The following is a 52,088-nucleotide window of genomic DNA, read 5'->3' on the forward strand; positions in this document are numbered from 1 at the left end:
GAGGCGGACGTGGCGCTGGAGGTGGGGCGGCGGCTGTCGGCGGCGGTGGAGCCCTCGGACGCGGCGGCGTACCTGGAGGGCTTCCTCCAGGTGAACGCGCTGGTGCTGGTGAAGAGCCGCGACGTGGTGAAGGCGCTGGATGACTTCCTCACCAGCGTGGAGCCGGAGCGCTTCCGGCAGACGCTGCCGGTGCTGCGCCGGGCGCTGGGCGCGCTGGGGGCCACCGAGCGCCGCTACCTGATGGAGAACGTGATGGGCGTGCGCCAGCTGAAGGACAAGGGCCGCGCGGTGAAGGCGGTGCTGGAGGAGAAGGACAAGGCGACGCTGAAGGACCTGAGCGCGGACCTGGGCAAGGCCCTGGACGACCTGGACGACCTGCTATGAGCGTGGACCCCAAGGACCTGGAACCGAAGGACCGCGACGCGCTGTTGCGCTGGCGGCTGGCGCTGGGCCCGGAGGCGGAGAAGACGGGCTCGTGCCCCTCCTTGAGCGCGCTGGGCGCCAGCGCGGGCACGGTGGACCTGGAGGGCGACGACCTGGAGGGACTGGATGACGCGCTGTCGTTCGTCTACGGCGAGCGCTCGGCCGGCAGGGGCGGCTCGAAGCCGTACCTGCCCAAGTGGCTGGGCGCGCTGCGCGACTTCTTCCAGGACGACGTCATCGCGCTGGTGCAGAAGGACGCCATCGAGAAGAAGGGCCTCACCCAGCTGCTCTTCGAGCCGGAGACGCTGCCCTTCCTGGACAAGAACCTGGAGCTGGTGACGACGCTGGTGAGCGCCCGGGGGCTCATCCCGGAGCAGGCCAAGGACACCGCGCGCGCCATCATCCGGGAAGTGGTGGAGGACCTGCGCAAGAAGCTGGAGTCCCCGCTGCGCACGGCGGTGCTGGGGGCGCTGCGCCGGGACAGGACGAGCCCCATCCCCATCGCGCGCAACATCGACTGGCGCCGCACCATCCGCTCCAACCTGAAGGGCTGGGACGCGGAGCGGAAGCGCCTCATCCCGGAGCGCTTCTACTTCTGGCCCAACCAGCGCCGTCACCATGAGTGGGACGTGACGCTGGTGGTGGACCAGTCCGGCTCCATGGCGGAGAGCGTGGTGTACAGCTCCGTGATGGCGGCCATCTTCGCGTCGCTGGACGTGCTGCGCACGAGCCTGGTGCTGTTCGACACGGAGATCGTCGACATGACGCCCGTGCTGGCGGACCCGGTGGAGGTGCTCTTCTCCGCGCAGCTGGGCGGCGGCACGGACATCAACCGGGCGGTGGCGTACGCGCAGGAGCACTACGTGCGCCGGCCGGAGAAGACGCTCTTCATCCTCATCACCGACCTGTACGAGGGCGGCAACGCCGAGGAGCTGGTGGCCCGCTTGAGGCAGCTGGTGGACTCGCGCTCCAAGGTGCTGTGCCTGCTGGCGCTGTCGGACAGCGGGCGGCCTTCGTATGACCACGCGATGGCGGAGCAGCTCACCGCGCTGGGGATTCCGTGCTTCGGGTGCACGCCGCGCAAGCTGGTGGACGTGGTGGAGCGGGTGATGCGCAACCAGGACCTGGCGCCGCTGCTCGCGTCCGCCGACAAGAAGGGGGAGCGTCATGGCTGAGGTACGGCCCGTCATCGGGTTGGGCGGGATGACGGAGATCATCAGCGACAAGGCGGAGCTGCAGAAGGGCGCGGAGCTGTTCGACGGCAAGCAGCTGTCCAACCTGTCGCGCTACGAGAACCGGCTCTTCGCGGACGCGGCGGGCTCCGGGGCCACGCCTTACAAAGTCTCGCTGGTGTTCGGCGAGGCGCGCTCGGACGTGAAGGGGCGGTGCTCGTGCATGGCGGCACGCTCGCGTCCGTTCTGCAAGCACGCGGCGGCGCTGCTGGTGGCGTGGGCCCGGGCCCCGCAGGCCTTCGTGACGGCGGAGTCGGCTCCGGCGGCGCCCGCGGGCTCCGGTGGCGCGAAGAAGAGCGTGAAGAAGGGCAAGGCTGAAACGGGCGACCTGATGAAGGCGGGCGTGGCGCAGGTGTCCACGCTGGTGCGCGAGCTGGGCCTGTCCGGCGTGGCGTCGCTGGGCGCGGAGCGGCCGGAGCAGGTGCGCGCGCTGGGCGAGGCGCTCAGGGCCAATGGGCTGAGGCGGCTGGCCGCCCGGGCGGTGGAGTTGGCGGGCCTCCTGGACGCGGCCGCGTCGCGCACGGGCACCTTCGAGGCGCCGGTGTACACGGACCTGGTGGCGGACATGCTGCTCACCGCGCGCAAGGTGGAGAAGCACCTGGGCGGCGAGGCGCTGGAGCCACGCCACGTGGAAGAGCTGATTGGCAGGACGTGGACGAAGAAGGACCGCGCGCCCGTCGCGGGGCTCAAGCTGGTGGAGTACGCGTTCTCCGCCAGGGTGACGCCGGACAGGTTCATGGTGCGCGAGAGCCGCTTCGTGGACCTGGCGTCGGGCTCGCACTACAGCGAGAAGCAGATCCTCCCCGCGAACCTCAAGACGGTGGCGCCCAAGACGAGTCACGCGGGCGCGGTGCTCGACGGCGCGCACGGCGGGCAGTATCCGGGCTTCGCGCCGCACCGGTTGGACTTGGAGTCGTGGAAGGACGGCGCGCCGGTGGACCGGGCGGCGCTGGAGCGGCTGGTGGAGGTGGCGCTGCCGGACGTGGGCGCGGTGATGGCGGCCTTCCAGGAGCACCGCAAGGACGTGTTCGCGCCGGACCTGCTGCCGGTGTCGGTGCGGGTGGAGACGCTGCTCGCCAGCGGGGCCCGCTCGCAGTTCGTGGACGGCTCGGGGCGGGGACTCTTCCTGCCCGTGGACCCGTCGCTGGAGGAGCCGCTGTCCACGGCGCTGGAGGACGCGAAGCTCGTGGCGGTGCTGGGCGACGTGGGCCTGGAGGCGGCGCTCCCCACGCTGTTCCCCTCGGCCGTGGTGGTGCGGACGCCGGAGGGGTTGGACCTGCGCACGCTGGGACGCGCGGAGGATGCGCCCGCGTCGCCGCGCCGTCGCGGACGCGTGCGGGCCCCGGCGGCTCCCAACGCGCTGCCCCGCAGCGGGTGGGCGGACGCGGCCCGGGCGGCCGGTGCGTCGCGGGCGGCCATCGCGCTGGCGGAGGTGCGCGACGAGCTGGCGGACGCGTTCGCCAGCGGCCTGTCGGCGGTGTCGGCGCGGACGGTGGAGCCGCTGGTGTCGCGGCTGAAGGAGCTGGGGCTGGAGAAGCCGGGCGCGCTGCTGGAGGCGCTGGCGCAGCGCCCGGATCCGGCGGAGCGGCTGGATGACTTCATCAAGGTGTACCAGGTGCTGGGCATCGCGCTGGTGCGGTTGTCGGGCGCGGTGCAGGTGGACCTGTCCCAGCTGGAGGCCGTGCCCACGCACCCGAGCATCCGCGTGCAGCGGCCGGAGGAGGTGCTGACGCCGGGCGAGGCCATGGTGCGCCGGGCGCGCGGGGAGCTGACGCGCTACGAGGCGGCGGCGCACGCGGCGCGCTACTACGCGAGCCTGGGCGCGGACGTGCTGGCGCGGGAGTTCTATCCGACGTGGAGCGACGGCGCGGCCAGCGCCTTCGTGGCGCGGACGGTGGCGGCGCTGGGCGAGGGCGCGCTGGGCGCCGCGAAGAGCGCGCTGGGCGAGCACCACAGCCGCATGGTGCGCCGCACCGCCATCCGCGTGCTGGGCGTGCTGGGCGGCGTACAGGCCCGGCGCGAGCTGGACGCGGTGACGCGCAGGGGCCACGACATGGGCCTGCGCCTGTTCGCGAAGGAGACGCTGGAGGACGTGCAGGCCCGGGAGACGGGCGAGGCGGCGGTGCTGGAACTCGCGCGGCGCCGCAAGGAGAAGGCGGTGCCGCTGATGCAGGCGGCGCTGTCGGAGACGACGAAGGACTCGCGCGGGGCGGCCGTGGCCATGCTGGCGGACCTGGGCACGGTGGCCATGCCCGTGCTGCGCCAGGTGCTGCACGGGGACCCGGCGCGCGAGGTGCGGCGCGAGGCCGCGGAGGCGCTGGCGCGGGTGGGGGACGCAGAGGTGCTCGACCGCTTCATCGTCATGGTGCAGGGCCGCGGCCACGACGACGTGGAGGCGAAGCACGCCGTGTACGCGCTGGGCATGCTGGGTGACGTGCGCGGCGCGGAGGCCCTGCTGCTGGCGTTCGTGGACGGATGGAAGCCCGGCGTCGTCGCGGAGGCCATGCGCTCGCTGGGGCTGGCCCTCTTGCAGCCCGCGCTGGACCTGGCCGAGAAGCGCCCGGAGGAGCTGGAGCGCAAGGCGTTCCGGGGCGTCTTCGAGAACTTCCAGCCCACCGACCTGGCCCGGGCGCTGGAGGCCCGGCTGAAGGCGTCCCTTGGACAGCCGGACCTGCTGGCCCGCGCGGCGGTCTACCTGAAGGTGGCGGCGTCCAGCGCGGTGGTGGGCAAGCACATCGCCCAGCGCCTCATGGAGGTCCCCGCCCTGGCCGAGGACAAGGCCCTGGCCAAGGCGGCGAAGAAGCTGTTGTGACGCTTCAGCTGGACAGCTTCGAGGTGAGGTCGATGCGGGTGGGCGCGGCCTCACGCATCGGGTCCTCTCGCGCGTCCGCACGGGAGGCAGGCGCGTTCCGGTCCGACGCGGAGCCGTTGCGTGGCGTCCGGAATCCGGACAGCCTCCGCGCCGCATGACGGACCCCGCGCCGCCTCCCAAGCCCCCATCGCGCAGCGACGACGTGCTGGACGCGTACGAGCTGCCATTCTGGGAGCGGCTGCTGCTGCAACTGCTGGGCATCGTCATCGCGGTCGTGCTGCGCGTGACGGACCTGCTGCTGCTGCTGCCGCGTCCCCGGCTCGTGAAGCCATACATGGGGCTGTGGTGGCAGCGCGTCCTGCGCACGCCCTACAGCGCGCGGCGCACCTTCGAGATGGCGCGCGTGCTCCAGTCCACGGGCCAGTCCTTCCGGGAGCTGATGTACGGCGAGACGCCGCTGGTGACGGCGCTGTGGTTCTTGAGGAAGGCGGGCGTGCGGCGCGGCAGCCGGGTGGTGGACCTGGGCGCGGGCCGAGGACGCGTGCTGCTCGCCGCGCGGTGGTGGGGCGCGGAGGCGCATGGCGTGGAGCTCATCGCGGACCACGTGGCGCGCGTGGCGCCGTGGCTTCAGCCCGCGGGCATCACGCTCACCGTGGGGGACATGACCCGCGAGCCGCTGGGGGACGCGACCCACATCTTCTGCAACTGGGTGGCGTTCAGCCCGGAGACGAAGGCGCGGCTCGTCGCGCACCTGCGCACCTGCGCGCCGGGCACGCGCATCATCACCGTCACCCGGCCCATCCAGGCGGAGGGCTTCACGGGTCATGCCTGCCATTGGATGCTCTTCACATGGGGCTTCGAGAAAGTCTGGCTTCAGGAGTACCGTCCCGGCCCAAATGACAGAGCAGAGCAAGGGTCCGCCTGAAGTGACGCGCGCGCAGCTCCTGCGGGCCGCCGCTGGGCTCATCCTGAAGCAGGGCATCCACGCCGTCACGCTCGACGCCATCGCCGGGCGGGCGGGCGTCTCGAAGGCGGAGCTCCTGGAGCATTTCCAGACCAAGCCCATCCTGATGGATGCGCTGTTCGAGGACGCCACCGAGCGGTTCGCCGGGGCCGTCGCCGCCGAGATGGCGAAGGACCCGGACCCGAGGGGTAGGGGAACCCGCGCCTACCTCCGGGTGACGGTCTCCGCTCCCGCGGACGACGACGAGGCCCACGTCATGCGCTCGCTCATCGGCCTCATGCTCTTCGACCCGGAGGTCCGGGAGCTCTGGGCCTCCATCTGGGACGACTCACGAGAGGAGCAGCTCAGCGTCGAGGAGCGCGAGTCGACAGAGCTCACGCTCTGCCGTCTGGCCATCGACGGACTGTGGATGTCGGACATGCTCGAGCACCGCGCGGTCTCCAACCCGATGCGCGAGGCGGTCATCCGTCGAATCGAAGCGCTCACGCGCCAGTAGCCCAGCCCGGTGCCTCAGCGCGTCAGGTGCTTCAACGTGAGGTAGACGAACTCCGCGCCGGGCTGGAGTGACGCCACCGGGACGCGCTCGTTGGGCGCGTGCGCGGTGCGCGCGTCCTCCGGTGTCAGCGCGAAGAGGTCGATGCCGTAGGCGTGGATGCCCGCGCGGCGCAGCGTGGCGGACTCGGTGGTGCCGGTGGACATGCGGGGAATCACCGGCGCCTTCGGCCACACCTTCGCGGCGGCGGCCTTCACTGCCCGGAACATGGCGTTGTCCCCCACGGGCGACATGGGCGAGTCCGGCGGCGACACGTCCATCTCCACCTGGAGGTCCTTGTCATTCACGGCCACGACGATGCGCTCGCGCACGGCCTTCGCGTCCGCGTCCGGCAGCAGGCGGCAGTTCACGGTGGCCTCGGCCGTGGCGGGAATCACGTTGGACTTCGTGCCCGCCTTGAACACCGTGGGCACGCAGGTGGTGCGCAGCACGGCGCCCAGCGCGGGCTCCAGCCGGGCCACGGTGGCCACGGCGTCCTCGGGCGGCGCGTCCGGTGACGCGGCGATGCGGCGCAGCGCTTCTCCCAGCTCCCCGGGCGTCGCCTGGGCGCGGCCCTGCACGTGGAGCCGGGCGGCGGGCGTCAGGTGCGCGGGGAAGGTGAGGGCGCCCACGCGGGCCACCGCCGCGGCCACGCGCACCAGCGGCCCTGAGTCCACGGGCGGCGCGGAGGAGTGGCCTCCAGGGCCCGAGGCCTTGAGCGTCACGTTGCGCGACACGCGCTCCGCGGCCTGGAGCGCCACGAAGCGCACCTCCTTGCGGTCCGGCGACAGCTCCGTGAGGCCGCCTTCGTTGAGCGCGAACTCCGCCTCCTTCAGCTCCGGGCGGTGCTCCATCATCCAGTCCAGCCCCTGCCCGGAGCCCACCTCCTCGTCCGCGCCCAGGTACAGCAGGATGTCGCGCGAGCGTGTCCCGCCCTCCTGCTTCAGTCGCCGCAGCGCGAGGATGCTCGCCGCCGCCATGCCCTTGTTGTCCTGGACGCCCCGGCCGTAGAGCAGGCCGTCCTTCTCCGTGAGCGTCCACGGGTCGGTGGCCCACTCGGCCTTCACGGCCGGCACCGTGTCCAGGTGCGCGAGCACGAGCACCGGCCGGCCCTTGCCGTTCCCCTTCAGCCGCACCAGCAGGTTGCCGCGCCCGGGCGAGGGCTCGATGAGCTCCGACTCGATGCCCGCCTCGCGCAGCCACTTCGCCGCCACCCGGGCCGCGGCTGTCTCATTGCCGGGTGGGTTGGACGTGTCCGCGGCGACGAGCTCCGCGAGCAGCGTCCGGAACTCATCCTTCGGAGCGGGACGGGATGACGCGGCGTGGCTTGGACCCAGCGCGAACAAGGCGATGACGAGGGGGAGGAGGCGCATGGCGCGCAGGGTCGCGCCTTCGGGCCCGGGAAGGCAACGGAAGCGGCGTTTCCACGGAGTGCCGTGTTAAGGGAAGGGCCCTGGAGGGAGTCCGCCCATGGCCTCGCCGTTGAGCTTTCGCACCGTGGAACTGCCGCTGCGTCACGCCTGGACCATTGCCCGGGGCACGAGCACGGTGAAGCGCAACGTGTTCGTGGAGGTGCGCTCGGAAGGGCACGTGGGGTACGGCGAGGCCGCGCCCAACGTGCGCTACGGCGAGTCCTGGGAGACGGTGGAGGCCGCGCTCCACAAGCTGGCCCCCGTGCTGGAGGGCCGGGACCTGCGCCACTTCCGCGACGTGTCCGAGGCCGTGGACGCGGCGCTGCCGGACAACCCCGCGGCGAAGGCGGCGGTGGACCTGGCGCTGCATGACTGGGCGGGCAAGGTGATGGGCGTGCCGCTGTACCGGATGCTGGGCGTGGACCCCGGGCGGCAGCCGGTGACGTCCATGTCCATTGGCATCGACGTACCGGAGACGCTGGCCGTGAAGGTGCGCGAGGCGGCGGACTTCCCGGTGCTGAAGGTGAAGCTGGGCGCGGACCGCGTGCAGGAGGTGTTCGGCACGGTGCGCGCGCTCACGGCGCAGACCATCCGCGTGGACGCGAACGAGGCGTGGAAGCCGGACGAGGCGCTGGCGCACATCCAGTGGCTGTCCACCCAGGGCGTGGAGCTGGTGGAGCAGCCGCTGCCCGCGGCGGACGTGGAGGGCGCGAAGTGGCTGCGCGCGCGCTCGCCGCTGCCGCTGGTGGCGGACGAGTCGCTGACGAAGGCGTCGGACGTGCCGAAGCTGGCGGAGGGCTTCCACGGCATCAACGTGAAGCTCCAGAAGAGCGGCGGCATCCGCGAGGCGCTGCGCATCATCGAGACCGCGCGCGCGTGTGGCCTGAAGGTGATGCTGGGCTGCATGGTGGAGACGGGCCTGGGCATCGCGGCGGGCGCGCACCTGGCGCCGCTGGTGGACTGGGTGGACCTGGATGGCAACCTGCTGCTCGCGGAAGATCCGTACCGCGCGCACCCGGTGGTGCAGGGCCGCATCCAGCTGGGGGCGGGCGCGGGCCTGGGCGTGGAGCCCCGGTGACGCCACCGCTCATCCAGGATCCGATGGCGGTGCTCGCCGTGCTGCTGGCGGTGCTGGCGGGGCTGTATGCGTTGCAGCGCTACCCGGCGGTGGAGCGGTTCTTCAACGTCGTGCCGCTGCTGGTGTTCGCGTACTTCGTGCCGACGCTGCTGTCGAACACGGGCGTCATCCCCACGCAGTCGGAGCTGTACCGCTTCACGCGCGTGTACCTGCTGCCCGCGAGCCTGGTGTTGCTGGTGCTGTCGGTGGACCTGCCCGGCATCGCGAGGCTGGGGCGCAGCGCGGTGGGCGTGTTCCTGGCGGGCACGCTGGGCATCATGGTGGGCGGGCCGCTCGCGTATCTGGCGTTGGGGTGGCTGGTGCCGGCGGAGCTGGGGGACCAGGCGTGGAAGGGATTGGCGGCGCTCAGCGGGTCGTGGATTGGCGGCAGCGCGAACTTCGTGGCGATTGGCCAGAGCGTGGGCGCGCTGGACAGCACGTTGAGCATGATGGTGGTGGTGGACGTGGGCGTGTCCAACGTGTGGACGGCGGTGCTGCTGTCCTTCGCCGGGCGGGAGAAGGCGATGGACGCGAGCATCGGCGCGGACCGGACGGCGCTGGACCACGTGCGTGAGGAGTCCGCGCGCATCCAGGCCGCGTCCGCGAGGCCCGCGAGCCTGTCCGACTTGCTGTCCATGCTGGCGGTGGCGTTCGGCGTGACGGTGGTGTGCACGGCGCTGGCGAAGCTGCTGCCGGACCTGGGCAACGTGGTGACGGGCTTCACGTGGGTGGTGCTGCTGGTGACGACGGTGGGCGTGGTGCTGTCGTTCACGCCGGTGCGCAGGCTGGAGGGCGCGGGGGCGAGCCGGATGGGCTCGCTGTTCCTGTACCTGCTGGTGGCGACGATTGGCGCGCAGGCGGAGTTCCGGCGGCTGTGGGACGCGCCCGCGCTGGTGGCGGTGGGGGCGCTGTGGATGTGCATCCACGCGGCGGTGACGATGGGTGCCCGGCGGTGGCTGAAGGCGCCGGTGTTCTTCGCGGCGGTGGGGTCGCAGGCGAACGTGGGCGGCACGGCCTCCGCGTCCGTGGTGGCGGCGGCCTTCCATCCCGCGCTCGCGCCGGTGGGCGTGCTGCTCGCGGTGCTGGGATATGTGCTGGGGACGTACTGCGGGCTGGTGACGGCGCTGATGCTGGAGCAGGTGCACCGGCTGATTCACTGAAAGGGAGTCGCGGATGCGGACGGCGCTGCTCTGGGCGGGGCTCATGGCGATGAGCGGTTGCGCGACGGCGCCGGAGCCGAGCGCGCCGCGTGAGTCCCTGAAGACGGTGGTGGAGTCACTGGCGAGCGAGGCCGCGCGCCTGTCGCCCGGGACGGACCTGTCGCTCGCGGTGGTGGACCTGCGCACGGGAGAGGCGGCGAGCGTCGCCGGCCTGGAGCCGCACATCTCCGCCAGCTCCGCGAAGGTGTTCTGGGTGGCGGCGGCGTTGGGGCAGCGGGACCTGGCGACGGTGGCGCCGCTCGCGGAGAAGGTGTTCCGCACGTCGGACAACGAGGCGTCCGGTGAGGTGATTGACCTGGTGGGAGGGCCGGATGCCATCAATGTCTATCTTCGCGGCCTGGGCCTGGAGCACACGGCGCTGACGAAGTGGAACTACGGCCGGGAGCGCTGGGCGACGAACTCGCCGCGCGTGATGGGCCGGGACAACTACTTCTGCGCGGACGACATGGTGTCGTTCCTGGCGCGGTTGGACCGGCGCGAGGTGTTGAAGCCGGAGCCCACGGCGAGGCTGCTGCAGTGGATGGAGCTGACGCCCCGGGAAGGCTGCGGCGGCTGGCTGGGAACGCGCCTGCCGGCGAGCGTCCGGGCCTCGCTCCAGCACAAGGGCGGATGGCTGCCGCCGGGCTGCTGTGGCGATGACGCGCGCTACAACGTGCTCAACGAAGTGGGGCTGGTGACGCTGCCGGACGGTGGCCGGTACGCGGTGGCCATCCTGGCTTCACGGGGACCGGACTGGCCGAAGCAGGCGTTCTTCGTGGAGCGGGCGTCGTGTGTCCTGTACCGGCACCTGGCGAAGGACGCGGCCCTGGACTGCGGTGACGCGCTGGCCCGGGCGGGCGGTCCGGCACCCGTGGTGTTGGCACCGGGGGCACCCGCGCCGAACTACGACTGCGAATGAGCTGCACCGGGGCGCCGCTCAACGCCATGGCGCGGAGGGCCAAGCCGTAGGGAACGAAGTCTGTCCACACGGATGAGAAGTTGAGAGCCCCGTAGAGCCGCCCCGCCGGAGGCGGACCGCGAAAACCTGTCCGACAGTCGGACAGGTCGACGCACCGGAAACCCGTCCAACAGTCGGACCGGCTGGGCCCATGGAAAACCTGTCCGACAGTCAGACCGGCTGGGCCCACGGAAACCTGTCCGACAGTAGGACCGATTGGGACTGACCGGTGGAAACCTGTCGGAGAGTCGGACCGGCTTGGCTCGCGGAAACCTGTCCGACAGTCGGACCGGAGGGCATAGCGGGAAACCTGTCGGACAGTCGGACAGGTTGGGACAGCCCGGCGGAGACCTGTCCGACAGTCGAACCAGTTGGGAATCCAAGGCGGGAGGTTGTCCGACCGCCGGACTGGCTTGGCCCGTGGAAACCTGTCCGACAATCGGACCGGCTTGGCTCGTGGAAACCTGTCCGACAGTCGGACAGGTTTTGGCCGGTCGGGGCCGGAGGGGGCGTCATGCGGAATGCCCGCCAGTACGCCGTGCCTTGTGCTTGGCATGGAGCGTGAAAGTAGGACTGATGCCTCTGGGGCTCTCGGGAGCCCGCTGTGAGACCGGGCCGTTAATGCTGTCCGACGTCAGTCACAGGAGGTGTGGCCATGATGGATCCGCAGGCGTGGCACAGGTTCGCTGAGCGGCTCGGGGTGGCGCATTCGATCATCCAGGCTCCGATGGCGGGCGGTTTGACTCCGCCGGAGTTGGTCGCGGCGGTATCGGAGGCAGGCGGGCTGGGCTCGCTGGGGGCCGCCTATGTGCAGCCGGAGGACATCGTCCAGCAGGCCCGTGCGGTGCGCTCGCTCACGTCGCGGCCCTATGCCATCAACCTCTTCGCTCCCCAGCCCATTGTTCCTCCCGCGGATCCGGGGGCCACGCTCGCCATCCTCGAGCGCTTCCACTCCGCGCTGGGGCTTCCTCCTCCCGTGATTCCTGCGGCCGCGATGCCGGACTTCGCGAAGCAGGTAGAGGCCGTGCTCGATGCGGCGCCCACGGTGTTCAGCTTCACCTTCGGCATTCCTCCCGCGCCGGTGCTGGAGGCGTTCCGGTCGCGCGGCATCCTCGTCGTGGGCACGGCGACGAACGTGCGCGAGGCCCAGGCGCTGGAGGCGGCGGGCGTGGATGCGATTGTCGCGCAGGGTTCGGAGGCGGGGGGCCACCGGGGCTCCTTCGGCGGCTCGTTCGACGCGGGCATGGTGGGCACGATGGCCCTGGTGCCGCAGATGGTGGACGCCGTGCGGGTGCCGGTCATCGCCAGCGGCGGCATCATGGATGGACGCGGCATCGCGGCGGCCCGGATGCTGGGCGCTTCGGCGGTGCAGCTGGGCACGGCCTTCCTGAGGTGCCAGGAGTCCAGCGCGGCGGCGGCCCACAAGGCGCTGCTGCGCGAGGCCCGGGATGAGTCGTCACGCATCACCCGCGCCTTCTCCGGCCGTCCTGCCCGCGCCATCCCCAACGCGCTGACGACCACGCTGGAGGAGGCCGGCGCCATCCTGCCGTTCCCGCAGCAGCACGGGGCCACGCGCACGCTGAGGGCCGCGGCGTCCAAGCAGAACGACACGCGCTTCATGGCCCTATGGGCAGGACAGGGCATTGGCCTATCCCGAGAGGGCCCGGCGGGAGACCTGGTGCGCGCCCTGGTGGCGGAGACCTCCGCCGCGCTGGCGGCCGTGCGCGGCTGAGTCAGGACGCCGAGGGCGGGCCCATGCTCCGGCCCGCGAGGCGCTGGCGCAGCGCCACGAAGTACATGCTGCAGAACGTGGCCACGAGGACCGCGGCTTCATCCCAGTAGTCCAGCGGCTCCTCGTTCTCATCCAGCAGCGACAGGCTGAGCAGGCACAGCACCACGTGCACGGCGAACACGGGCAGCGACGCCTGGCCCAGCGCCTCCAGTACGCGGGGGCGCAGCCATTGGAACAGCCGGGGCGCGAGCCAGCTCGCGAGCAGGGCCACGGCCAGGAAGTTCATGAGCCGCAGCGGCGCGAGCGACCACTTGTCGAACAGCACGGCGGCATCGCCCAGGTCCACGTCCAGGTGGCGCACGACGAAGAACCCCAGGCTGACGACGATGGCTCCCGTGAGGAGCCGGCGGGACACCGGCTCGCGCTGCTCCGGCGCGGTGGCGCGCGCCACGCCCATCCACACCCCGAGCACCCAGAGGAACTGCCACGCGAACAGGTCGAACGCGCCCGACAGGTCGATGCTCAACGGCGGCCACGGCAGCACCGGGATGGCGACGAGCAGGTCGTACAGGGCGCGCTTGAGGCCCACCTGTGCCCAGAGCCAGATGAGGGCGCTCAAGCCCAGCACCCGCGACCATCCCTCCTTGCGCGCACCCAGCAGCACGGCGGGCGTGAGCAGCAGCAGCACGACGTAGAGCGGAAGGATGTCGAGCAGCGGGGGACAGTAGAGGAGGAACAGGCTGCTCCACAGGGCGGTGAACGGGTCCTGGTGGAAGAAGCCCAGCAGGTTGTGGATGGCGGGCCTGCGCGCGGCGACGCCCAGCGCGGCGATGATGGTGAACGCGAAGCCGAGCAGGGCCACGTGGTAGCCGTACACCTTGAGGGCGCGGCTCCAGAGGCTCTTGAACATGGCGGCCGTGCCCGCCTTCTTCGCGTGCACCACGCCCACGAGGAACGCGGAGAGGAACACGAAGCCCTCGGCGGCGGACACGAAGCCGAACGGCTGATTGCCGATGACGCTCAGCCGGGTGGGCAGGTGCGTCAGCGTCATCAGGACGAGCAGCACTCCGCGCAGGCTGTCGAACTCGGGGCGGCGTTTCATGGCGGGTAGACTCCCTTCACCCATGCCACAGCCCCACGTCCCGGGTAAACCGCACCGGCCGCTCGGATCCAGTGTCACTGTCCGGATGATGCACGCGGCCGTCATCGCGTGGCTGTTGCTCGTTGGGACCGGCTGCGCGGCGTCCCGGAGCGTGCGGCTCGACACGGGCCGAGGCCCCACCCGGGTCCACACGCCACAGCGGGATGTCCGGCCCGTGGCGCTGGATGAAGAAGCCTTCGTGTCCGCGGTCGCGAAGCTCGCGCGCACCGCGTCTGGTTCCTCGCGCCCCTATGCCCACGTGCGCGGGCGCCTGGGGCTCGTCTCCGTGCAGGAGCCGGGGCGCGGACACCTCCGGCTCACCGATGCACCGGAGGCGGAGCTGGCGGCGGCCTATGGCCGGTGGTGCAAGCGAAAGGCGCTCACGGGAGATTGTCTCCACCTGCTGGAGCGCGGTCCCACGCTGGACGAGGACGGCAAGCGCACGCTGGCCTTCTCCATCGCGCTGGACTCGGTGTGGGACGAGACGGCGGACGCGCTGCGGGGCATGACGGATCGCGAGGCGGTGCTCTCGATGATCGTCACGACCAGCGCCCTGTATCTGGGCCTGTGGCTGTTGCCGGAGCCGGTGTCCAAGGGCGTCGCGGCGACGCTGACCGCGGCGCTCATCGCGTACCTGGGCGTGGACACGGTGTGGAGCCTCATCCAGGGATGGATGCGGCTCGCGGAAGCGGTGGAGGAGGCCACGACCTTCGACGAGGTCCGGGACGCAGGCGAGCAGTACGGCGAGGTGATGGGAGAGAACGCCGCGCGGGCCTTCGTCATGCTGGCCACTGCGGCGCTGGGCAGCACCGCGGAGACGCTTGCCGCGAAGGTGCCCACGCTGCCCGGCTCCGCGCAGGCGGCACTCGTGGGCGCGGCGGAGGGCGGCTTCCGGCTGGGCGCGGTGGCGCAGGTGGAGACTGTCGCTGTGTCCGCGACGGGCGACATCCTGCTCACCCTGGCGCCCGGAGCCGTGGCGGCCGGCGGGCCCGTGGAGGTGAAAGGGCCAAAGCATCACATCGCGTCCGACAAGTTCAGCACGTCCACCGCGAATGGTGGGCCTTGGACGCCGCGCTACCAGCGAATCTTCGACAAGGCCGGGATGTCCCTGAATGATCCCGAAAACCAGCTGGACGTTCCCGGCCATCGTGGCCCGCATCCCCGCGCGTATCATGAAAGAGTCTACCAACGGCTTGATCAGGTGACGGCGACCTGCAAAACCATCGAGCAATGCCGAGAGGCGTTGAGGGGCGCGCTACGTGTCCTGGCGAATGAGATCGCTCAGAAGGGCAGTCTCCTCAACAAGCTGGTGACCCGCACGGAGTGAGTTCAGGAGCGCGACCCATGTCCTTGCGATATTTCGAACTCGCTGATGACGTGTACATCGAGGGCCGCTGGGAGCTGGGGCATCCACAGGATGTTCAGGGGCGGGACCTTGAAGACTCCTGGCAGTTCCGGATGGGACAGCCGAGCTCGTGGAGAGGAGGCTTGCGCATCCCCGTGGAGATTCCGGGCAACCCTCTCGACTACTCCCACGCGGCTTTCGGCACGCCGGTGGTCACCTCGCGGGTGGCCGCCATCTTCGAGCGATTGGCTCCGAACGACATCCAGCTCTTCCCCGTGGACATCGAGGGACAGTCCGACGACTTCTTCATCCTGAACGCCATCCGCCGCGTGAACTGCATCGACGACGAGGCTTCGGAGGAGGCGCGGTACTGGACGCCCAGGGACGGGCTGACGGACAAGGTCGGAACCTATCTTTCCGTCTGGGGCATGCGCATTGACGCCAGGAGTCTCGGGAGCGCGCGGGTCTTCCGGCCGCTGCACTGGGAAGTGGCCCTCGTCATTCCCGAGGACATCAAGCTCGCTCTGGAATCAATTGGTGCCACGGGCGTTTGGTTCAAGGACGTGTCCCCGCTGCGCTGATTCCCCACCTCCGTGCGTCACGGCGGTTGTTCGCCAGGCCGCTTGTTTCCAGGGGGCCGGTTGCAATCAGGGGGGACCCGGCTACATTCAGCACTTCACCGCAGCCGCAATCCCCGGGTCCCTCGTCAGATGATGGTTTCGCTCACAGCCTGCCAGCAGCGTGCTCCGCGCCGGATCTCCGTGCGCCGGACGCTGCCCGCGCACGGCCGAGCCACCGCCTGGCTTGTCACCCACGCCGCCCGTCTCGCGTAGTTCACGACGGACGGCGTCCGCTCCACCCCCACTGAACCTTCGCGCCGCGCACCCCCATCTTTCCGGGAGTGCGTGCCGTCCCCACACCCTTCCCCCAGGAGGCAATCGCCATGACCCACGACCACCCCCTCATCGTCACCGACACCGACCTCCAGCGCCTGGAGCGCGTCGTTGAACAGTACGGCAATGCCCGCAACGCCGAGATCGTGGAGCAGCTGGAGTCCGAGCTCGCCCGCGCCACGGTCACGTCCTCCACCGCCATTCCCCGCGACGTCGTCACCATGAACAGCACCGTCGTCTATGAGGACGAAGAGGCCGGCGAGACGCGCGAGGTGACCCTCGTCTATCCCAAGGACGCCAACAGCGACGCGGGCCGCATCTCCATCCTCGCCCCCGTGGGCAGTGCCCTCATCGGCCTGTCCGTGGGCCAGACCGTGGAGTGGCCGCTCCCCCAGGGCCGCACCCGCCGCCTGCGCATCCTCGCCGTGCCCTACCAGCCGGAGGCCGCCGGGCACTTCCACCTGTAGGCCCGCGTCCTCCCTTGACGCGTCAGCGCCGTGTCCGCGTTCCCCGCTGACGCGTCATTCCCGGCCCGGGGAGCCGGGCCCCGCTCCATCCCCGCGCCATTGCTGGACGTTGTCTTCCCGACACCTCCTGGCCTCGCCTGTGCAACTGTCCGCGCACCCCGAGTGAAGGGGCCGCGGGCACCCTGACGCCCGCGAGTGCATGTGGAGGAACGCTTGTTCGCACGAAGGCATCACCTGGGGCTCGGAGGACTGGCAGTCCTCTGCGCCTTCAGCGCCCAGGCCCAGAGCACCATTCCGGGCATCGAACTGGAGCGCCTGCAGCTCAACCCCGGCATGCGTGACAGCCTCGTGCTGTCCACCGGCGACCTGCTTCCCGCGGGCCAGTTCCGCGTCGGGCTGACCGCGCATTACGAGAACCGGCCCCTCGTCCTCGTGGAGGACGATGAACGGCAGGCCGACATCATCTCCAACCGCGTGACGACGCACATCAGCGCCGCGTACTCCTTCACGAACTGGTTGGAGGTCGGCGCGCAGGTGCCCATCGTCGCCCAGTGGGGCCCGGAGACCGCCGGCGCCGGCGTGACCCGTCCCACCACCAGCGCGCTCGGCACCCCGTGGCTCCAGGCCCGCGTGGGCTTCCTGTCGGAGAACGGGGGCGGACCGCTGGATTTGGGCCTGCACCTGGGCGCGGCCCTGCCCCTGGGCAGCAAGGCCGCCCTCACCCGCGACGAGGGCTTCACCTTCTCCCCGCGCCTGGGCGCCGGCAAGCAGCTGGGCGGCACCTTCCGCGTGGGCGCGGACGTCGGCGCGCTCGTGCGCACGAAGACGTACGCGCTGACGCCGCAGACGCAGCCGTACCTGGATGAGATGGGCGTGGAGCTCAACGGCGGCGTCAACCTGTCCGCCGGACTCTGGGGCCTGCGCGAGGAAGTCATCGTGCGCGGCACCATCCCCACGCGGGACTCGCCCAGCTCGCTGGAGGCGCTGCTGGGTCTGCGCGTCCCCACCGCGGACGGCACCGAGGTGTACGTCCTGGGCGGCCCGGGCTTTGGCCAGACGCCGGGCACGCCGCGCTTCCGCATCCTCGCGGGTGTGTCCTTCGGCACGCCGCCCGCGCCCAAGGGCCCCGTCTGTATCGCGGGCCAGCCCCACGTGGCCGCCGAGTGTCCCGGCCTGGATGCCGACGGCGACGGCGTGAAGAACAGCGATGACGCGTGCCCCACCACGGCCGGCCTCGCGCAGCTGCAGGGCTGCCCGGACAAGGACGACGACCAGGACGGCATCCCCAACCTGGCGGACAAGTGCCCCGCGCAGGCGGAGAACAAGAACGGCTTCCAGGACGAGGACGGCTGCCCGGACGACCCCGACTCCGACGGGGACGGCATCGTGGACTCCAAGGACCAGTGCCCCAAGGAGCCGGAGACGTTCAACCGCTACAAGGACCAGGACGGCTGCCCGGACGTGGAGCCGGACCGCGACGGTGACGGCGTCGTGGACCGCCTGGACAACTGCCCGGACGAGCCCGGCACCGAGGCCAACGGCGGCTGCAAGGAGGCGCCCGTCGCGCGCATCGACACCGGCAGCAACAGCATCCGGATCATGGAGGCCGTGTTCTTCGAGAACAACAAGGCCGTCATCCAGAAGCGCAGCAACGCCGTGCTCGACAAGGTCGCGTCCATCCTCGTGTCCCACCCGGACATCGAGAAGGTCCGCGTGGAGGGCCACACCGACAACACCGGCAAGGCTTCGTACAACCTGGAGCTGTCCCAGAAGCGCGCCGAGGCGGTGGTGGAGTACCTGGTGGGCAAGGGCGTCCAGCGCGAGCGGTTGGTGGCGCAGGGCTTCGGGCCCACGCAGCCCATCGCGGACAACGCGAAGGCGGACGGCCGCGCGAAGAACCGCCGCGTCGAGTTCAAGATCGTCGGAGAGGCCGAGGGCGTGCAGACGGCGCCGGCCTCCTCCTCTTCCCCTGGCACTCCTTCGAAGTAAGGCAGACCGTTCATGTTCACGACCCTGATGACATCCCTCCGGGGGGACTCACCCCGGACGGCCCTGCGCGCGGGCTTCCACGCGCTGGCCCTGTGTTCGCTGTTCCTCCTCGCCGGCTGCGAGCCGGCGACCTCCACCCCCGCGGAAGCCGTCCTCACGAGCCAGTCTTCCGAGCTGGTGGGTGACGGCCGGCTCCAGCCCGGCGAGCAGTGCGACGACGGCAACACGGTGAGCGGGGACGGCTGTTCGTCCACCGGCACCGTGGAGGCGGGCTACCTGTGCAACGTGCCCGGCAACGCGTGCTCGCTGGCCACCCTGTGCGGCAACGGCACGGTGAACACCGGCGAGCTGTGCGACAACGGCGGCACGGCCGGCAATGGCTGTACGGCCACGTGTGATTTGTCGCTGTGTGGCAACGGCGTGTTCAACAACCAGGCGTACCCGTCCTACGCGCAGGAGGTCTGCGACGACGGCAACCGCTTCGAGGGCGACGGCTGCAGCCGCCAGTGCGAGGTGGAGCCCGGCTTCGCCTGCGCGGGCAGCCCCAGCCGCTGCGTGAGGGCGGGTGTGGCGGTGTTCAACACCGGCGTGGACGCGCAGAACCGCCGCCTGCCCACGGGCGCGGTGGATCCGCACTGGTTCTACGCCGGCACCACCACCGGCGCGGCCACCGGCGTGCGCGACGCGAGCGACTGGCCGCTGGAGATGCAGTCCGCGCGCTTCATGGCGGCCCAGGGCGTCCAGACGTGCGTGTACCAGGACTTCCTCATCCCCTCGACGACGAAGGTCGGCCAGTTCCGCCTGCGCCTGGCCACGTTCAACGACAACGAGTTCGACGGTGCGAGGGTGAACGGCGTGGCCATCATGCCCGTCACCGTGAGCGAGCCCGCCGGCCAGTCCTGGCAGAAGAACATCTTCCGCGAGTTCGGCACCAACGCGGCCTGGCGCCCGGGCCTCAACCGCATCGAGCTGTGCAACGAGAACGATGACAACCCGCCGAACGCCTTCCGCTACCTCTTCGTGGACGCCTACGACGACCGCTGCGGTGATGGCGCCATCTCCCCGCGCGAGGAGTGCGACGACGGCAACACCGCCAACAACGACGGTTGCAGCGCCACCTGCGGCATCGAGCCCGGCCATGGCTGCGCGGGCGCGCCCAGCACCTGCGCGAAGACGTGCGGCAACGGCAACCTGAACCCCGGCGAGCAGTGCGACGACGGCAACACCAACGCCAACGACGGCTGCAACGCCAGCTGCCGCGTGGAGGCCGGTTACTCCTGCCCCACGCCGGGCCAGGCCTGCGTGGCCTCCTGCGGCAACGGCGCCATCGACGCGGGTGAGCAGTGCGACGACAACAATGTGTTCGGCTCCGATGGCTGCTCCGCGTCGTGCCGCATCGAGACGGGCTACTCCTGCAGCGGCGCTCCGTCCGTGTGCGCTCCGCTGTGCGGCAACGGCGTGCTCAACCCCGGCGAGCTGTGCGACGACGGCAACACGAACCTGAACGACGGCTGCTCCAACGCCTGCACCCTGGAGCTGGGCTACGCGTGCGCCACGCCGGGCCAGCCCTGCGCGAAGACGTGCGGCAACGGCAACGTGGATCCGGGCGAGCTGTGCGACGACGGCAACCTGACCTCCGGTGACGGCTGCGCCACCGAGTGCCGCGTGGAGGATGGCTATGCCTGCTCCGCGCCGGCCTCGGGTCCGTCCGTGTGCGCCCAGACGTGCGGCAACGGCACCCTGGACGCGAACGAGACGTGCGACGACGGGGACGAGGTGTCCGGCGACGGCTGCTCCAACGGCTGCCGCGTGGAGACGGGCTACAGCTGCTCGGGTCAGCCCAGCACCTGCGTCACCATCTGCGGCGATGGCCTCCGCGCGGGCGCCGAGGCGTGCGACGACGGCAATACAGCGGCGGGCGACGGCTGCAACGCCACCTGCACGGTGGAGCCGGGCTACAGCTGCCCCCCTCCTGGCAACGTGTGCTTCAACACCTGCGGCAACGGCACCCTGGAGGCCGGTGAGCAGTGCGACGACGGCAATACCAAGCCTGGCGACGGCTGCGGCGCCACCTGCGCGCAGGAGCCGGGCTACAGCTGCAACGGCTCGCCCAGCAGCTGCGGCACCGTCTGCGGCGATGGCATCCGCGCGGGCGCCGAGGTGTGCGACGACGGCAACCTGGTGGGCGGCGACACCTGCTCGCCGCGCTGCCTGCTGGAGGTGGGCCAGGCGTGCAACGCGTCCAACGTCTGCGAGGCGTTCTGCGACCCGGTCTCCAAGCAGTGCGTGGCCCAGGAGCCGGACCCCGTGACGCCGACGCCGGTCATCACCGGCCCCGCGGCGAACGCCACGGTGACCACGGGCACTCCGCCCATCACCGGCACCGGCGAGCCCGGCGCGACGGTGACGGTGCGCGAGGGCACCACGGTCATCTGCACCGCCACCGTGGACGCGAGCGGCAACTGGATCTGCACCCCCGCGACGCCGCTGGTGGACGGGCCCCACTCCGTGACGGCCACCGCCCAGGCGCCTGGAGGCAACCCCAGCTTCCCGTCCACCGCCGTGCCCTTCGTCGTGGACACCGTGGTCCCGGACAACCAGGCCCCGGACACCTCCATCGTGAAGGGCCCTCCGGCCACCACCTCCAGCGGCACGGCGGACTTCGAGTACGCCTCCACGGAGGAGGGCGCCACGTTCGAGTGCAGCCTCGACGGCGGCCCCTGGCGCCCGTGCGAGGACCGCTACACCGTCGGCGGCGGGGACCACGTCCTTCGCGTCCGCGCGGTGGACGACAGCGGCAACGTGGATGAGACCCCGGCGGAGTACGCCTGGACGGTGCAGAGCACGCGCGCCTTCGCGGGCGGCGGGTGCAGCACCGCGCCGGACGCCTCCTGGCTGGCCCTGCTGGGCCTGATGGGAGTGCCGGGGCTGCGCCGCCGTCAGCGCCGCGACGCCGCGTAAAGCCTCGCGGAGCCCGCCGGAGGGGAGGGCCTCTTCCCCCTCTTCGGGAGCGCCCCCTCGCTCCCTCCCATGGCGCCCTTCCGGCGGCGCTCCCGCGTCTCACGGCCTTCCCCGTATGCTCCGTCCGTGCCCGGGGCAGGTCATCAAGAGGTGTACGAGGAGGAGGTTCTTCTCGCGCTGGACGAGGGGCTGCTGTCCTCCGACGAGGCGGCGGCCCTGCGCGAGGAGGCCCTCCGCCTGCATCGCGGGCCCCTGGAGCTCCTGAAGGAGCGGGGCCGCCTGTCGGAGCGCACCCTGGACCTTTTGCGGCAGGACCTGGTTCGAGGCCGCACGGACCGGGGTGAAGCCCCCATCCAGGAGGCCGCCACGCTGTCCTCGGCGGCGCCCGTCTCGCTGGCCACCGAAGGCGCCCCCGCGTTTCCGGTGCCCGGCTGGGACCGCTACGAGCCCGTGCGCTTCCTGGGCCAGGGCGGCATGGGGCAGGTGTTCCTGGCGTACGACCCGCTGCTGCGCCGCAATGTGGCCCTCAAGTTCGTGCGGGACGGGGACCCGGAGCTGGCCCGCCGCTTCCTGTCCGAGGCCCGCGCCCAGGCCCGCGTGCGCCACGAGCGCGTGTGCGAGGTCTACGAAGTGGGCGAGGTGCGCGGCCACGCGTACATCGCCATGCGCTACGTGGAGGGCCCGTCGCTGGGACAGCTCTCCCATTCGCTCACGCTGGAGCAGCGAGTCTGGGTGCTGTGCCAGGCCGCGGAGGGCGTGCACGCCGCGCACCGCGTGGGGCTGGTCCACCGCGACCTGAAGCCCGGCAACATCCTGGTGGAGCGCACGGAGGACGGAGGCTTCCTCCCGTTCGTGATGGACTTCGGCCTGGCGCGGGACTGGCGCGAGGACAGCACCACGCCCAACGCGGTGCTGGGCACGCCGCACTACATGCCGCCCGAGCAGGCCCGGGGTGAAGGCCACCGCCTGGACCGCCGCGCGGACGTCTACGCGCTGGGCGCGACGCTGTACGCGCTGCTCACCGGGCAGCCTCCCTTCACCGGCGGCACGGAGAAGGAGGTGCTCGCGAAGCTCCAGTCGGAAGCCCCGCCGCGCCCGCGCCTGCTGGAGCCGGACATCCCGGAGGACCTGGAGGCCGTGGTCCTCAAGTGCCTGGAGAAGGAGCGGCCGCTCCGCTACGACTCCGTGCGCGCCTTCACGGACGACCTGGAGCGCTTCCTGTCGGGGGAGCCGGTGCGGGCCCGCCATGGCGCGCGCTACTGGCTTTCCAAGAAGGTCCGCAAGCACCGCGCGGCGCTGGCGCTGGGCGGCACGGTGGTGGCGGTGGTGGCCGGCGCGCTCACCCAGGCGCAGCTCGCGCGCGGCGAGGTGGCGGAGCGCGAGCGGCTGGCCCGCGCCTTCACCGAGCGGGTGGAGCGCATCGAGTCCTCGGCGCGCTACTCCGCCCTGTCGCGCCTGCATGACACGCGCAAGGACCGCGAGGCGCTGCGCGCGGGCATGGCCGCGCTGGAGGCGGAGATTTCCGGCGCGGGCGAGCAGGCGGTGGGCCCCGGTGAGTACGCGCTGGGCCGCGCCCTCTTCGCGCTGGACGATTTGGACGGCGCGCGCGGGAGGCTGGAGGCCGCGTGGGCGCACGGCTACCGCGAGCCGCGCGTGGCCTGGGCGCTGGCGCAGGTGCTGGGCCACCTGTACCGAGAGCAGCTGCTGCTGGACGTGGAGCGCCGCGCCCCCGCGCAGCGCGAGGTCCGGCTCAAGGAGCTGAACGCGCGCTACCGCGATCCGGCGCTCGCGTACCTGCGCCAGGCGGAGGGGCCGGACGTGCCCGCGCCGCCGTCGTTCGTGAAGGCCCTGTTCGCCTTCTACGAGGACCGGCCGGAGGACGCGCTGGCGCTGCTGGACGAGCCGGGCACGCAGTCGCCGTGGTTCTACGAGGCGCCGCTGTTGCGCGGGGACATCCTGCTCGCGCGGGCCACGCGGCGCTGGAACGCCGGGGACCGGGCGGGTTCGCAGGCGGACCTGGCGCTGAGCCGCGAGGCGTACGCTGGCGCCGTCGCCACGGCGGAGAGCCAGCCGGTGGTGCACTCGGTGCTGGGGCGGCTGGAGCTGGCCGCGCTGGTGATGGAGCTGTACGGCGAGGGCAACATCCTGCCGCACTACGAGCGGGGCCTGGAGGCGCTGTCGCGCGCGCTCGCCGCCGCGCCGGACCACGCCCGCTCGCTGGTGCTGGTGTCGCGCTTCCACCGCCGGCTCGCGGAGCAGCGCACGAACCAGGGCGGGGAGGGCGTGGAGGCGCTGCTGGAGAAGTCCCTCGCCGCGCTGCGCACCGCGGAAGGAGTGGCCACGCCGAGCGAGCGCATCCCGCTGGAGCGGGCCATGACGCACCGCCAGTGGGCGCGCTACCAGCAGCTGCGCGGGGAAGACCCACGCGAGCAGCTGCGGCTCGCCATCGCCTCGTTCGAACAGCTGCGCCCCGAGGACCGCGACCACCCGTTCCACGCCAACCTGGGCCAGACGTGGCAGGGGCAGGCGGACGCGGAGGCCGCGCGCGGCGGAGACCCGGTGCCGCTCCTGGACAAGGCCATCGCCGAGTACCAGGTCGCGCTCCAGCTGAGCGAGCAGCAGCCGTTCTGGTGGATCAACCTGGGCATCGCGTACCGCAAGCGCGCGGACGTGCCGAACGCGCCGGATTCAGCAGGCGACCTGCGCCGGGCGAACAGCGCGCTGACGCGGGCCCTGTCCCTCAACCCGGACAACTTCATCGCGTGCTTCAACGGCGCGGAGGTCGCGGAGCAGCTGGCGCGCGCCCGCTACCTCAAGGGCGAGGACCTGAGCGTGGACCTGGAGCGCGCCCTGACGCTGTACCGGCAGGGGCTGGCGCTCAACGCGAAGCAGCCCGCGCTCCACAACGCGCTGGGCTCCGCGGTGTTCTGGCAGGCGGAGCTGCTCGCGGAGGAGGGCGGCGACACGAAGGCGCTGCTCGACGAGGCGAAGGCGTCCTTCGAGAAGGCCCGCGTCCTGGCGCCCACGCAGGGCTTCGCCTTCAACAACCTGGGCGAGTGGGAGGTCTTCCGCGCGGAGCTCCAGCTGGCGAAGGGAGAGGACCCCAGCGCCGCGCTGCGAACCGCGGTGGACGCCTACACGGAGGCGCTGAAGCGGCTGCCGGATGACGCGGACCTGCTGGCGAACCTGGGCAAGGCGTGGGTGCGCCGGGCCACGTGGACGCTGTCGCAGGCGCGAGACCCGGCGGCGGACCTGACGAAGGCGGAGGCGGCGCTGAGCCGGGCGCGGGAGGTCAACCCGCGTCTGGGCAATGCGTGGCGCTTCCTGGCGGAGGCGCAGGGCGTGCGTGCGCGCTGGATGGCTCGCGGGCACGGCGCGGCGGACGGGGAGTTCACGCGCGCGGCGCAGGCCTACGAGGAGGCGATGAAGCTCGACCCGAGGCTGGAGTACCGGCTCGCGGCGGCGGAGCTCCACGAGGCCTGGGCGCGGTGGCGCATCCGCGAAGGGCAGGACGCGGCCACCGGATTGAAGCGGGGACTGGAGCTGGCCGAGACCGTGGTGGCGGCCCGTCCCCGGTGGCGCCATGCGCGTCAGGTGAGGGACGGCCTGGCCGCGCTTCGTGCCCCGTCCACCGGGCGCAGGTCCGACGCTCCCGCGCCCTGAGGCGGGCTGTTACCAGGGACCCACGCGCGGACCGAGAACACCGCAGCCCCGGACGCGCCAATGGCACGTCACGGTCCGGGGCTGACACGTCCGCTGGTTAGACGGGATCCTCCGGCGGGTCGCCCGTCACGTCGATGCCGCCGTTCTTCCGGTCCCGCTCCGTCGGATGCAGGGGGGCGGTCCCCTCGGCGCGCGTCCCGTCGTGGATGGTGGCGTTGAAGCTGTAGAGCCCCTTGTGCGCCGTCATGGAGACGGTCTGCGAGGACGAGGTCGTCAGCGAGCTGCCCCCGAGCGAGTACGGGCCAGGCACGGTGAGGCAGGTGCCGTCCGGGAACACGACGTCGGCGGTGTACGCGGGAGGGTAGCTGCCCATCGAGAACACAACCGTGTCGCCGTGTTTCACTTCCGGGCCGGGGTGGTAGCTGATGGGATCCGTGGAGAGGTCGACTGTGATGGTGGCCATGGGTTCGAGCAGCATTGCAGTACCTGTACCAATCCGCATGTCTTGAATGCGTGAGGGGGATGTTTCACCGCCGCGCTCCCGGACGCGTCAATGGCACGTCACGGACCGGGAGCTGACGTGTCCGCGTGCTACCGGCGGGCCTCTTGCGGCGGGTCGCCGGTCACGTCGATGCCGCCGTTCTTCCGGTCCCACTCGTGCCCCCGGCGGGCCTGGGACTCCTGGCCGTTGTTGAAGTCCACGTCGAACGAGTAGACGCCGCGCGCCGCCGTCAGCGCGACGGTCAGGGGCGTGGTCGCCATCGTGGCGCCGCCCAGCGTGTACGGGCCGGACGTGGTGAGGCAGGTGCCGTGGGGGAACGACACGGTGGCGGTGGCGTTGAGCGCGTTGCCCAACGTGAAGACCACCGTGTCGCCGTGCTTCACATCGGGGCTGGGGCTGTAGCTGACGGGGGTCGTGGAGACGTCAATGGTGATGTTGGCCATGATGCCCACGGCCAATGCAGACGCTGTACCAGCTCAGCTCGCGTCCAATCCCAGCTCACGCACGCGGCGCTGGAGCGCGCGGCGGGAGACCTCCAGCTTCTGCACCATGCGGTCCAGGTCGCCCCCGCACTCGTGGTAGCAGCGGGTGATCTCCTCCGGGCTCAGGTCACGAGCGGTCCGCAGGAGCGAGCTCTTGTCGATGAGCACGTACACGGACGACCGCGGGATGCCCAGCCAGTCCGCCGTGGCCTTCAAGTCCCACGCGCACGCGCGCAGGGCCTCCAGCACCTCCTGCTCGCTCACCTCGGAAGGCTTGCGCCGCGTGGGCGCGCGGGCCTCCGACGGCGCGGGCGTGTCCTCCGAAAGAGGGGAGGGCGCCTGGGCGCTCAGCGGCTGTCCGGGGATGGGCAGCGCGTCCGCGTCCAGCGACTGCTCCAGCCGCGCATCCACGCGCAGCCCGGGCAGTCCCCGGCTGCCAATCACCAGCTGCCGGGCGACGTTGCGCAGCTGGCGCACGTTGCCGGGCCACGCGGAGCGCACCAGCCGCGCCGCGAGCGACGCGGGCACCCACGGCTCCGCGCGAGCATCCGAGGAGTTCAGCCGCCCCGCCTCGCCCGTGGACTCCAGCTCCTGCCGCGCGAAGTGGAGGAACAGCGGCGCGATGTCCTCACGGCGCTCGCGCAGCGGCGGCACGACGATTTCGAAGCCCGCCAGCCGGTGCAGCAGCGGGGCCTTGAAGTGGCCATCCCGGATGCGCGCCTCCAGGTCCGCGTCCGTGGCGGTGACGAGCCGCACGTCCACGCGAACAGGCGTCTGTCCGCCCACGGGGTAGACCTCGCCCGTCTCCAGCACGCGCAGGAGCGCCGCCTGGACCTCCGGGGGCGCCTCCGCCACCTCGTCCAGGAAGAGCGTGCCGCCGTGCGCGGCGCGGAAGAACCCGTCCCGGTCACGCGCGGCGCCGGTGAACGCGCCCCGCAGCGCGCCGAACAACTCGGAGGCGATGAGGTCCTTCGACAGCGCGCCCAGGTTGACGCTGACGAAGGGGCCGGCGCGGCGCGGGCTGCGCTCATGGAGCGCTCTGGCCACCAGCTCCTTGCCCGTGCCCGTCTCGCCCCGCACCAGCACGGGGACCTGGAGGTCGGCCACGCGCAGCACGTCCTCGCGCACGCGGGCAATGCCCTCGCTGTCGCCCACCATGCCCAGCGCCGCCAGCTCTGCTTGAGCGCTCGCGCCTCGCACGGTGGCCTGGTGCAGCAGCAGCGCCACGCGCCCGGCGAGCACCAGCGGCACACCCGCCCCCAGCGCCTGCGCGGGGAACTCGCGCCCGCCGCGCACCGGCTCGCTGCCCACCCACACCGGCGTCCCGCCCTCCGGCACCACGAGCCGCACGCTCCCGTTCGCCCCGGCCTCGAAGCGCACCGGCGTGCGGCTGAGGAACGGGTCCCCCAGGGGCAGCGCCAGCACCGCGCCCGGGCGGCTGAAGTCCGGCGCGTTGCGCGACAGCGCCACCGCGCGCTCCCCGGACAGGAGCCCATCCAGCAGCAGCCGCTCCCCGATGCGCTGGGGCTGCGCGTGGCCAATGAGCGTCAGCGCCGGCATCACCTGGGCGGCCTGTGACGGCGTGCCCTGGGTGCGGACGGCGGTCGTGGAGAAATCCGTGGGGTTCTTGGGCGGCATGGACGTCCGGGGAAGCCTACAACGGGCTGGCTGCCCCGGGGCCTTGCAGACGGCGCTCCCGGCCCACGGCTGCTCGCAAGGTGGGCATGAGCGGTAGGAGTGGAAGCCACGCCCGCGTCCCATCCGATGAATAGGTTTGTGACGCGCGACGTGTGGTTCTTCGAGAGGAGTGCCCGACCCTCATGTCTCCATCGAGCCCGAACATCCCTGCCTTCGATGCCGTCCTCTTCGACCTGGACGGCGTCGTCATCGACACGACCGAACTGCACTACCGCGTCTGGGAGGACTTCGCCCGTGAGCGGGGCTACGTGCCCACGCGGGAGCAGCTGCTGGCCACCAACGGCCGCAGGGCCGGAGAGACGCTGCGCGCGTGGTTCGGCGAGGAGCTGGACGATGAGCAGGTGGCCGCGCTCACGGACGACCGCGAGCGGGCGTTCCACCGGCTGCTTGACCACGAGCCCCTGTCCTCGGTCCCCGGCGTGGGGGCCTACCTCATCTCCCTGAAGCAGGCGGGCGTGCCCTGGGCCCTCGGCACGAGCGCCCTGGCCCAGAACGCGGAGCGGGCCCTGGAGCGCGTGGGGCTGGAGCGCCTGTTCCCCGTGCGGGTGACGTCCACGGACGTGACCCAGGGCAAGCCGGATCCGGAGGTGTACCTCAAGGCCGCCGCCGCGCTGGGCGTGTCGCCGCACGCGTGCGTGGTGTTCGAGGACGCGGTGGTGGGCCTCAGGGCCGCGCGGGCGGCGGGCGCGGCGTGTGTCGCCGTCGCCACGTCCTTCCCGCGCGAAATCCTGGCTCGCGAGCGGCCTGACTTCCTGGTGAGGGACTTCCGGGACCTGCCTCAGGCCCTGCGCCCCGGAAGCCACGGCTTCACGGGGCCGACGGCACCTCTCCCGTGAGCACGCAGATGAGCGCGTCCGGGTCGCACTTCACGGGGAACAGCGGGTTGATGCCGGAGCCGCGCAGCCGGCCCGCGTCGTAGTCCGCGTACGGGTCGCACAGCGCGTCGTCCGGCAGCTTCGTCTTGCTGTTCTGGCACTTCACCACCGGCCAGATGCCCTTCACGGTGTAGTCGGCGGTGCAGCCGTTCTCCGTGTAGACGAGGTCCGCGGTGAACTGCGTGCCCGGAATCTCCGGCGTGTTGTAGATGCGCAGGTTGCTCCACGCGTAGCCGTAGTCCTGCGCGGGCAGCACGCCGCCGTCGGGCGCCGTGGACGCGGGCACCGCCAGCCGCGTGGGCGTGAGCTCCGGCACCGAGCAGAAGTGGTCCGCCCCCGGCGTCGCGGACGCGAACGGGCCCACGGAGGTGGTGGACACCTGCGAGTCCCCCGACAGCCGGGACGCGAAGTCCTCCAGCAGCTTGCCCAGCCGCGCGCTGCGCACGCCCACGGTGTCGGGCCCGGCCGGGTCGGGGCTGAAGAACTTCTGCATCCCCAGCGGCTCCGGCTTGAGCCGCGCGCAGACCTGGTCCGGGTTCTGCCCGGGCTTGAGCTGGTACGTCGCGGCGAACGAGCCGGTGGAGCCGTCCGACACGGCGCGCGCCACCACGCACTCGGCCTCCGGCTCACTGCCGCACGCGCCCACGGCGACGGCCGCGGCCGCGACCCCTGCGCTCACTGCCATCCAACGAAGCTTCATCGCTTGGGTCCTCATGGATGTCAGGCCTCTAGAAGCTGAGCTTCGCGCCCAGGCGGATGGAGCGCGGGGCCTGGTAGGCGGTGGGCCGCTTGAAGTTGGGGTTGATGTCCGTCACGGCGATGGGCAGCCCCGTGGCGGTGGAGATGACCTTGCAGTCCGGGCTGTTCGCGGTGAGGCAGGCGGTGAGGTCCGCCGGCTTGCCGCCCTGCTCGATGGGGTACACGCGCGCGGTGCTGAAGGTCTGGTCCACGTCCGTGTACTGCTGGAAGTTGAAGAGGTTGAACACGTCCAGGGACACCGTGAGGACGTAGTCCTTCACCAGCCGCTGGTTGAGGCCCACGTGCCCGTCCACGCCGTGCACCCAGGGCAGCCGGCCCGCGCTGCCGCGCGGCAGGATGAACGTCTCCGAGCCGCTGCGGCGCGGGTGCAGGCCCAGGTAGTTGAGCGGCGCGCCGGAGCGCGCCCGGTAGTTGCCGCCCACGTTGATGCTGGTGCGAGGCCCCAGCACCAGCTCCTTCGCGGCGAACACCTTGAAGTTGTGCGTGCGGTCGCCGGGCAGCTGCCCCTCGCGGTTGACGGTGAGCGACACCAGGTCGAAGTCGCGCGTGAGGTTGGGGGACAGCTGGCCGGTGTCCGCGCGGAACAGGCCGGAGTAGTTCCCGCGCAGGGTGGACCAGGTGTAGCTGGCCTGGGCCAGCCACCCGTTGGTGAAGGCGCGCTGGAAGTAGAGGTTGACCGCGTCGTACTCGCGCTTCGCCAGCGGGAAGTCCGTGGAGTAGCCCTTGCCCGGGTTGCCCAGGAAGAAGGTGCTGCCGTCGTCGCGGCTCATGTCCTCGATGACGTCGTTGAGGTTGCGCCGGGTGTACGTGGCGCCCAGGCGGCTCGCGGTGAAGAGCTCATACTCACCGCCCACCACGAACTCGTCCGCGGACTGGGCGCGAATCTTGGGGTCCACCGGCACGCGGTCTCCGCCCTGCGCGTCCCACAGCTGGTTGGGGCTTTCCCGGCTGCCAATGGGCTGGCGGTTGGCGTTCTGGGTGCAGTCGCCCAGCAGCGAGTCCTCACGGGAGGGAACGCACGGGGGCGAGTCGTAGGTGGCGGAGAGCAGCTGCTGCTGGGGGAAGGACAGGTCCGCCATGTCCAGGGGGACGTTCTCGAAGAAGCGCGCGAAGTTGGCGAAGAGCTTGGCGCGGCCGCTCTGCGTCGGGTCGTAGATGACGCCCAGGCGCGGGGACCACTGGTTGGGCAGGTGCAGGCCCACCTCGCCGTCCAGGCCGTAGATGGTCTGCACGTCGTAGCGCAGGCCCACGTTGACGGTGACCTTGTCCAGGACGGACCAGCTGTCCTGGAGGAAGCCGCCCACGGTGGTGGACGTGGAGGTGCCCTCTTTATTGGGCAGGAACACCGGCAGGTCCGGCGCGGCCATGTAGCCGTACTGGTTGAGGGTGAAGAAGCAGTCGCCGCCGGTGCACTCCTGCCAGTGCGTGAAGCCGGTGCGCGCGCGGTTGTTGTAGAAGCTCATCCGCTCGATGTCCGCGCCGGCCTTGAGGATGTGGTGGCCCAGGGCCTCCAGCAGGTACGTGCCCATCACCTTGCCCTGCACGCGGTCCAGCCGCTGGACGCTGATGGTGCCGGGGCCACCGGTGGTGTAGCCCGTCACGGGGCAGCGCAGCCGCTGCTCCTCGGGCGTGGTGCCGCAGGCGTTGGGGGCCGGGAGCGACTCGAACTCGTTGATGGTGTGGTAGCCGGGGTTCCGGTTGCGGGTCCACGAGATGCGCGGCTTCGCGTCCAGGCCCACGCCGGAGCCCAGGTCCGAGCCGTCCGACGGGAGGATGGAGTCCGCCTGGTGGTGCCAGCCGAGCGTCGCGTCCACGAGCAGCTTCTTGTCGAAGAAGGACGAGGCCTGCTTCGCGACGATGTCCATGGCGCTGTTGCTGCGCCGGGTGGCGATGGATTCATACGCGCCCTGCACGAAGCTGGTGCACGACAGGCTGGTGCACACCTCCGGCTCGCCGTCGTCGCTGAAGGCGTACTTGCCGCTGCCGCCGGACGAGCGGGGCGTGCCGAACACGGACACGGACAGGCTGTGGTCCGGGTTGAAGTTGTAGGTGAGCTTGCCCAGGTACTGCACGCTGCGCTCGTCGGCGAAGCGGGTGGTGCGGCTGCCGTCGATGGGCGTCACCTGGGAGAAGCCGGTGGTCGGGTCCTTGCGGCGCGCGCCCACGGCGGAGCAGCCGTTGGCGGGGTCCACCTCCGAGCACAGCTCGTAGCTGCTGAGCTGGCGGTCCACCTGGATGCGATTGAAGGACGGCGCGACGCCCACGTAGAACCAGAGCTTGTCCTTGAGCAGGGGGCCGCCCAGGTCGAAGCCGAAGTCGCCCAGGTTGTGGGCGCTGCCCTGCGCGGAGATGACGCTGCCTTCGCGCAGGACATTCGTGCCGGAGCGCTGGAGCACGCCGGGCGCGTAGTTGGCGAACACGGAGCCGTGGAACTCATTGGAGCCGGACTTGGTGACGACGTTGAGCACGCCGCCGGTGGAGCGGCCGTACTCCGGCATGTAGCCGCCGGTGATGACGTTGACCTCTTTCACGAACTCCACGGACAGGGGCGTGCCCAGGGTGCCCACGCCGGGGTCGTTCACGGACAGGCCGTCCACGACGTACTGGCTCTCCGGCGACGAGCTGCCGCTGATGCTCACGCCGTAGCGGTCCTCGGTGGCGCCGGGGGCCAGTTCGGCCAGGCCTTCGAAGGAGCGGGACGCGGAGCCCTTGGTGCCGGGGCGGATGACCGCGATGTTGCGGATGAAGTCCTGGTCCACGGTGACGCCGGCGGCGCTGGAGCCCACGTCCACGCTGGGTGGCGAGCCGACGACCTCGATGTTCGAGCTCATGCTGTCCGGCGCCAGCTCCGCGTTGAAGCGGATGGTGCGGTCGATGCGCAGCAGGATGCCGTCGCGGACGTAGGGCTGGAAGCCCTGGGCTTCGAAGCGCAGCGTGTACATGCCCGGCGGAAGCTGCGGGATGCGGTACAGGCCGCTCTTGTCGGTGAGCACGGTGCGCTCGCCCTGCAGTTGGGGCGACGTGGCGGTGACGACCACGTTCTCCAGTTTCTGCTTGTCGAGTGCGTTCGCCAGGGTCCCGGTGATGACCGAGTTGCCCTGGGCCCACGCCCCGGCGCCCCACAACACGACCATGAGCCACAGCCCACGGATGAAACCGATTCGTCTGAGCACGTCCGCGCCCCTCCCGGCGAGGGGCGAACTTTGTCGCAAAACGTGAGAAATCCACCAGCCCAAATCAAAGAGACTTTGCTGTCAGAGCGGAAAACAGCTGGCCCACTGCGTCAGAGGATGTTCCAGGGGTCGGCGGTGAAGAGCGCGTGGAAGAGGGTGGTCTCCGGCGGCTTCATGAGGTTGACGTAGAGGGGGACGGGCGTCTGCGCGACTTCAAGGGGCAGTGCGGTCGCGCCGTAATGGGCTTCAATGCCACGCGCGACGATGTCCGCGATGCCACGCAGCTCCAGGGGAATGGGGCCCAGGAACGCCTTGGCGCTGCGAAGCTGATGGCCCAGGAACTCCCGGCGGACGCAATGCACCGTGTAGACCGGCGCGAGGATGCTGAGGTACCCGGCGACCGTCCAGGTGACCTGCGGCCGGTGCGTGACCTCCTCGGATGGAGGATAGACGAGCGCACCGAAGCTGGGGTTCGCCGTAGGCGGCGTGTAATCCCAGACCTTGCAATCCGGCAGTGCTCGCTGAAGTTCCTGGAGGAGCGCCTCCCAGCGGTTGAACTCCTTTCGCTTCTCGTCCCAGAGCCCTTCATACCGGACGTACTCCGGGCTGGGGTCGAGCCGGAAGTCATGGGTCTGATCCGCTCGCCAGTAGCGACGCGCGATCGCAAGCAACTCTTCAGCGGAAGGGCTCATGGTGTCTTGCCGCCGGGAGAGACGGGCGTCGTTTCCTTGCGGCAGTCCCTCGACACTTTCGAACCGCCGATGGCCCCATTGAGGGCAAGTGTGAAGGTGTTCCTGAAGTCCTCACAGGCAAGACCCAGTGCCGTGACGGGTGTCGCCGCGCTGAAGACGGTCTGGGCCGCCAGGTTCGCGCAGTCTGACGAGATGCGCTGGGCCAAAGCGATGGGGATGGGTCCCTCCTTCGCAGTCTGCATGGGAACTTCGACGCCCAGCTGACACATGAAGACCTCTCCCGAGTCGCGCCGGAGAGGCACCCGGACACAGGCGGCTCTCCATCCACCCGCTCCCGGACCTGTGTGCTCCACGATGGTGACGAACTTGAAGTGTCGAGGCTGGAGGCTTCCCTCCACCACGGTTCCGGTACTCGTCGCGCAGCCCGTGAGCAGTCCCAGGTATACCGCCCGCTTTATCGCGTCCATGGTCTTCCCCCCGGAAGACCACCGACGTCACTTCAAACTCCTTTCAACGCTCCATCGTCTCGAGGGATGGGCTGTCTCCGCTGAGACACGCGGGGCATCGTCACCGCGCTAGAAGCCCTTCAGCGCTCCACCATCGCAGGCGATGGACTGGCCGCTGATGTACGCGGCCGGCTCTGACGCCAGGAACGTCACCAGCGCCGCGAACTCCTCCGGCCTCCCCAGCCGCCTCGCCGGGATGTTCGGCGCGACCTTCTCATCCGACAGGCCCAGGTCCTTCATCCGGTCCGTCGCGTGGTAGCCCGGCAGCGCCGCGTTCACCGTGATTCCATACGGCGCCACTTCGTTGCTCAGGCTCTTCACCAGCCCCAGCAACCCCGCGCGCAGGCCGTTGGACACCGTGAGGTTGTTCATCGCCTCGCGCGCCGCCGTGGACGTCACCAGCACGATGCGGCCCCAGCCCTGCGCCTTCATGCCCGGCAGTGCTTCCTGAATCGCATCCACCGTGGCCAGCCACAGGCTCTGGAACCCTGCCTGCCATTGCTCCACCGTGATGGCCTCGAAGCCTCCGGACGGCGGGCCGCCCGCGTTCACCACCAGCACGTCCAGGCCGCCCAGCTTCTGCGTCACCTCGCGCACCAGCCCGCGCGCGGCTCCCGGCTGAGTCAAATCACACGGCACCGCCAGCGCCGCGCCCAGCTCCTTCGCCGCCTTCTGGAGCTTCTCCCCGCCTCGCGAGGACACCGCCACCGTCGCGCGCTCCTTCACCAGCGTGTCCGCGATGGCGCGCCCCAGCCCCGACGACGCGCCCGTCACCAGCGCGCGCCTACCCTTCAAGCCGAAATCCATCCGCGTGCTCCTCCATGAAAGGGGTCAGCCGGCCGCGAATCAGCTTCGCCGCCAGGTCCAGGTTCACGTCCTCCGGCCGCTTCAGGTCCTTCGCCAGCTCCGCCACGATGCCGCCCGCGATGCTGCCCACCCCGTACGCCAGCCGGTAGGGCACGCGGCTGAAGCTCACCAGCGTGTAGCGGCTGACGAACTCGCCCGGGAACGCGTTGAGCAGCACCTTCTCCACGCCCTTCTCCAGCAGGAAGCGCGGATCCGCCGTGCTGTCGCGCATCTCGATGAAGTTCTCCACCGCCATGTCCGCGATGGCGTCCGCGTTCGTCTTGCGCAGCCGCTCGAACTCGCTGAACGCCGCGGCCTGGTCCGGCTGCTTCGACAACAGCGCGTCCAGCACCACGCAGTCCTCGAAGCCGCAGTTCATCCCCTGCCCGTAGAACGGCACGATGGCGTGCGCCGCGTCGCCCAACAGCAGCGTGCGTCCGCCCGCCTGCCACGGCGCGCACTTCACCGTCACCATGTGCCCGGTGGGCCGGGAGAAGAACTCCTCCACCAGCCCCGGAATCAGCGCCTTCGCGTCCGGGAACTGCTCCTGGAAGAACGCCTCCAGCGCGGCGGGCGTCTGGAGCGACGCGAAGCTCACCGGCCCCTCCCACGGCAGGAACAGCGTGCAGGTGAAGCTGCCATCTTCATTCGGCAGCGCGATGAGCATGTACGTGCCGCGAGGCCAGATGTGCAGCGCGTGCTTCTCCATCTGGAAGCGTCCGCCCGCGCCCGCCGGAATCGTCAGCTCCTTGTAGCCGTGCCCCAGCGTCTCGGAATTCGCCTGGAAGCCCGGCTGGGACTGCATCGCCTGCCGCACCGCAGAACCCGAGCCGTCCGTGCCGAACACCACCGCGTCGCGCAGCTCGCGCGTCTCGCCCGTGGCCTCGTCCAGCACCGTGAGCCTCCCCGCCGCCGGATCCGCCTGCGTCACCCGCTGACGGAAGCGGATGGACACGCGGCCCGTCTTCTCCGCCTGCGTCATCAGGAACTGGTTCAGCCAGCCGCGCGAAATGGAATTGATGTGCTGTGAGTCGTCCTTCCCATACGGCTGGAAGGCCAGGTCTCCCTTCACCGGGTGGATGACCCGCCCGCGCATGGGGATGGCGTGCTTCAGCGCCTCCTCCTCCAGGCCCACCTGCCGCAGGGCGTGCAGGCCGCGCGTGGAGATGGCCAGGTTGATGGAGCGCCCCGCGTCCACCGTCTCGCGGCGCATGTCCGCCCGGCGCTCCAGCACCTCCACCGTGTGGCCCCGGCGGGCCAGGTACAGCGAGAGCAGCGAGCCCACCAGGCCCGCTCCCACCACCGTCAGCTTCGACTCATTCGAGGGCATGGGCCTCCAGCGCCTTCACGAAACGGAAGACGTCCAGGTACGTGTTGTAGAGGGGCGTGGGCGCGGCGCGGATGATGTCCGGCTCGCGGAAGTCGCAGATGATGCCGCCCGCGGCCAGCCGCTGGAGCAGCCGCTTCGGCTCGCCCTTGAAGCGCAGCGACAGCTGCGCCCCGCGCTGCTTCAAGTCGCGCGGCGTGGTGATGGTGACGTAGCCCGCGGGCAGCCGGTCCAGCAGGTACTCCATGTAGCCCGTCAGGTGGTCGCTCTTCGCGCGCAGGGCCGCCATGGTCGCCTTGTCGAACAGCTCCAAGGACGAGCGCAGCGCCGCCAGCTGGAAGATGGGCGGGTTGGACAGCTGCCACCCCTCCGCGCCCGGCAGCGGATCGAACGTGGGGCCCATCTCGAAGCGCGTGGCCTTGTTGTGCCCCCACCAGCCCTCGAAGCGCGGCAGCTGGGGAGAGTGCGCGTGGCGCTCGTGCACGAACACGCCGCCCAGGCTGCCCGGTCCGCCGTTGAGGTACTTGTACGAACACCACACCGCGAAGTCCGGCCCGTCGTCGTGCAGCGACAGCTTCAGGTTGCCCGCCGCGTGCGCCAGGTCGAAGCCCACCATGCAGCCCTGCGCGTGTCCCGCGCGCGTGATTTCGCGCAGGTCGAACGCCTGCCCGGTGAGGTAGTTCACGCTGCCCAGCATCACCAGCGCGAGCTCCTTCCCGTGCCGCTCGATGGCCTCCAGGATGTCCTCGGAGCGCAGCGTGTTCTCACCCTCGCGGGGCATCAGCCGGACGATGGCCTCCTTCGGGTCGTAGCCGTGGAAGCGCGCCTGCGACGCCACCGCGTACTGGTCCGACGGGAAGGCGCCGCCCTCAATCAGGATCTTGAAGCGCTCGCGCGTGGGCCGGTAGAACGACACCATCATCAGGTGCAGGTTCACCGACAGGGTGTTCATCACCACGACTTCCAGCGGCTGCGCGCCCACCACGCGCGCCACCATCTCCGTGAGCAACTCGTGGTAGGGCAGCCACGGGTGGCGGCCGTGCATGTGGCCCTCCACGCCCAGCCGCTCCCAGTCCTCCATCTCCATCTGCACGTACTTGCGCGCCTTGCGCGGCTGCAGCCCCAGCGAATTGCCCGCCAGGTAGATGGACGGCGCGCCGGAGGGGGCCGGAGGGAAGAGGAACTCGTCGCGCAGGGGCCTCAGCGGATCCGCCGCGTCCTGGCCGTAGGCGAACACATCGGAGTTCTCGTAGACAGGGGCCGTCATGGTGCGAAGTCCTCGTGCGAGCGCCCCAGCCACTCCAGGGCATTTCGGGACAGCAGCCGCTCGCGCACCGAAGGCGCCAGGTCCGTCAGCGACTCGATGAGCGTGCCGGGCCGCTCCTCGCCCAGCGGGAAGGGATAGTCACTGCCCAGCGCCACCTTGTCCGCGCCAAACAGCTTCACGATGGAGCGCAGCGTCTCCGCGTCGTGCACCAGCGAGTCCACCCAGAACCGCCCCAGGTAGTCGCGCGGCGCGACCTTGTTGTCCACCGCGACCAGGTCCGGGCGCACTTCAAAGCCGTGCTGGATGCGGCCCAGCGTGCCGGGGAACGCGCCGCCGCCGTGCGCGAACGCGAAGCGCAGCTTGGGCAGCCGCTCCATCACCCCGCCGAAGATGAGCGAGCAGATGGCCAGCGACACCTCCGCCGGCATCCCCACCAGCCACGGCAGCCAGTACTTCGTCATCTTCGCCTCACCCATCATGTCCCACGGGTGCACGAAGACGGCCGCGCCCAGGTCGCTCGCCGCCTGGAAGAAGGGGAAGAGGGCCGGGTCGGACAGGTTCAGGTCGTTGACGTGGCTGCCAATCTGCACGCCCGCGAACCCCAGCTCCCGCACGCAGCGCTCCAATTCCTTGACCGCCAGGCCGGTGGATTGGAGCGGCACCGTGCCCAGGCCCACGAAGCGTTTGGGCGCCGTCGCCACCGCGCCGGCCAGGTGGTCGTTGAGGAAGCGCGCCACCTCCAGGCCGTCCTGAGGCTTCGCCCAATAGCTGAACAGCACCGGGACGGTGGACAGCACCTGCACCTGGACGCCGTGCGCGTCGCACTCGGTGACACGCTGCTTCGGGTCCCAGCAGTTGCTTTCAATCTCGCGGAAGAACTTCCCGTCGTCCCGCATCATCCGCGCGCGGCAGGGCGCGTGGTGGTCCAGCGTGATGAAGCCGCCGTAGCCGAAGCGCTCGGCGAAGCGGGGGAACTCCGGGGGGAGCAGGTGCGTGTGGATGTCGACCTTCACTTGGGCGCACCACCCCGCGTCACCTTCGTGCCGCACTTCCTGCACGTGCAGTGGTCGGGGTTGCCGTAGAAGTGCTCGAACACCGGCGGCAGCTGCGTCACCAGGTTGGTGACGTGCAGCGATTCTTCATAGAGCTTCTCGCCGCACTTGGGGCACAGCCAGAGGAAGGAATCCAATTCCTGCGGCTGGCGGCGGCGCTCCAGCACCAGGCCAATGGTGTTCGGGGGGCGCTGCGGCGAGTGCGGCACCTTGGGCGGCAAGAGGAAGATTTCCCCCTCGCGGATGGGGATGTCCTGCACCTGCCCGTCATCGATGACGCGCAGGGTGATGTCGCCCTCCAGCTGGTAGAAGAACTCCTCGCCCTCGTTGACGTGGAAGTCCGTGCGCGCGTTGGGGCCGCCCACCACGGTGACCATGAAGTCCCGGTCCGCCCAGACCTGCTGGTTGCCCACGGGCGGCTTGAGCAGGGGGCGGTGCTCGTCGATCCACTTCTTGAAGTTGATGGGGGTCAGTCGGCCCATGTCACTCGTCTCCAATGGTGGCGATGCACTTGAGTTCAATCGCGATGGGGGTGGGCAGCGCGTTGATCTCCAGCGTGGTGCGGCACGGCGGGTTGTCCTTGAAGTACTCCGCCCACAGCCGGTTGTACGTGGGGAAGTCCCGCTTCATGTCCGTGAGGTACACCGTCACGTCCACCAGCCGCTCCCACGACGAGCCCGCGTCCTCCAGGATGTAGCGCACGTTGCGGAACACGGAGTGGCACTGCGTCTCGATGTCGTACGAGACGATGTTGCCCGCCGCGTCCAGCTCCACGCCCGGGATGGCCTTGCTGCCGCGCTCGCGCGGGCCCACGCCGGACAGGAACAGGAGATTTCCCACACGGCGCGCGTGGGGATAGAGCCCCACCGGCTCCGGGGCCTTCTTCGAATCGATCCGCTCGCCAGCGCTCACGTGTGGCTCTCCCAGGCTCAAAGCTTGATGCAGACGTTCTTGGGCTCGGTGAAGAAGCGCAGCGCGTCCCAGCCGCCCTCGCGGCCCACGCCGGACTCCTTCACGCCGCCAAACGGCGTGCGCAGGTCGCGCAGCATCCAGGTGTTCACCCAGACGATGCCGCTGTGCAGCCGGGACGCGAAGCGGTGCGCGCGCGTCAGGTCCTTCGTCCACACGCTGCCGGCCAGGCCGTAGCGCGTGGAGTTGGCCCACGACAGCACCTCCTCCTCGTCGTCGAAGGGCATCAGCGTGGCCACCGGACCAAAAATCTCTTCCTGGTTCGTGCGGCACGTGGGCGCCAGGCCCTCCACCAGCGTGGGCTCGATGAACCAGCCGTTCGCGCAGCGGCCGGGCACGCTCGCGCGCTGGCCGCCGGTGAGGATGTGGCCGCCCTCCTGCTTCGCGAGCGCGATGTAGCCCATCACCTTCTCGAAGTGCTCTCGCGACACCAGCGCGCCCTGGTCCGTGCCGTCCACCAGCGGGTCACCGACCTTGAGCGCCTGGGTGCGCGCGACCAGCGCATCCTTGAAGCGCGGATACAGCGAGCGCTGCACGAAGATGCGCGGGCCGCACAGGCAGATCTGGCCCTGGTTCGCGAAGGACGAGCGCAGCGTGGTGGCCAGCGCCTCGTCGAAGTCGCAGTCCGCGAAGATGACGTTGGGATTCTTCCCGCCCATCTCCAGCGACAGCTTCTTGAACGCAGGCGCGGCCACGCGGGCAATCTCCGCGCCCGTGCGCGTGCTGCCGGTGAAGGAGATGGCGCTGACGTCCGGGTGGCGCGTGAGCGGCCCGCCGACGTGGGGCCCCAGGCCGTGCACCAGGTTGAGCACGCCCGGCGGCAGCCCCGCGTCGCGGCACACCTGCGACAGGAGGAAGGCCGTCATCGGGGTGACTTCCGACGGCTTGGCCACCACGCAGTTTCCGGCCGCCAGCGCGGGGGCGATCTTCCACGTCAGCAGGTACAGCGGCAGGTTCCACGGCGAGATGCAGCCCACCACGCCCAGCGGCGAGCGCAGCGTGTAGTTGAGCGCCACGCCGTCCATGGGGTGCGCTTCACTGGAGAACTGCGTCGCCGCGTCCGCGAAGAACTCGAAGTTGAGGACGCTGCGCGGGATGTCCACCGTGCGCGCCACCGACAGCGGCTTGCCCGTGTCGATGGACTCCGCCCGCGCGAAGGCGTCCAGGCGTTCGTGGATGAGGCCCGCGATGCGGCGCAGGTAGCGCGAGCGCTCGATGGCCGGCAGGGCGGACCACGCGGGGAAGGCCCGGCCCGCGGCCTCCACGGCGGACTGCACGTCCACCTCGCGCGAGTCCGGCACGTGCGCGTAGAGCTGGCCCGTCGCGGGCTCGGGCTTGTCCAGCCACTGGCCGCCCGCCGCGGGCACCAGCTCGCCACCGATGTAGTTGAGGACCTTCTCCAAGGCAGCGCCCTCCTTCAGGGAGACGCGGCAATGTATGTCGCGGCCGTCCGAAGCCTCCAGGATTCCGAACGGCTGGCGTCGGATGGCGCTCGCTTGCGCGGCCGTCTGGCTCCCAGCGCGTTGGGGACCCGCTCCACAGGTGAATCCTTGGTGGAATTGCGGGCCGGGCATGGAAAAGATTCGCGCATGACCTCGACTGTGGATGTGGCGGGCCTGGCTGGAATCCTGGACGCGGCGCGGCGCGAGCGCCGTGAGGTGCCGCCCCTGTCGCACGCGCACCCGCACCTGACGGTGCCGGACGGCTACGCGGTGCAGGCGGAGGGCATCCGGCTGCGCGAGGCCCAGGGCGAGCGGGTGGTGGGCCTGAAGATGGGCTTCACGTCGGAGGCGAAGCGCAAGCAGATGAACCTGGGCTCGCCCATCTTCGGCGTGCTCACGGACCGGATGCGCGTGCAGCCCGGCGGCGTGGTGCGCGTGGGCGCGGGCATCCACCCGCGCATCGAGCCCGAAATCGCCTTCCGCACGTCGAAGGAGCTCAAGGGCACCGTCACGCGCGATGAAGTGCTGGACGCGTGCGAGGCCGTCTTCGCGGCCATGGAGGTCCTGGACTCGCGCTTCGTGGGCTTCAAGTACTTCAGCCTGCCGGACGTGGTGGCGGACAACGCGTCGTCGTCGCTGTTCGTGCCGGGCACCCTGGAGCGGGGCCCGCGCGAGCTGGACCTGACGAAGCTCCAGATGCGCATGGAGGTGAACGGCAAGGTGGAGGGCGAGGCGCGCTCGGACGCCATCTCCGGTGACCCGGTGGTGTCCCTCATCCAGCTGTGCGCGCTGCTCGCGGAGCGCGGCCAGGTGCTGCCCGCCGGGAGCCTGGTGCTGTCCGGCGCGGCCACCGCCGCGTACCTGATGAAGCCCGGCGACCACGTGCGGCTGACCGTGGACGGGCTGGGCACCGTGGAGGTGACCGCGGCGCCCTAGTCTGGCGACCGGCTTCAGTACAGCAGGCCGTCCTTGGGCTGGACGGGCGGAGGCAGCTCGGCTTCGCCCAGCATCTGCCGCAGGTTGATCTCGATGGTGCGGCAGAGCGCCGTCATGGGCGTGTCGCTGACGGCGTCCTCGAAGGGGTTCTCCACGTCGCGGCCCACCGCGTCCATGGCGATGAAGAGGAACGCGATGATGGCGGTGACGAGCGGCGTGAGCACGCCCAGGTCCGCCACGACGCCCAGGGGCAGCATGGTGAGGTAGGCGCGCACCATGGCGTGCGGGAGGATGTCGTACTGGCGGGGCAGGGGCGTGTTCTTGATGCGCTCGCACGCGCCCAGGGAGTTGGTCAGCTCCGTGAGCGTCTCGTCCAGCGACACGCGCATGTAGACCTTCTCCGGGTGGTCGATGTCGCTGTAGATGCGGCGCATGCGCGTGCCCATCCACAGGAGGATGGCGGCGGGCACGTTCTGCTCCACGCGCAGCGCCTCCAGCACGGACGGGCGGAAGAACGGGGTGATCTCCGGGAAGGGATCCTGCCGCCGCAGATGGCAGCGCAGCGCGTTCACGAAGCCCACCTGCGCATAGACCAGCTCGCGCGCGTCCTCGGTGATGCCCTCGAACATGCTGGGGATGCCCCGGGGGGACTCCACGCCCGGGTGGAGGAACGTGGCCAGGTTCGCGCGAGGCGCCCCCGGGCCGCGCAGGTCGCGCGCATGGCCGAACTGGTCTCGCACCGCGCCGTCGCTCACCTTGGACCAGGCGGGCGCCAGCGCGGGCCCCTCCGGCTGCACGGCCACCTGGACCAGGCGGGACGCGGCGGAGGGCGTCTCCGGGGTGCCGTCGCTGCGCTGGGCGCGGGGCGCGGGCAGGAACGTCAGCACCTGCCGGGCGAGCGTGCGTGACGCGTTCACCAGCCCGCCCCAGATGGTGCGCGCCTCCCACCAACGCTCATAGGCGGAGTTGTTGCGGAAGCCGAGCAGCACGCCCAGCGCCGCGGCCAGCAGCGTCACCGGCAGCGCCGGCACCGACAGCCACGGGGTGTTCAACACCTCGTAGCCCAGCGAGATGGCCAGCGCGATGACGATGTGGACGACGACAGGGCGCCCCGTGTAGCGAAGGATGATCCGCCAGGACAGCATCCGACCGACGATCATCTCGCGGGGCTCCTCGGCATGGCCGTGTGCGTGAGGAGCTGGATGTAGTGATGCCCGCACGACGCGGCAATGCGCCGCGTCACCTGCGAGCCCCCATTCGGCCGGAAGCGGACGGAAGGGGGCCCGGTGCGCCCGTCAGGCCCGCGACTTGGAGAAGACGATGCTCGTGCCCGTGCCCGGCACCGTCACGGTGAAGGTGCGCTCCACGGTGGCCAGGCCGTTGCCGCCGCGCGACGCCAGCTCCAGGAAGAACGCGCCCGTGGTCTTCAGGTGGAAGGACTGGGCCCACGACTGGGACAGGTCCTTGAACGTGCCGGCGAAGACGGAAGGCGAGCGCTGCTCGCTGTTGCGCAGGTCCAGGAGCCCCGCGCGCAGGTCGCGCCACTTGGACACGGTGCCGGGGTTCTTCTGGATGATCTCCGCGAACGTCAGCATGCCGTTGCCCAGCTGCCCCTCGGTGTACGCGAAGGTCCCGACGAGCGGGTTGTTCTTCAGGTGCGCGGCGGCCGTCCTCGCGGCGTCGGCGGCGGACCAGTTGTGCGCCAGGTACTCCTTCCACAGGGGCGCGTAGACGGACTCGCGCACGGTGGGCCGGTCGCGGCACTGCACGTTGTACCAGGGCAGGGCGCGGGCCAGCGCGCGGGCGAAGGCGGAGTGGGCATCCGGATCCGCCGCGTGCTGGATGACGTCGCGCAGCGTCCGGTTGTCCAGCTTCAGCTCCACGCGCGTCTCAATCTCCTTGCCGCCGGAAGCGTCGCGGATCCGCTTGAGGACCTCCTCCTCCTCGGCGTCATCCAGCGCGCCCCACACGATGGCCTCGTCCACGGCCTGGCGCAGGTCGTGGTCCGACAGCTTGCGCGCGTCGTGGGCCAGCAGCAGGTACAGGCCCAGGTCGAAGTCAGCGACGGTGGGGGACTTGCGGAACTCCGCCATGTCCGCCTTGAAGTCCGCCGTCCAGTGCATGTACGGCGTGAGCAGCGTGCCCTTGTAGCCGCGCACGCCCAGGAACGAGATGCGCTGGGGCGACTCCTTCTCCAGGCTGTTGCGCTGCACCACCTGGGTGAGCTCGCGCGTGTCGCTGCCGCCCAGCGCCCACTTGCCCAGCTTCAGGGAGAAGCCCCAGGCCTTGGACTCCTTGTTGACCTCCTTGAGCAGGCACTGCTCCAGCGCCATCCCTTCCGCCTGCATCTTCTGCATCGCGCTGTCCATCCGCCCGGACACGAGCAGCGGGTGCAGCGTGCGGGCCTGCGCGTCGGTGCACACGGTGGACAGGAGCGTGGTCTGCTCGCGCAGGCGCAGGTATTCGTAGCGGAAGCCCAGCTCGAACTTGGACTCGGCCAGCGCCTGGACGCGCGTGCGCACGTCCGCGCGCAGCTTCTCCCACTGCGTGCGCAGCGCCGTGGTGTTGGCCTCCAGCTCTCCGAAGCCCAGCCGGTCCAGGATGATGCGCAGCACCTTCGTCTCGTTCTCGGAGAGGGTGTGCGCTTCCAGCTTCGTCATCAGGGAGTCGAACTCGGACAGCGGCACCGACAGCAGTCCTTCGAGGACGTGCTCCACCTGGGTGACGAGGGCGGCCGGGTCGGTGAGGCTGGCCTCCACGTGGAGGCTGGCCGTCACGCCGGCCTCGCGCGCCACCACCTTCTTCACCTGCACGCGCACCTGGCCGGCCGCGGGGCGGGAGAAGATGACGGCGTAGTCGTCCACCACCTTCACCTTCGCGGACACGGTGGCGCCCGCCTTGGCCTCGAAGGCGACCATCGTGCTGGCGGACAGGAGCTTCGTCAGCGTCTGGAGGTTGGACGTGTAAACGTCCGTCCAGTCCAGCGTCGCGGTGACGGACAGCTCACCGCGCGCCTGGAAGGCGATGGCGTCCCCCACGCCCAGCTTGTCCAGCGACGCCGTGAGCAGGGGCAGCCGCAGCTCCGGCGCGTCCTTCTTCAGCGCGTCGCGCGCCTTCGTGTCCTGCGTGTGCCGGTGGTAGTCCGCCAGCAGCACGCGCACGTCGCCGTTGGCCGCCAGCGCCACGTAGGGCAGCGGGAAGCCGACCTCCGCCTTCACGCGCGCCTCCACGCCGTACTTCAGCCATGCGTTGTCGCCGCCGTAGACGAGCGCCGGGGCCAGCTGCGTCGCCGAGCCGCCCGGGGCGCCGGCCGGAGCCTCACCCACGACACCGGCCGCGTCCACGTCCGCGGGGGCGTCATAGCCCTCCACGAAGCCGCGCGCGGACACGTCGAAGGCGAACGTCAGGGGGCCCAGCTTCTCCCCGGCGGGGAGCGCGTAGCTGGCGGTCGGCAATTCCACGCGGATGTCCGAGCCCTTGAGCGGCGCATCCGGCAGCACCTTCGACACTTCGTCCAGCAGCACGAGCTTCCACGACATGACGGCTCCCTCCCACGACGTCCACGGAAAGGCCGCATCCTACATCGCCGGTCGGACGTGTCAGGGCACGTCGTGGACCTGCTGGAGCAGGGGCGCTCCGTCCGCCTTCACGACGATGGGCTCCGGCATCAGCCCCTGGACGCACGAGCGGATCTGCGCCTCGGACTCGTCCACGCGCTCCAGGACCAGCGACGTCGTGCGGGTGGGGAGCGCGCGCGGCCACTGGCCCCCTTGCGCGCGGGCCGCGTCGACCTCCGCCAGGGCGATGAGGGACTCGGAGCGCAGCGCGCGCAGGTCCAGCGCCTCCTGGTCCTCGGACGACAGGCGCACCGACGGGGCCTCCGCCTGGCGGAAATACGCCCCGGCGGTCCGCGCCTCCAGGGCCGTCAGCGCGCGGCGGCGCTCCTCCGGCGGTTGATCCGCCACGGCGATGAGGCGGTCCGCGTCCTCCACCCACTGGCGCCACTGGAGCCGGCGCCGCAGGGCCCGGGGCTGCCCGGGCGCGTCGAACCACGTGGGCGGCAGCGCGGCGCGGCCTTCCTCGGTGAGCAGGTCGCGGAAGGCGTGCAGCTGCGCGGCGACGGACTCCTCGTGCAGCGTCAGGGACACCGGCGGGATGCCCTCGTGCAGCCGGGTGAGCTGGGAGATGGCCTGGCGCTTGCGGGTCAGCGAAGCCGAATCGAGCGCGTCCGCGCAGGCCCGCCACGCCCGCGTGTAGCCCGACGCGGACAGCCGCTGCCCCACGAGCCCGCCGCCCAGGGCCAGCTCCCGGCTGAGCGCGAGCGTGTCCACGCACGTGTCCACCGCCAGGTCCGCGTCTCCGCGCGACACGAGCAGCCGCGTCTCCAGCGCCGCGTCCTCCACCACGCGCCGGAGCGCCTGGAGCAGCGCGTCCCGGCGGGACACCTCCGGACCGGACAGGGGACGCAGGTCCTCCGGGAGCCCGCCGGACTCCGCGTGGGTGGCGGCGAGCACCTGCCGCATCAGCGGGCGGCCCCGCTCCAGGGCGTCGCGGCGGGAGGCGGGGAGGTCCGTCACCGGAGCGTGGCCTTCCAGCACGGCCTCGAGCGTCTCGGCCTCCGCGTCGGTGAGGGCCGGGGCTTCACGGGCCTGCTGGAGCAGCGCGGGCAGGAGCGGCGCCATCGCGTCCCCGAAGCTGCCGGGCCGTGAGGGGGTGACGTGCACCGGGCGCGGGTGTTCCGCCTGCGTCAGGATGTTCACCTCGCGCAGCAGCCGCTCCTCCAGCGCGTCGGTGCGAAGGTGCTGGTGCGCCAGCGCCCCGAGGCTCACGAGGACGGACAGGGTCACGCCTCCCATGAGGGCGGGGAGGGGGCGCTTCAGGGCCATCGGGATGGGACTCCAGGAGGGGGGCCCGGAATGTCGCACGAAACGCCAGGGCCCTACAGCCTCCCCCCGGAGGCGCCGTCAGCTGGCGAGCAGGACGCCCACTCGCGCCTGTCAGGTCCGCTACCTGGCAGGCAGGTGTGGGTGACGCTGTCGCTCAAGGTGCGGCGGTGGAGGCCGCTTCGGACGTGGCGGTCCGGGACTCGCCCAGCCGGCGCAGGAGCAGGTCCGCCAGGTCGCGGGCCTGCGAGCGGATCTCCGGCACGGCGGTGGTCTCCCACAGGTCGCCCCGGCGCGTCGGGCCCAGGGTGAAGAGGTGGGGGGACGGCTGGCCGCGCGCGTCCAGCACCGCGCCGTCGGACGCCGTCGCCAGCCCCATGCCCAGCGCGTCCGGGCGGGCCTGGCCCGACTCCAGCAGGCCGCGCATGACGGGCTGGCCGCGCGAGGCCGGGTTCGACTCGGGGCCGGTGCAGTTGATGACGTGCTGCACGCGCAGCACCCGGGGCTCGCGCGCGCCCCGGGGGCGCAGGTGGACCGCCACCGCGTCCGGCTCCAGCTCGAAGCGCAGCACGTGGCCCGCGTGGAGCACCAGCCGTCCGTCGCGCCGCCACGCGTCCAGCACGTCGTGGATCTCCGGCGCCATGCGGTGGCGGTGCACCTCCCAGTACGCCCGCAGGTGGCGCAGGAAGCGCCGCCGCTCCGGCTCCGACAGCCGCTGCCACAGGGGCGTCGTCACCGGCCGCAGCGCGTCCACCGCCGCGCGCCAGTCCGCGCCCGCCGCCGCCTGCGCGTCCACCTCCTGGCGCAGGGTGCGCAGCACGTCGCGGACGCGCAGCGTGCTGAAGGGCACCACGTCCTCCGCGTCAGGGGACGCGGTCTCCGCGTCGCGACAGCGGTCCATCTCCCGGCGCACCGAGCGCAACAGCTCGCGGATGCGCAGGGGCTCCGCCGCCGCGGGCGTCTTCGCGCCGTGCGCGCGGTGCGGGTGCGGCAGCAGGCCGTGCCGCGACAGCGCGTGCACCGGGCCCTGGTGCCCGCGCTCGCCCAGCGACAGCACCGTGTCCACCATGGTGAGCGCCGTGCCGATGAGCAGCACCGACTCCCCGGAACCAATGCCCTCCAGCGCCCCGGCCATCCACGGCGAGCGGTGGTAGCGCGGGCTCGCGTACAGCCCGCCATCCGGCACGCGCAGGTCCGCGGGCAGCGCGTTGCCCAGCGCGAGCACCCCGCTGCGCGCCTCCAGGCGCTGGCCATTCGCGAGCGTCACCCGCACGCCGTCCGCCGTGTCCTCCACCGCCGTCACTTCCGCGCGCGGCGTCTCCAACCGGACGCCCGGCGCGGCGCGCGCGGCGGTGTCCTTCAGCAGGGACTCCAGGTACTGGCCATAGCGGCGGCGCTCGGCGAAGGCGGACGGCGGCGTGTCCGGCGACTCCACGCGCAGCCAGCGCACGAAGTGCTCCGGGTCGTCGACCCACGCGCTCATGCGGCCGGCCGGCACGTTGAGCAGGTGACGGGCGCTGGTGGTCGAGTACGCCACCCCCCGCCCCAGCCGCTCCCCGCGCTCCACCAGGGCCACGCGCAGGGGCGAACGGGCGCCCCGCAAGAGATTGGCCGCGAGCAGCGTCCCGCTGGCGCCCGCGCCGATGATGATCACGTCCTGCCGTGAGTGCACCGCCCGATTGTAGGTCCGGCCCCCCCGGATGCCATCCCTCCCGGGCGTCGTCTTCCGCCCGGACTGTCCGTCGGCCCACGGCCGCTGGCCCTCCAGGACCGCCGTGGGACGTCGGGGCGCGACGGACCTCAGAGCGCCTGACGCGCCTCGGGCACCGCGGGGACGGAAGGGGCAGGGGGCGGCACCGCCAGCCGCTCTCCCATGCGCGTCAGCCCCTCGCCATCCCGGGCGCGCGCGTGCACCTGGGGATAGTCGGGGAACGCGGTGCCGAACCACCGGTCCAGCACCACGGTGTAGAGGCCATAGTGGCCCTGGTAGCGCGCATGGTGCAGCGCGTGGAACGTGGGGGTGAAGAGGACGCGGCCCACCCAGGACGTCACGAAGCGCTTGGGCAGCCACTCCGTGTTGCCGTGCCCGAACGCGTTGAGAACGTAGTTGGTCAGCATGTAGGCCAGCACGCCCACCTGCGAGCCGGGGAACAGGTGCATGGCCGCGAAGTGCATGCCCAGCCCGCCGCCCATCAGCACCACCCGCTCCACCACGGAGAACGACAGCGCGGTGAGCGGCTCCGTCACCTGCGCGACGTGGTGCTGCGCGTGGAAGCGGTAGAAGCGCGGCAGGTGCAGCAGCCGGTGCGTCACGTAGAACCAGACCTCGAAGCCCACGAACATCCACGCGTACGACCACAGCGCCGTGGAGAGGCTGAAGGGCCCGTACAGGGGGCCGGTGAAGGACCGGAAGGCCCCGATGAGCACCGCGTCCGTCAGCACCACGCCCGCCGCCGCCAGCGCCTCGCTGCGCAGCTGCCCCTGGGACAGCTCCCGCCGGTAGACCCGGAAGCGCGCCGCCCACCGCGTGCGCCACACCAGCCACCCGCCCACCACCGTCAGCAGCTTGAGCGTCCCCGAGATGAGCAGGACCCCCAGGAACAGCACCGGCAGCGACGGACTCTGAGGCAGCAGCATCAGCATCACGGACCTCCCCGGACACCCCATGGATAGGGCCCGCCCGGAGTTGTTGTCAACTTTGACAATAGTGTCCGTGCATTGAACGACGAAGCCCGGTGATTAGGATGTGCGGCCGATGGCAACCAAGCGTTCCCAGGGCCGCGCTCCGGCCCGGCGCAAGCGCCGCACCCCGGAGGAGGCGCGCGAGGCCATCCTCCAGGCCGCCGAGCCGCTGCTGATGGAGCAGGGGCCGGACCGGGTGGGGCTGCAGGCGGTGGCGAAGGCGGCGGGGGTGAGCCACGCGCTCGTCACGCACTACTTCGGCACCTATGAGGCCCTGGTGCGCGAGGTGCTCCTGCGCCGCAACGAGCTGATGGTCGCGTCCTTCCGGGAGCAGCTGCTCGCGGCGGAGGCGCCGCCGGACGCAGGCCAGCTGCTGGAGCGCTTCTTCTCCATGGTCCAGCAGGGAAGGCACGGCCGGCTGATGGCCTGGGCGCTGCTCAGCGGCCGCGCCGAGCACATGCCGCTGGCCCCCGCCCAGGGGCTGCGGCTGCTGGCGGACGCGCTGGAGTTCCAGTCCGGCCGCGTGGCGGAGGCGCAGGGCACGCCGCCGCCGTCGCGCGAGACCGTGGACATGACGCTCATCGTGGCGCTGTGCGCGTCGCAGTGGTTCATGCTCGCGCGCGAGATGCTGCTGCCCGTGATGGGCCACCCGGCGGACGCGGGCTCGGACGCGAAGTTCCGCGAGGTGCTGGGCGGGATGCTCCAGCGCTCGCTCGGGGTGAAGCCCCGCGAGGGCTGATCAGGTCCAGTCGGCCTGCGAGCGCTGCGCCTGCACGAAGGCGCCCGCCACCGGCAGGGTCACGCGGAAGACGCTGCCCCGGCCGGGCGCGCTCTCCATGGTCAGCGTGCCGCCCAGCGAGGTGACGATGCCATGGCACACCGCGAGCCCCAGCCCCGTGCCCACGCCCAGCGGCTTGGTGGTGAAGAAGGGGTCGAAGATGCGCTCGCGGTGCTCCGGCGCGATGCCGCAGCCGGTGTCGCGCACCTCCACCAGCACGTGGCCGGGCTCACCGGGACGCGCCACCACGCGCACCTCGTTGCCCTCCGCGTTGCCCGGGGGGATGGACTGCGCCGCGTTGAGCAGCAGGTTCAGGAACACCTGCCCCAGCCGCGAGCCGTTGCCCTGCACCGGCGGCACGCCTTCGCACTCCACCACCAGCCGCGCGCGGTGCCGCAGTTCGTGCATGGCCATCTTCGCGGCCGTGCGCACCACCGCGGCCAGTTCCGCGGGCCCGCTGCCCACGTCCTCCGCGCGCGACAGCGTCTGCAAATCCCGCACGATGAGCCGGATGCGCTCCGCGCCGTCGCGCGTCTCCGCCAGCGCTTCCAGAATCTCCTGCCGGTCCTGCTCCGACAGGCGCTCCTTCTGCTGCAGCTCCTGGTGGATGTACTCCAGGTTGCTCAGGATGAAGGCCAGCGGGTTGTTGATTTCATGACCCACGCCCGCCGCGATGCGCCCCAGCGCGATGAGCCGGTCCGCGAAGAGCAGCTGGGTCTGCGTCGCGTGCAGCTGCTCCAGGCTGCTGGACAGCTTCGCGTTGGCGGCCTCCAGCGCCGCGGTGCGCTCGCGCACCGTCTCTTCCAGGAGCCGGTTGTCCGCGCAGGGCGTCTCCACGGCGCACCGGGCCTGGGACCCGGGGCCGGGGCCCAGGCGCTCGAAGGCCTGACGGAGCGTGCCCCGCCGCCGCGCCATCACCGTCAACCGCCCGACCTTCGCTCGTAACGTCATCGCGGCCCGCTCCCACCCACACGTCCATCCGAGGCCGTCACCGTTCCTCGTGGCGGGGGTCCCCGACTTCGGGCGCGGCCTGCGGAGGACCATCCAACACCGCCGCCTCGTGCCCGGCAAGCTGTGCGCGAGTACGGGGTGACGTCGGGCCGACACCGCGCGGCTTCACATCCCAGCTGTCATTTTCCACTGGGAAATCCAGGCGCGCGCGGGCGGTACGTCGGGCTTCAGGCGCCGCAGTCCGCGCGGCAGCTGTCCGCGGTGTTGCCGGAGCCCGGCTTCTCGGTGAACTGGCAGACGCCGTCGCCGCAGCGGAACAGCTCCACCGGCTGCACGCGCGTGGTGATGACCGGGTACGTCTTCCCGTTGTACGTGCACTGCGTGTAGTAGGGCTTGCTCGGGTCGCTCTTCGTACAGAACTGCGCGCAGCTGCCAATGTTGGTGATGGGCGCGCAGGTGTCCGCCTTCAGCGTCAGGCCACACGCGCGCGTGGAGCTCTCCGCCGTGCTGAAGTCCCGGTCGCGCGCCGCGAACAGGCCCTCGTTCGCGAAGAGGTTGCCGAAGAAGCAGGCCTCCTTCTCGCTGAACAGCGAAAGCTCTTCCGCGGACCAGGCGACCTCCGCGCCCGACGCCGTGCGGCCCAGCGCGGACAGCGGGATGTGCATCCCGTACTTGTTCGCGTGCGCCGCCAGGCACGCGCTCACCACCTGCTGCTCCGCCACCGTCGCGGGCTTGCCGGAGGACCAGCCCGGCGCCAGCCCCAGGCTGCCCTGCCACGTGTAGCTCGTCCCCGTGGCCGTGGACTGGAAGGTGCGCGTCTCGCCCTCGGGCACCGCGCACTTCACGACGTACGCCATCACCATGGCCGCGTCCGCGTTCTGGTTGAACCAGTCGTTGAAGCTCGCGGTGGCCAGCCCGTTGAGCGTCATCCCGTTCAACGTCATCCCGTTCAACGTCATCCCGTTGAGGGTCATGCCGTTCAGGGTCATGCCGTTGTCCACCTGCTGTGCCTGATCCACCGACGCGAAGCGGGCCTCACTCGCGGCGTCCTCCGGCATCGCGCCGCAACCCACGAGGGCGATGAGCGCCCCCGTCAGCAGGACCGACGTCAGGGGTTTGCGTGAAGTGGTGGGGGTTGACCACTCGCTGCATCCATTACCAGGCCGAAAAGCAGGGGTGAGGCGCATGTTGGGGGCTCCCGCTCGGGGGTCGTCGGAGGTCCGACTTCCAGAATGTCAGGCAGTCCAGGCTTTCAGCCAGAAAGGTGCTGAAACTGTCAGACAGGGGAATCGTGACGGATTCAGGATCGGAAATAAATACGTCTCCGTCAAAAAATTATTGTGTGGGTCCAATTCGCACGGGGCCAGGGTAGGGCCGTGAAGGGCATGGAACCACCACCGAAGACATGTGTGTTGGAAGGCGGGGGAG

General features: G+C 71.0%; 41 protein-coding genes (1 of these 41 running past the window's edge). 18 read left to right on the top strand and 23 right to left on the bottom strand.

The annotated features are described in order from the left end of the window. The 5 genes from D7X96_RS08265 to D7X96_RS39500 form a co-directional block, all read left to right on the top strand. On the top strand, positions 1–384 hold the 3' end of the coding sequence (locus D7X96_RS08265) for a DUF5682 family protein (protein WP_121769421.1). The gene continues 1,929 nt to the left of window position 1, outside the view; the window shows 384 of its 2,313 coding nt (coding positions 1,930–2,313); its start codon lies beyond the left edge, outside the window; the stop codon is at positions 382–384. Next, positions 381–1,598 (top strand): VWA domain-containing protein, encoded by a 1,218-nt coding sequence (locus D7X96_RS08270; RefSeq protein WP_121721882.1) that lies wholly within the window; start codon positions 381–383, stop codon positions 1,596–1,598. The genes D7X96_RS08265 and D7X96_RS08270 overlap by 4 nt, the downstream gene beginning before the upstream one ends. Continuing rightward, on the top strand, positions 1,591–4,467 hold the full coding sequence (locus tag D7X96_RS41420) for a HEAT repeat domain-containing protein (protein ID WP_120546041.1): 2,877 nt from the start codon (positions 1,591–1,593) through the stop codon (positions 4,465–4,467). The genes D7X96_RS08270 and D7X96_RS41420 overlap by 8 nt, the downstream gene beginning before the upstream one ends. 154 nt (positions 4,468–4,621) lie before the next feature. Beyond that, complete coding sequence (locus D7X96_RS08280; RefSeq protein WP_244219497.1) at positions 4,622–5,392, top strand: class I SAM-dependent methyltransferase; 771 nt, start codon at positions 4,622–4,624, stop codon at positions 5,390–5,392. A 1-nt stretch (position 5,393) separates the two neighbouring features. Continuing rightward, a complete protein-coding gene (locus D7X96_RS39500; RefSeq protein ID WP_158616110.1) occupies positions 5,394–5,927 on the top strand; it encodes a TetR/AcrR family transcriptional regulator in 534 nt (177 codons plus the stop codon). A gap of 14 nt (positions 5,928–5,941) precedes the next feature. Here D7X96_RS39500 and D7X96_RS08295 read toward each other — a convergent pair whose 3' ends face one another. Beyond that, positions 5,942–7,336: a M20/M25/M40 family metallo-hydrolase gene (locus D7X96_RS08295; RefSeq protein ID WP_120546039.1), complete on the bottom strand. Its 1,395-nt coding sequence runs from the start codon at positions 7,334–7,336 to the stop codon at positions 5,942–5,944. A gap of 97 nt (positions 7,337–7,433) precedes the next feature. On the opposite strand from D7X96_RS08295, the gene D7X96_RS08300 reads away from it, so the two are divergent. The 4 genes from D7X96_RS08300 (at position 7,434) to D7X96_RS08315 (ending at position 12,381) form a co-directional block, all read left to right on the top strand. Beyond that, positions 7,434–8,453, top strand: coding sequence for a dipeptide epimerase (locus D7X96_RS08300; RefSeq protein ID WP_120546038.1), 1,020 nt, complete (start codon positions 7,434–7,436; stop codon positions 8,451–8,453). Further along, positions 8,450–9,652 (top strand): DUF819 family protein, encoded by a 1,203-nt coding sequence (locus D7X96_RS08305; RefSeq protein WP_233609428.1) that lies wholly within the window; start codon positions 8,450–8,452, stop codon positions 9,650–9,652. The genes D7X96_RS08300 and D7X96_RS08305 overlap by 4 nt, the downstream gene beginning before the upstream one ends. Positions 9,653–9,665: 13 nt before the next feature. Then, positions 9,666–10,610 (top strand): serine hydrolase, encoded by a 945-nt coding sequence (locus D7X96_RS08310; RefSeq protein WP_121769423.1) that lies wholly within the window; start codon positions 9,666–9,668, stop codon positions 10,608–10,610. 694 nt (positions 10,611–11,304) lie between these two features. Continuing rightward, entirely contained in the window at positions 11,305–12,381 is a 1,077-nt protein-coding gene (locus D7X96_RS08315; protein ID WP_120546036.1) for an NAD(P)H-dependent flavin oxidoreductase, read from the top strand. 1 nt (position 12,382) lies between these two features. Here the strand turns inward: D7X96_RS08315 and opgC are convergent, their stop codons facing one another. Beyond that, positions 12,383–13,483: an OpgC domain-containing protein gene (opgC, locus tag D7X96_RS08320; RefSeq protein ID WP_121769424.1), complete on the bottom strand. Its 1,101-nt coding sequence runs from the start codon at positions 13,481–13,483 to the stop codon at positions 12,383–12,385. Between the two features lie 85 nt (positions 13,484–13,568). Between opgC and D7X96_RS08325 the strand changes: the two genes are divergently transcribed. From D7X96_RS08325 to D7X96_RS08350, 6 genes are all read left to right on the top strand, one after another. Beyond that, entirely contained in the window at positions 13,569–14,849 is a 1,281-nt protein-coding gene (locus D7X96_RS08325; RefSeq protein WP_440588240.1) for an AHH domain-containing protein, read from the top strand. A gap of 17 nt (positions 14,850–14,866) precedes the next feature. Next, positions 14,867–15,448, top strand: coding sequence for an imm11 family protein (locus tag D7X96_RS08330; protein WP_121769425.1), 582 nt, complete (start codon positions 14,867–14,869; stop codon positions 15,446–15,448). 362 nt (positions 15,449–15,810) lie between these two features. Continuing rightward, positions 15,811–16,227, top strand: coding sequence for a nucleoside diphosphate kinase regulator (gene rnk, locus D7X96_RS08335; protein WP_120546033.1), 417 nt, complete (start codon positions 15,811–15,813; stop codon positions 16,225–16,227). Positions 16,228–16,440: 213 nt separating this feature from the next. Continuing rightward, on the top strand, positions 16,441–18,216 hold the full coding sequence (locus tag D7X96_RS08340; RefSeq protein ID WP_121769442.1) for an OmpA family protein: 1,776 nt from the start codon (positions 16,441–16,443) through the stop codon (positions 18,214–18,216). 12 nt (positions 18,217–18,228) lie between these two features. Further along, on the top strand, positions 18,229–21,177 hold the full coding sequence (locus D7X96_RS08345) for a DUF4215 domain-containing protein (protein WP_121769426.1): 2,949 nt from the start codon (positions 18,229–18,231) through the stop codon (positions 21,175–21,177). Between the two features lie 126 nt (positions 21,178–21,303). Further along, positions 21,304–24,840: a serine/threonine-protein kinase gene (locus tag D7X96_RS08350; protein WP_121769443.1), complete on the top strand. Its 3,537-nt coding sequence runs from the start codon at positions 21,304–21,306 to the stop codon at positions 24,838–24,840. Positions 24,841–24,937: 97 nt separating this feature from the next. Here D7X96_RS08350 and D7X96_RS08355 read toward each other — a convergent pair whose 3' ends face one another. The 3 genes from D7X96_RS08355 to D7X96_RS08365 form a co-directional block, all read right to left on the bottom strand. Then, a complete protein-coding gene (locus D7X96_RS08355; protein ID WP_233609427.1) occupies positions 24,938–25,303 on the bottom strand; it encodes a hypothetical protein in 366 nt (121 codons plus the stop codon). A gap of 128 nt (positions 25,304–25,431) precedes the next feature. After that, on the bottom strand, positions 25,432–25,785 hold the full coding sequence (locus tag D7X96_RS08360) for a hypothetical protein (RefSeq protein WP_120546132.1): 354 nt from the start codon (positions 25,783–25,785) through the stop codon (positions 25,432–25,434). Between the two features lie 33 nt (positions 25,786–25,818). Next, positions 25,819–27,462 carry a sigma 54-interacting transcriptional regulator gene (locus tag D7X96_RS08365; RefSeq protein WP_121769427.1) on the bottom strand — a complete coding sequence of 548 codons (1,644 nt, stop codon included), beginning with the start codon at positions 27,460–27,462 and terminating at the stop codon, positions 25,819–25,821. 182 nt (positions 27,463–27,644) lie between these two features. Between D7X96_RS08365 and D7X96_RS08370 the strand changes: the two genes are divergently transcribed. Then, a complete protein-coding gene (locus D7X96_RS08370; protein ID WP_121769428.1) occupies positions 27,645–28,358 on the top strand; it encodes an HAD family hydrolase in 714 nt (237 codons plus the stop codon). Here the strand turns inward: D7X96_RS08370 and D7X96_RS08375 are convergent. The 11 genes from D7X96_RS08375 to D7X96_RS08425 all read right to left on the bottom strand — a co-directional run bounded on the left by D7X96_RS08375 (position 28,330) and on the right by D7X96_RS08425 (position 40,391). Then, positions 28,330–29,082 (bottom strand): hypothetical protein, encoded by a 753-nt coding sequence (locus tag D7X96_RS08375; protein ID WP_244219498.1) that lies wholly within the window; start codon positions 29,080–29,082, stop codon positions 28,330–28,332. The two genes, D7X96_RS08370 and D7X96_RS08375, sit on opposite strands and share 29 nt — an antisense overlap. A gap of 43 nt (positions 29,083–29,125) precedes the next feature. Then, a complete protein-coding gene (locus D7X96_RS08380; protein ID WP_121769429.1) occupies positions 29,126–32,329 on the bottom strand; it encodes a TonB-dependent receptor in 3,204 nt (1,067 codons plus the stop codon). Between the two features lie 110 nt (positions 32,330–32,439). Beyond that, positions 32,440–33,021, bottom strand: coding sequence for a hypothetical protein (locus D7X96_RS08385; RefSeq protein ID WP_147468262.1), 582 nt, complete (start codon positions 33,019–33,021; stop codon positions 32,440–32,442). After that, on the bottom strand, positions 33,018–33,488 hold the full coding sequence (locus D7X96_RS08390) for a hypothetical protein (RefSeq protein ID WP_121769431.1): 471 nt from the start codon (positions 33,486–33,488) through the stop codon (positions 33,018–33,020). Before D7X96_RS08390 ends, D7X96_RS08385 begins: the two co-directional genes overlap by 4 nt. Before the next feature lie 108 nt (positions 33,489–33,596). Further along, positions 33,597–34,322 carry an SDR family oxidoreductase gene (locus D7X96_RS08395; protein WP_244219499.1) on the bottom strand — a complete coding sequence of 242 codons (726 nt, stop codon included), beginning with the start codon at positions 34,320–34,322 and terminating at the stop codon, positions 33,597–33,599. Beyond that, positions 34,312–35,703, bottom strand: a complete 1,392-nt coding sequence (locus tag D7X96_RS08400) for an FAD-dependent oxidoreductase (RefSeq protein WP_121769433.1) — start codon at positions 35,701–35,703, stop codon at positions 34,312–34,314. The genes D7X96_RS08395 and D7X96_RS08400 overlap by 11 nt, the downstream gene beginning before the upstream one ends. Continuing rightward, positions 35,690–36,967: a kynureninase gene (gene kynU, locus D7X96_RS08405; RefSeq protein ID WP_121769434.1), complete on the bottom strand. Its 1,278-nt coding sequence runs from the start codon at positions 36,965–36,967 to the stop codon at positions 35,690–35,692. Before kynU ends, D7X96_RS08400 begins: the two co-directional genes overlap by 14 nt. Beyond that, on the bottom strand, positions 36,964–37,980 hold the full coding sequence (locus D7X96_RS08410; protein WP_120546023.1) for an amidohydrolase family protein: 1,017 nt from the start codon (positions 37,978–37,980) through the stop codon (positions 36,964–36,966). Before D7X96_RS08410 ends, kynU begins: the two co-directional genes overlap by 4 nt. Next, positions 37,977–38,501, bottom strand: a complete 525-nt coding sequence (nbaC, locus tag D7X96_RS08415) for a 3-hydroxyanthranilate 3,4-dioxygenase (protein WP_121723196.1) — start codon at positions 38,499–38,501, stop codon at positions 37,977–37,979. Before nbaC ends, D7X96_RS08410 begins: the two co-directional genes overlap by 4 nt. Before the next feature lies 1 nt (position 38,502). Beyond that, positions 38,503–38,931: a RidA family protein gene (locus tag D7X96_RS08420; RefSeq protein ID WP_014393721.1), complete on the bottom strand. Its 429-nt coding sequence runs from the start codon at positions 38,929–38,931 to the stop codon at positions 38,503–38,505. A gap of 17 nt (positions 38,932–38,948) precedes the next feature. Beyond that, positions 38,949–40,391, bottom strand: coding sequence for an aldehyde dehydrogenase (locus D7X96_RS08425; protein WP_120546021.1), 1,443 nt, complete (start codon positions 40,389–40,391; stop codon positions 38,949–38,951). Between the two features lie 186 nt (positions 40,392–40,577). Here D7X96_RS08425 and D7X96_RS08430 point away from each other — a divergent pair, with 186 nt between their 5' ends. Continuing rightward, on the top strand, positions 40,578–41,366 hold the full coding sequence (locus D7X96_RS08430; RefSeq protein WP_120546020.1) for a 2-keto-4-pentenoate hydratase: 789 nt from the start codon (positions 40,578–40,580) through the stop codon (positions 41,364–41,366). Positions 41,367–41,380: 14 nt separating this feature from the next. Here the strand turns inward: D7X96_RS08430 and D7X96_RS08435 are convergent, their stop codons facing one another. From D7X96_RS08435 to D7X96_RS08455, 5 genes are all read right to left on the bottom strand, one after another. Beyond that, positions 41,381–42,526, bottom strand: a complete 1,146-nt coding sequence (locus D7X96_RS08435) for a bestrophin family protein (protein ID WP_121769435.1) — start codon at positions 42,524–42,526, stop codon at positions 41,381–41,383. A gap of 135 nt (positions 42,527–42,661) precedes the next feature. After that, positions 42,662–44,905, bottom strand: coding sequence for a hypothetical protein (locus D7X96_RS08440; RefSeq protein ID WP_121769436.1), 2,244 nt, complete (start codon positions 44,903–44,905; stop codon positions 42,662–42,664). A 60-nt stretch (positions 44,906–44,965) separates the two neighbouring features. Beyond that, positions 44,966–46,252: a hypothetical protein gene (locus D7X96_RS08445; protein ID WP_121769437.1), complete on the bottom strand. Its 1,287-nt coding sequence runs from the start codon at positions 46,250–46,252 to the stop codon at positions 44,966–44,968. 154 nt (positions 46,253–46,406) lie between these two features. Next, positions 46,407–47,921: an FAD/NAD(P)-binding protein gene (locus tag D7X96_RS08450; RefSeq protein WP_120546016.1), complete on the bottom strand. Its 1,515-nt coding sequence runs from the start codon at positions 47,919–47,921 to the stop codon at positions 46,407–46,409. Between the two features lie 128 nt (positions 47,922–48,049). Beyond that, positions 48,050–48,886: a sterol desaturase family protein gene (locus D7X96_RS08455; protein WP_244219500.1), complete on the bottom strand. Its 837-nt coding sequence runs from the start codon at positions 48,884–48,886 to the stop codon at positions 48,050–48,052. A 118-nt stretch (positions 48,887–49,004) separates the two neighbouring features. Between D7X96_RS08455 and D7X96_RS08460 the strand changes: the two genes are divergently transcribed. Next, positions 49,005–49,670, top strand: a complete 666-nt coding sequence (locus D7X96_RS08460; protein WP_121769438.1) for a TetR/AcrR family transcriptional regulator — start codon at positions 49,005–49,007, stop codon at positions 49,668–49,670. Here D7X96_RS08460 and D7X96_RS08465 read toward each other — a convergent pair whose 3' ends face one another. Together D7X96_RS08465 and D7X96_RS08470 are read right to left on the bottom strand one after the other, a co-directional pair. Further along, on the bottom strand, positions 49,671–50,660 hold the full coding sequence (locus D7X96_RS08465; protein ID WP_121725268.1) for a sensor histidine kinase: 990 nt from the start codon (positions 50,658–50,660) through the stop codon (positions 49,671–49,673). A gap of 227 nt (positions 50,661–50,887) precedes the next feature. Continuing rightward, entirely contained in the window at positions 50,888–51,718 is an 831-nt protein-coding gene (locus D7X96_RS08470; RefSeq protein WP_233610244.1) for a hypothetical protein, read from the bottom strand. Positions 51,719–52,088 lie beyond the last annotated feature (370 nt).

The organism is Corallococcus interemptor (assembly GCF_003668875.1).
GTDB classification, from domain to species: domain Bacteria; phylum Myxococcota; class Myxococcia; order Myxococcales; family Myxococcaceae; genus Corallococcus; species Corallococcus interemptor.

Coding starts and splice junctions, on each gene's coding strand:
- D7X96_RS08430 (WP_120546020.1), top strand. CDS start 40,578: ATGACCTCGACTGTGGATGTGGCGGGCCTGGCTGGAATCCTGGACGCG.
- D7X96_RS08460 (WP_121769438.1), top strand. CDS start 49,005: ATGGCAACCAAGCGTTCCCAGGGCCGCGCTCCGGCCCGGCGCAAGCGC.
- D7X96_RS08345 (WP_121769426.1), top strand. CDS start 18,229: ATGTTCACGACCCTGATGACATCCCTCCGGGGGGACTCACCCCGGACG.
- D7X96_RS08280 (WP_244219497.1), top strand. CDS start 4,622: ATGACGGACCCCGCGCCGCCTCCCAAGCCCCCATCGCGCAGCGACGAC.
- D7X96_RS08470 (WP_233610244.1), bottom strand. CDS start 51,718: ATGCCGGAGGACGCCGCGAGTGAGGCCCGCTTCGCGTCGGTGGATCAG.
- D7X96_RS08310 (WP_121769423.1), top strand. CDS start 9,666: ATGCGGACGGCGCTGCTCTGGGCGGGGCTCATGGCGATGAGCGGTTGC.
- rnk (WP_120546033.1), top strand. CDS start 15,811: ATGACCCACGACCACCCCCTCATCGTCACCGACACCGACCTCCAGCGC.
- D7X96_RS08315 (WP_120546036.1), top strand. CDS start 11,305: ATGATGGATCCGCAGGCGTGGCACAGGTTCGCTGAGCGGCTCGGGGTG.
- D7X96_RS08300 (WP_120546038.1), top strand. CDS start 7,434: ATGGCCTCGCCGTTGAGCTTTCGCACCGTGGAACTGCCGCTGCGTCAC.
- D7X96_RS08455 (WP_244219500.1), bottom strand. CDS start 48,886: ATGCTGCTGCCTCAGAGTCCGTCGCTGCCGGTGCTGTTCCTGGGGGTC.
- D7X96_RS08375 (WP_244219498.1), bottom strand. CDS start 29,082: ATGGCAGTGAGCGCAGGGGTCGCGGCCGCGGCCGTCGCCGTGGGCGCG.
- D7X96_RS08365 (WP_121769427.1), bottom strand. CDS start 27,462: ATGCCGCCCAAGAACCCCACGGATTTCTCCACGACCGCCGTCCGCACC.
- D7X96_RS08435 (WP_121769435.1), bottom strand. CDS start 42,526: ATGATCGTCGGTCGGATGCTGTCCTGGCGGATCATCCTTCGCTACACG.
- D7X96_RS08465 (WP_121725268.1), bottom strand. CDS start 50,660: ATGACGTTACGAGCGAAGGTCGGGCGGTTGACGGTGATGGCGCGGCGG.
- D7X96_RS08330 (WP_121769425.1), top strand. CDS start 14,867: ATGTCCTTGCGATATTTCGAACTCGCTGATGACGTGTACATCGAGGGC.
- D7X96_RS08370 (WP_121769428.1), top strand. CDS start 27,645: ATGTCTCCATCGAGCCCGAACATCCCTGCCTTCGATGCCGTCCTCTTC.
- D7X96_RS08445 (WP_121769437.1), bottom strand. CDS start 46,252: ATGGCCCTGAAGCGCCCCCTCCCCGCCCTCATGGGAGGCGTGACCCTG.
- D7X96_RS08295 (WP_120546039.1), bottom strand. CDS start 7,336: ATGCGCCTCCTCCCCCTCGTCATCGCCTTGTTCGCGCTGGGTCCAAGC.
- D7X96_RS08440 (WP_121769436.1), bottom strand. CDS start 44,905: ATGTCGTGGAAGCTCGTGCTGCTGGACGAAGTGTCGAAGGTGCTGCCG.
- D7X96_RS08390 (WP_121769431.1), bottom strand. CDS start 33,488: ATGGACGCGATAAAGCGGGCGGTATACCTGGGACTGCTCACGGGCTGC.
- D7X96_RS08270 (WP_121721882.1), top strand. CDS start 381: ATGAGCGTGGACCCCAAGGACCTGGAACCGAAGGACCGCGACGCGCTG.
- D7X96_RS41420 (WP_120546041.1), top strand. CDS start 1,591: ATGGCTGAGGTACGGCCCGTCATCGGGTTGGGCGGGATGACGGAGATC.
- D7X96_RS08360 (WP_120546132.1), bottom strand. CDS start 25,785: ATGGCCAACATCACCATTGACGTCTCCACGACCCCCGTCAGCTACAGC.
- D7X96_RS08325 (WP_440588240.1), top strand. CDS start 13,569: ATGATGCACGCGGCCGTCATCGCGTGGCTGTTGCTCGTTGGGACCGGC.
- kynU (WP_121769434.1), bottom strand. CDS start 36,967: ATGACGGCCCCTGTCTACGAGAACTCCGATGTGTTCGCCTACGGCCAG.
- D7X96_RS08400 (WP_121769433.1), bottom strand. CDS start 35,703: ATGCCCTCGAATGAGTCGAAGCTGACGGTGGTGGGAGCGGGCCTGGTG.
- D7X96_RS08355 (WP_233609427.1), bottom strand. CDS start 25,303: ATGGCCACCATCACAGTCGACCTCTCCACGGATCCCATCAGCTACCAC.
- nbaC (WP_121723196.1), bottom strand. CDS start 38,501: ATGGGCCGACTGACCCCCATCAACTTCAAGAAGTGGATCGACGAGCAC.
- opgC (WP_121769424.1), bottom strand. CDS start 13,483: ATGAAACGCCGCCCCGAGTTCGACAGCCTGCGCGGAGTGCTGCTCGTC.
- D7X96_RS08385 (WP_147468262.1), bottom strand. CDS start 33,021: ATGAGCCCTTCCGCTGAAGAGTTGCTTGCGATCGCGCGTCGCTACTGG.